Source organism: Streptomyces sp. NPDC001700, assembly GCF_053596435.1.
In genome coordinates, this window is record NZ_JBSFGE010000002.1 from 280,245 (window position 1) to 337,915 (window position 57,671).

Consider the following 57,671-nt stretch of genomic DNA (forward strand, 5'->3'; position numbering starts at 1 on the left):
GCCCGATAGGCGGTCTGGAGGACGGGAGACTTCGGCCAGGGGTCGGTGAGCGGCGACGTGGGTGCGCTGGTCATGCACGCAGCCTACTGAGCCGAGCGCGGCTACCCCTGCGGTATTCCGCTCTTCGAGATGGCCTTCTCATATCTCGAAGAGCCACCTGCGGTCACGTCCGCTCAGAACGGGTGCACGCCCACCGGGGAGGCCGGGGGCGGACCGTAGCCCTCCGCGATGCGCTGGTGATACGTATCACGGTCGATGACCTCAAGGCCCACGATCTCCCACGGGGGCAGCTTGGCCGTGGAACGGTGCTCGCCCCACAGCCGCAGCGCCACCGCCGCGGCGTCGTGCAGATCGCGCGCCTCTTCCCAGTAACGGATCTCGGCGTGATCGTTGGCGTAGCGGCTGGTCAGCAGGAAGGGGTGGTCGTGGGCCAGCTGCTCCAGCGCCCGCCGGACCTCCCGCAGCGGCGCCTCGGCACCCGAGACGCTCAGAGTGATGTGCCACAGCCGGGACAGCTCGACAGGTCGCTTGCTCTGCGCCGTCGCGTCCTCTGTCCCGGCATCGCCCGTCCCGGCGCCGTTCGCGCCGACACCGTTCAACCCGACACTGGTCAGGGTGCGCTCCGCCGCCCCTCGGGGCGGCGCCCCCGGGCGCCCTCGTCTCACCGGCGGCCTCCTGTAGCTCGCTGCTCCGCTCACGCGCGGGCGGAGCACTGTGGCGGTGGTGCTGTACGTCCACCGCGGGCCCGCTGCCCGCGCGACCCCGTTGAACAAAGTTGACCAGTCCTCGCGCGGCGGCGGGGCGTTTTTGCGGAAGGTAAGCCCCCTTTTTTCGGGGGCTTACCTCACCTCCGGGGCCCGCAGGCGCCTTGGGCGGAGCCTCATGCGTGGCGGTGGAGCACCACCAGATCGTCCCGGTGCACGACCTCGCGCTCGTACGCGGGGCCCAGCTCGCGGGCGAGGTCGCGGGTCGAGCGGCCGATCAGCCGTGGGATCTCCTTGGCGTCGAAGTTCACCAGCCCTCGGGCCACCGCGCGGCCCTCCGTGTCGCGCAGCTCGACCGGATCACCGGCGGTGAACTCACCCTCCACCGCCGCGATCCCCGCGGGCAGCAGCGACGTGCGGCGCTCCACGACGGCCCGCACCGCACCATCGTCCAGGGTGAGCGAGCCCCGGGGCTCCGAGGCGTGGGCGAGCCACAGCAGCCGGTCGGCCGAACGGCGGCCGGTGCGGTGGAAGTACGTACCGGTGGGGCGGCCCAGCAGGGCGTCCCCGGCCCGGCTGGCGGAGGTGAGCACCACGGGGACCCCGGCCGCGGCGGCGATCCGGGCCGCCTCGACCTTGGTGACCATGCCGCCGGTGCCGACCCCGGAGCGGCCCGCGCTGCCGATCGAGACCCCGGCGAGGTCCGCCGGGCCCTTGACCTCGCCGATGCGCGAGGTGCCGGGGGTCCTCGGGTCGCCGTCGTAGAGCCCGTCCACGTCGGAGAGCAGCACCAGCAGATCGGCGCGTACGAGATGGGCGACCAGGGCGGCGAGCCGGTCGTTGTCCCCGAACCGGATCTCGTCGGTGGCCACGGTGTCGTTCTCGTTGACGATCGGCAGCGCGCCCATGGCCAGCAGCTGGTCCAGGGTCCGGGTGGCGTTGCGGTAGTGGGCGCGGCGGCTGGTGTCGTCCGTGGTGAGCAGCACCTGGCCGACCCGGCGCCCGTAGCGCGCGAAGGAGGCGGTGTAGCGGGCCACCAGCAGGCCCTGTCCGACGCTGGCGGCGGCCTGCTGGCGGGCGAGGTCGCGGGGGCGCTTATCCAGGCCCAGGGGGGCGAGTCCGGCGGCGATGGCCCCGGAGGAGACCAGGACTATTTCCTTGCCGATCGCGGACCCCGGCCCGGCACCGGCGCCGCTCGCGTCCTGGTCGAGCACCTTCGCCAGCACGTCGACCAGCGCGTCAACCCGGTCCGCGTCCAGACCCCCCGCCGCGGTGGTGAGGGAAGACGAACCGATCTTGACCACGATCCTGCGGGCCGCGGCCACCTCGTCCCGTACCGCCGACCCGTCCTGCTCTGTCACGCCTCTCCCCTGCTCATCCCGGGATGGTCCCCGGCTCTCACGCGCACCTCGCGGAACGCGTGTCCCGCACACTCACATCATGACAAGGGGGCAATCTACGTGAGCCGGGCCCCGGCTCACCCGGCCTTTTCTCCGCGCCGTGAACCCCCGGGAGATCGTTTGGAGCCGTTTCGGGGCGGTTGGCACCTGCGCGGATTGTCACCGGGCTAGAGAGCGGCATACGGTCAGGGGTCCCCCCACACATCCACCGCCCTCCCGCCAGGAGCCCATCCCGTGCCCTCTGCTGGATTCGCCCCACGCCGGGTCGTACAGCTGACGGCGCTGCTAGCCATGGTGGTGTTCTTCACCACACAGCTCGTCGGCGCCGTGCTCCCGAACGTACCGCTCTTCATCGCCGCCTCGGCGTGCGGCCTCGCCCTCGACCTCTTCCTGCAGCACAAGCAGCCCGGACTGCTGTCACTGCTGGGCAAGGTGCGCTTCGACATCACGGTGCGCCAGCTGTTCCGCGACATGCTCATCATGGTCGGGCTGCTGCGGATCGAGGGAATCAATCCACTGCACGAGCAGGCGCCGCTGACCGTCGGGCTGCTGCTGTTCTACGTAGTGCACTTCGCCTGCCAGGCGGCCGCCATAATGGTGCGCCGCACCCGGCAGCTGCCGTTCGTCACGCGCAACATCGACGCGTCCGCGCTGCGGCTGAGCGAGGCCCCGCCGCGGCTGTTCGCCCGCCAGCACGGCCGCCGGATACTGCGGCTCGCCGCCCCCGCCACCGCCGGACTGCTGCTGACGGCCGGTACCAAGAACGGCGTCTGGGGGGCCGTCGGCCTCGCGATCGCCCTGCTGATCGGCATCGCCGGCACCGTCCACCTGGCCACCTGGCTGCTGCCGCGCAAGCGCGCGGTGAGCGAGGCGAAGGCCCTGGAGTGGCTCGACACCTGGCTGGCCGACTACCAGCCGACCGTGGGCATGTACTTCTCCGGCGGCACCAGCTCCGCGTACCAGGCGAACATGTGGCTCTCCACCCTCGCCGCGCTCGACGGCAACCCCATCATCGTGCTGCGCGAGCGGTTCATGGTGCAGAAGATCGACGCGACGGACGTCCCGATCGTCTGCCTCCCCAAGGTCGCCCATCTGATGCGCATCGAGCACTCGACGCTCAAGGTGCTGCTGCACCCGGCCAACTCGGGCAAGACCTCGCAGGTGCTGCGGATCCCCTCGATCAAGCACGCGTTCATCAACCACGGCGAGAGCGACAAGCTCTCCAGCTGCAACCCGTACGCCAAGGCGTACGACGAGGTGTGGGTCGCGGGCCCGGCCGCGCGCGACCGCTACCAGCTCGCCGACATCGGCGTCGAGGACAAGGACGTGGTGGAGGTCGGCCGCCCGCAGCTGGCGCCGATCCGCCCCTACGCGGGCGTCCCGACCGGTGAGTACACCACCGTGCTGTACGCGCCGACCTGGGAGGGCTGGGACGGCAACCCGGGCAACACCTCGGTCATCCTGGCGGGCGAGAACATCGTCCGCGAACTCCTCGCCGACCCCAAGGTGCGGCTGCTCTACAAGCCGCACCCGATGACCGGCTCCGTCGACCGGCGGGCCGGGCAGGCCAACGACCGCATCAAGGCGATGATCGCCGAGGCGAACACCCAGCGCGGCGGGGCCCGTCCGCCCGCCGAGGCCGCGACCGAGCTGAACCAGCGCGCCGAGGAGCTGAACCAGCTCACCAGCACGGCCTTCCGCCGCAGCGCCGACGAGATCGAGCGCATGCGGCTCCAGGGCACCCCGGACGACAACCGCGCCGCGGGCGTCGCGGCCGCCACCGCCGCCTGGGAGAGCGCCTACTGGGCGTCGCTGCCGGCGTGGGAGCACCAGGTCGTCACCGGCCCGCGACCCGCCATCTTCACCTGCTTCAACCAGGCCGATGTGCTGATCAGCGATGTGTCGAGCGTCGTCTCGGACTACCTGACCAGCGAGAAGCCGTACGCGGTGGCGAACACCAGCGGGCTGACCGAGGAGGAGTTCCGGGCGAACTTCCCGACGGTGCGCGCCGCCACGATTCTCACGCCCGAGGCGTCTGAGGTTCCGGAGCTGCTGGAGACCGTCCGCGAGCCCGAGAAGGACACCCTCGCGGCCGCCCGCGCCGAGCTGAAGGTGCATCTGCTCGGACCGTCCGACCCGCCGTCCCTGGTGCGCTTCGACCAGGCCGCGCAGACGCTGGCCCGGCTGGCCGACGAGCGGCGGGCGCGGATGGCCACCCGGCTGGCCGACGAGATCCCGTCGCAGCGCGAGGCCCGGGACGCGGCCGAGGAGACCGAGCTGGAGGCCGGACCGTCGGAGCCGGAGGAGACGGCCAACGTCTGAGCCATCTGCCTGAGACGGCTGAGGCGCCGCAGCGCGCGTAAGGGCCCGGGAGCATCGCTCCCGGGCCCTTTGCCGTGGCACCGGCCGCTCGCGGCCGACAGGGGCCGTCAGGGCGCGTGACGGAGGCAGCCCACCCGCGCCCGCGCCCCGAAGCCGCCTAGAACGGCTTGAACGTCTCGTACTCCTCGTCCGCGTCGTCCCGCTCCGCGTCCCGGTCGCGGCGCCGCTGCGCCGCCGGGCGGGGGGTCTCGAACCGGTGGTCCTCACCTCGGCGGCCCAGCATCTCGGCGCCCGACGCGAGCGTCGGCTCCCAGTCGAAGACGACCGCGTTCTCCTCGGGGCCGATGACGACCTCGTCGCCCGCGCGGGCGCCCGCCTTCATCAGCTCCTCCTCGACGCCGAGCCGGTTCAGCCGGTCGGCGAGATAGCCGACGGCCTCGTCGTTGGCGAAGTCGGTCTGACGGACCCAGCGTTCGGGCTTCTCGCCCACGACGCGGTAGAAACCGTCCTCCGCGACGACCCTGAAGCCCGCGTCGTCCACGGCCTTCGGGCGGATGACGATCCTGGTCGCCTCCTCCTTCGGCTTGGCCGCCCGCGCCGTCCCGACGATGTCGGCGAGGGCGAACGACAGCTCCCGCAAGCCGAGGTGGGCGACGGCCGAGACCTCGAAGACCTGGTAGCCGCGGGCCTCCAGGTCCGGGCGGATCATGTCGGCGAGGTCCTTGCCGTCCGGGATGTCGACCTTGTTGAGGACGACGAGCCGGGGCCGGTCCTCCAGACCGCCGTACTCGGCGAGTTCGGCCTCGATGACGTCGAGGTCGGTCAGCGGGTCGCGCTCGGACTCCAGCACCGCGGTGTCCAGGATGTGCACCAGCACCGAGCAGCGCTCGACATGGCGCAGGAACTCCAGCCCGAGGCCCTTGCCCTGGCTGGCGCCCGGGATCAGACCGGGCACGTCCGCGATGGTGTAGACGGTCGAACCGGCCGTCACCACGCCGAGGTTGGGCACCAGGGTGGTGAAGGGGTAGTCGGCGATCTTCGGCTTGGCGGCCGAGAGCACCGAGATCAGCGACGACTTACCGGCGCTCGGGTAGCCGACGAGGGCCACGTCCGCGACGGTCTTCAGCTCCAGGACGACATCGCCGGTGTGGCCCGGCTCGCCCAGCAGCGCGAAGCCGGGGGCCTTCCGGCGGGCCGACGCCAGGGCCGCGTTGCCGAGGCCGCCGCGGCCGCCCTGGGCGGCGATGTAGGTGGTGCCCTCGCCGATCAGGTCGGCGAGCACGTCGCCCTTCTTGTCGAGGACGACGGTGCCGTCCGGAACCGGCAGGATCAGGTCGCTGCCGTCCTTGCCGGAGCGGTTGCCGCCCTCACCGGGCTTGCCGTTGGTGGCCTTGCGGTGCGGGCTGTGGTGGTACTCGAGCAACGTGGTGACCGACTGGTCGACGACCAGGATCACATCGCCACCCCGGCCACCGTTACCGCCGTCCGGGCCGCCGAGCGGCTTGAACTTCTCGCGGTGCACGGAGGCGCAGCCGTGGCCTCCGTTACCCGCGGCGACGTGCAGCTCGACGCGGTCCACGAAGGTGGTCATGACGGGTGCCTCCAGTTACGTACGGGGTCGATGTGTCGTCGTTACCTGCGTAACAGGCACAACGCGCCGAGGGCGGACCCGCTTCCCCGTCACGGGAAAGAGCGGTCCGCCCTCGGAAAGGTGTGTGGCGTCGTGCCGGGGCCGAGATTACTCGGCGACCGGGACGATGTTCACGACCTTGCGGCCACGGTGGGTGCCGAACTGCACCGCACCGGCGGCCAGCGCGAACAGCGTGTCGTCGCCGCCGCGGCCGACGCCCGTGCCCGGGTGGAAGTGCGTGCCGCGCTGGCGGACGAGGATCTCACCCGCGTTGACGGCCTGGCCGCCGAAGCGCTTGACCCCGAGCCGCTGGGCGTTGGAGTCGCGACCGTTCCGAGTGGACGATGCGCCCTTCTTGTGTGCCATGTCTCCTCAGTCCCTTACTTCGCAGCCGAGTCGATGCCGGTGATCTTCAGCGCGGTGTGCAGCTGGCGGTGGCCGATCCGCTTCCGGTAACCGGTCTTGTTCTTGTACTTCAGGATGTCGATCTTGGCACCCTTGTGGTGGTCAACGACCTCGGCGTGAACCTTCACACCGGCCAGGACCCACGGGTCGCTGGTGACGGCATCGCCGTCGACAACGAGCAGAGTCGAGAGCTCGACGGTGTCGCCGACCTTGCTGGTTCCAATGCGGTCGACCTCGATGACATCGCCCACGGCTACCTTCTGCTGGCGGCCGCCGGTGCGCACGATTGCGTACACGCGGTTCTCACTCTCTCGCTAGTAAATGGGACCTCTGATGCCAGCCGCTCTCCATGACCCCACGAAGGTCATGACAACCGAGTGATGCCTCGCGGTTCAGCGTGGTTCAGCATCGGCCGAGCGGCCTCTCCCGCAGGGCGGGAGGGATGTGCTCAGGGGCTTGGCGTAGGACGCCGAGGGTCAAGGTTACCAGAGCCCGGAGGCCACTCTCCGCACCTGCGCAGGCGGCCTCCGGACGCCTCGTATCCGGCTCAGTCGTCGGCGGAGGCCGAGACCGACTGCGGCGTCTGCTGCTCCGCCGCCGCGGTCTTCTTCGACGCCGCCTTCTTGGTGGTCGTCTTCTTCGCCGTCGTCTTCTTCGCGGTCGTCTTCTTGGCCGTCGTCGTCTTCGACGCGGTCTTCTTGGCGGCCGTCTTCTTGGCGGGTGCCTTCTTCGCGGGCGCCTTCTTGGCGGCCGTCTTACGGGCCGTCTTCTTCGCCGGTGCCTTGGCCTCGCCGTCCTCCGGAGCCTCGGCCCCGCCCTCGGCCTCACCGTCGGCGGACGCCGCCACCGGCTCGTCGGCCTCCGGCTTCGCCTCCGTGGGGGCGCTGACGACCACCACGGCGGCGTCCTCGGAGCCCGTGGGCGAGCCCGCCGGAGCGGACACCTTACGGGTCGCCCGGCGGCGCGCACGCGGCGCGGGAGCGGCCTCCGGCTCGGGGGCCGCCTCCGGCTCGGCGGCCGGAGCGGCGGCCTCGGGCGCCTCGGCGGGCACCTCCGGCTTCGGCTCGTCCGCCGCCACGACCACGGCCTCCGGCTGCGCGGCGCTCTTCGGGGCGCCCGCCGGGGCGGACACCTTGCGGGTCGCCCGGCGCCGGCTACGCCCACGGCCCGCGGCGGCCTCGGCCTCGGCGGCGCTGCTGTACAGCTCCTCGTCGGCCGCGAAGACCGGCTCCGGGAGCGCCTTCGGCTCCGCGACCTCCGCCGCGACCTCCTCGGCGGCCTCGACGACCGTCTCGGCCTCGGCGGTCTCCTCCGGCGCGGGCGCCTGCTGGCCACCGGCCGCCGACGACTTCTTCTTCTTGCGCTTGCCGCCGCCACCACCGCCGCCGACCGCCGTCGGCTGGTCCATGTGGACGATCACGCCGCGGCCGTTGCAGTGGACACAGGACTCGGAGAACGACTCCAGCAGGCCCTGGCCGACCCGCTTACGGGTCATCTGGACCAGGCCCAGCGAGGTGACCTCGGCCACCTGGTGCTTCGTACGGTCGCGGCCCAGGCACTCCAGCAGCCGCCGCAGCACCAGATCGCGGTTGGACTCCAGCACCATGTCGATGAAGTCGATCACGATGATGCCGCCGAGGTCGCGCAGCCGCAGCTGGCGCACGATCTCCTCGGCCGCCTCCAGGTTGTTCCTGGTGACCGTCTCCTCCAGGTTGCCGCCCTGGCCGGTGAACTTGCCGGTGTTGACGTCGACCACGACCATCGCCTCGGTCCGGTCGATCACCAGCGAGCCGCCGCTGGGCAGCCAGACCTTGCGGTCCAGCGCCTTCATCAGCTGCTCGTCGATCCGGTACGTGGCGAAGACGTCGACGTCCGAGTTCCACTTCTGGAGCCGGTCGACGAGGTCGGGCGCGACGTGCTGGACGTAGCCGTGGATGGTCTGCCAGGCGTCCTCGCCGCTGACGATGACCTTGGAGAAGTCCTCGTTGAAGATGTCGCGGACGACCCGGACGGTCATGTCCGGCTCCCCGTAGAGGAGCGTCGGCGCGTTCCCGCTCTTCGCCTTCTTCTTGATCTCTTCCCACTGGGCCTGCAGCCGCTGGACGTCGCGCGCCAGCTCGTCCTCGCTCGCGCCCTCGGCGGCGGTGCGCACGATGACGCCCGCGTCCTCGGGGACGATCTTCTTGAGGATCTGCTTCAGCCGGGCGCGCTCGGTGTCGGGCAGCTTGCGGCTGATGCCCGTCATGGAGCCCTCGGGCACGTACACCAGGTAGCGGCCGGGCAGGGAGACCTGGCTGGTCAGCCGGGCGCCCTTGTGGCCGATCGGGTCCTTGGTGACCTGGACGAGCACGGACTGCCCGGACTTCAGGGCGGTCTCGATGCGGCGCGGACCGCCGGTGAGCCCCAGCGCCTCGAAGTTGACCTCGCCCGCGTACAGCACGGCGTTGCGGCCCTTGCCGATGTCGACGAAGGCGGCCTCCATCGACGGCAGCACGTTCTGGACCTTGCCCAGGTAGACGTTGCCGACGTAGCTGGTGGCCTGCTCCTTGTTGACGAAGTGCTCAACGAGGACGTTGTCCTCCAGCACGCCGATCTGGGTGCGCTCGCCGTTCTGCCGGACGACCATCACCCGCTCGACCGCCTCACGGCGGGCCAGGAACTCGGCCTCGGTGATGATCGGCACCCGGCGGCGGCCCTGCTCGCGCCCCTCGCGGCGGCGCTGCTTCTTCGCCTCCAGACGCGTCGAGCCCTTGATCGACTGCACCTCGTCCGAGCTGGACTCGGTGTCCTTCGCGCGCCGCTCGCGCGGTTCCCGGACCTTGACGACCGTACGCTCCGGGTCGTCACCGCCCGACTCCCCCTCGGCGCCGTCCCCGCTGCGACGGCGGCGACGGCGGCGGCGACGGCTGCTGCTGGAGCTGCCACCGCCGGACTCACCGGCCTCGGCGCCGTCCTCGTCGGCGCCCGGCTCCTCGCCGGTCTCGCCGTCGGCCTGCGCCTCGTCCTCGTAAGCGGCGCCGTCCTCGCCCTCGGAACGGCCCTCGGCGCCCTCGGCGTCGGCGGACTCGCCCCGGCGGCGGCGACGGCCACCACGGCGACGGCGGCGGGCCGGGCGGTCGCCCGACTCCTCGTCGCCCTGCTCACGGTCGGCCGCACGGCCGTCCTGCTCGGTCTCCTCGGCGGCAGCGGCGGGCTCCTCGGCCTCCGCCGGGCGCTCCTCGACCGGCTCGCCCCGGCGGCGACGGCGACGGCGGCCGCCCGCGGCGGGGGCCACCGGCTCGGCGGCCGGGGTCTTGTCCTGCGCGGCGGTCTCCTCGGCCTCTTCGGGCTCGTCGGTCTCTTCCGCGGCGGACGCGGCGGCCTCGGCGGCGGCGCTCTCCGGGGTCTGGAAGACCGGCTCGGTGAAGACCGGCGCCTGGAACACCGCTGTCGGCGGGCGCACGGCCCGGCGGCGGCCACCGCGCGGCGCGGTCTCCGGCTCGGCCTCGGGCTCGGCGGCCTCGGCGGCCTGCGGCTCGGGCTGCTGCTCCTCGGCGGCGGCCGTCTTGCGCGTGGCGCGGCGGCGGCGGGCGCGCGGCGTCTCTTCGGCGCTCTCCTCCGCAGCGGCCGCGGCGGGCTGCTCGGGGGTCGGCTCTTCGGCGGCCGCTGTGGCCTCGGCCTCGGCGGCGGCCGTCTTACGGGTCGCACGGCGGCGGGTACGGGCGGGCGGCGCGGCCTCGGCGGAAGCCTCGGCCTCTGCGGCCGCGGGCTCGGCCGGGGTGGCCTCGGCGCCCGTCTCGTCGGCGGCGGTCTGCTCGTCGGCGGTCTGCGGCGCACCGGCCGCGGCGGTCGCCTTACGGGCGGCACGGCGGCGCGTACGGGCACGGGGCGCCTCGTCGGCCGGGGCGTCGGCTGCGACTGCGGCTGGGGCGGTGTCCTCGTCGCCACTGCCACCAGCGGCCGCCGCAGACGACGCGTCCACGTCGGCGGGCTCGGTCTGCGGGGCGCCCTCCGGCGCGACGGCCTTGCGGGTGGCCCGGCGGCGCGCACGGGCGGGCGGCGCGGCCTCGGCGGCGGGCTCCGGCTCGGCGGCCGGTTCCGGGGCCGCCGCGGTCTCCTCCGCCGACACCACGGTCTCGGCGGCCTCCGGCGCACCGGCCGGGGCGGTCACCTTGCGGGTGGCCCGGCGGCGCGCACGGGCGGGCGGCGCGGGCTCAGCGGCGGGCTCCGGCGCGGCGGCCGGGGCCTCGGCGGGCTCGACGGCCCGGGGGGCGTCCGCCGTAACGACGGTCTCTGCGGTCTCCGGCGCACCCGTCGGGGCGGCGGTCTTACGCGTCGCCCGGCGGCGCCCACGGGCGGGCGGCGCGGCGGAAGCGGTGTCACCGCCGGAGGCGCCGGAGGCGTCGGAGCCAGTGGAGACGGCGGACGCCTCCGCGGCGGCCACAGCGGCGCCGGCGGCGATCGACTCGGCCGGTATGGCCGGTACCGCAGGAGTGGTGACCTCGGCGTCGCTCACGCCGCCGACCGGCGGACCGGCGGGGCGGGAGGCGGCGCGGCGGCGGCGCGGGGGCAGGGTGTCGCTGGGTGATGTGGCATCCCCGGAGGCGGCGGCGCGTGGCGCGGCTTGTGCCTGGGGCTGGATAGGTTCGGTCGGCTCAATGGGCTCGAGCATGCGGGCGGTTCTCCCGTCACGCTCCCGGGCGCCGCGCCTGCTTCCGGCTGAACCCCACGCGTGCGCGGGTTCCGCCGTCCGGGGCGCGGGCGCCGCACGGGAGCTGTCGTATCGCTCGCCGGGCCGGTTTTCAGGGCCGGGACCGGCGAAAGTCTCCTGGTCAGTGCGCCTGCCGGACCCGGGTGGCTCCCAAGTGCCTGGGCGGCGCATCGACGGCGGTCCTTACGCGGAACCTTCCGGCGCCACCATCGCGGCGGTCAGCTCGGCGGCCGTGGGTGGGGCGGCCTGAACTGCCTCGCGATCGGGCGCGAGCGGGTCGGTCACCGTGCCGGACTCCTCATCGAGCAGCCCCTGCGCCAGCCTGGTCACCGCTGCGGGGACCGGCGGCGCCAGGTCGGCCGTAGCGCGGAGACCGGACAGGACGTCGTCGGGTCGTACGGCAGGTGTCAGATGCCGTACTACCAGCCGCAGTATCGCACAGCCATCGTCGCCAGGCCTATCGCCCCGACCTGCGGACGCTTCCAGGCGGGCCACCGCGGCCCGGGCGTCGAAGGTGCGCATGCCGTTTTTCGTCCGGCGCTCGACCTCGACGGTCTCGGCCTCCAGGAAGGCGGCCACGGCCCGTTCGGCCTCCGCCGGGGCGACCCGGTCGAGCCGGATCTCCCATACGGACGCCTGGAGCCGGTCGGCGAGCCCGGAGGTGCGGGACTCGACGGCGTCGGTGACGTCGAGTCCGTCGGGCAGCGACTCGTTGAGCAGCGTCCGCAGCGTCTCGGGGTCCCGCGCCTCGGTGAGCTGGATCTCCAGGTACTCGGCCTCACTGCCGGTGCCGGTGGGTGCGGCATTGGCGTACGACACCTTGGGGTGCGGGGTGAAGCCCGCCGAGTAGGCCATGGGCACCTCGGCGCGGCGCAGCGCCCGCTCGAAGGCGCGCTGGAAGTCGCGGTGGCTGGTGAACCGGAGGCGGCCGCGCTTGGTGTAACGCAAACGAATGCGCTGCACCGCGGGTGCGGGCGGCGGGCCTTCGGGCTGTCGCTTGCCCAGGGGACTGTCTCCTTGTGCTTCTTCGCTTTTCGGCGCACGGGCCTCAGCGGGCCCGTGCGCCTTCCAGCGTACTTTGTGACCGGTCGGTTGCCCGAGGGCTACTTCACGACCGAGAGGGGCAGCAGCTTGCGGCCGGTGGGGCCGATCTGGATGGACGTGTCCATCTGCGGGCAGACGCCGCAGTCGAAGCACGGGGTCCAGCGGCAGTCCTCGACCTCGGTCTCGTCGAGCGAGTCCTGCCAGTCCTCCCACAGCCAGTCCTTGTCGAGACCGGAGTCGAGGTGGTCCCAGGGCAGGACCTCCTCGTAGGTGCGCTCGCGGGTGGTGTACCAGTCGACGTCCAGCCCGACCTCGGGCAGGGTGCGCTCGGCGCACTCCATCCAGCGGTCGTACGAGAAGTGCTCGCGCCAGCCGTCGAAGCGGCCGCCGTCCTCGTAGACGGCACGGATGACCGCGCCCACCCGGCGGTCGCCACGCGAGAGCAGGCCCTCGACGATGCCGGGCTTGCCGTCGTGGTAGCGGAAGCCGATCGAGCGGCCGTACTTCTTGTCGCCGCGGATCCGCTCGCGCAGCTTCTCCAGCCGGGCGTCGGTGTCCTCGGCGCTGAGCTGCGGCGCCCACTGGAACGGGGTGTGCGGCTTGGGGACGAAACCGCCGATCGAGACGGTGCAGCGGATGTCGTTCTTGCCGGACACCTCACGGCCCTTGGCGATCACCTTGGTCGCCATCTCGGCGATCTGCAGCACGTCCTCGTCGGTCTCGGTCGGCAGGCCGCACATGAAGTACAGCTTCACCTGCCGCCAGCCGTTGCCGTACGCGGTGGACACCGTACGGATGAGGTCCTCTTCCGAGACCATCTTGTTGATGACCTTACGGATGCGCTCGGAGCCGCCCTCGGGGGCGAAGGTGAGGCCCGAGCGGCGGCCGTTGCGGGTCAGCTCGTTGGCCAGGTCGATGTTGAAGGCGTCCACCCGGGTCGACGGGAGGGACAGGCCGATCTTGTCTTCCGTGTACCGGTCGGCGAGGCCCTTGGCGATGTCGCCGATCTCGGTGTGGTCGGCGGAGGAGAGCGACAGCAGGCCGACTTCCTCGAAACCGGTGGCCTTGAGGCCCTTGTCGACCATGTCGCCGATGCCGGTGATGGAGCGCTCGCGCACCGGGCGGGTGATCATGCCCGCCTGGCAGAAGCGGCAGCCGCGGGTGCAGCCGCGGAAGATCTCCACCGACATCCGCTCGTGCACGGTCTCGGCGAGCGGCACGAGCGGCTGCTTCGGGTACGGCCACTCGTCCAGGTCCATGACGGTGTGCTTGGAGACGCGCCACGGCACGCCCGAGCGGTTCGGGATGACGCGCGAGATCCGGCCGTCGGCCAGGTACTCCACGTCGTAGAACTTCGGCACGTAGATGCTGCCGGTGCGGGCGAGGCGGAACAGCAGCTCGTCGCGGCCGCCGGGGCGGTCCTCGGCCTTCCAGGCCCGGATGATCTCGGTCATCTCCAGGACGGCCTGCTCGCCGTCGCCGATCACCGCGCAGTCGATGAAGTCCGCGATCGGCTCCGGGTTGAACGCGGCGTGGCCACCCGCGACCACGACCGGGTGGTCGACGGTGCGGTCGGCGGCGTCCAGCGGGATACCGGCGAGGTCGAGCGCGGTGAGCAGGTTGGTGTAGCCCAGCTCGGTCGAGAAGGAGACGCCGAAGACGTCGAAGGCGGACACCGGGCGGTGCGCGTCCACGGTGAACTGCGGCACCTTGTGCTCGCGCATCAGCTCTTCGAGGTCCGGCCAGACGCTGTACGTACGCTCGGCGAGCACGCCCTCGCGCTCGTTGAGCACCTCGTAGAGGATCATGACGCCCTGGTTGGGCAGCCCGACCTCGTAGGCGTCCGGGTACATGAGCGCCCAGCGGACGTCGCACTCGTCCCAGCTTTTGACCGTGGAGTTCAGTTCACCGCCGACGTACTGGATCGGCTTCTGCACATGGGGGAGCAGGGCCTCGAGCTGTGGGAAGACCGACTCGACAGACATCAGTAACCTTCGTGCGCGGACAGGGGTGACCCTCAAGCGTACCGGTCCCGTCCGGGCCGCTACGCCACGGTCAGTTCTGCAGGGCCGCCCGGTGCTCGTTGCGGGAGACTTCGGCCCACAGACCGGGCAGTTCGCGCTCGCGGGTGGCCGCGATGGCCTCCTCGCGGCCGTAGATCAGGCCGACGGTGAAGGTGGACTCCCCCGCCGCGTTCGCCTGGATGGCCAGCTCGCGCAGCGCCTCCCGCGCGACCACGCTGTCCTGGTGGTCGCCGAGCAGCTCCTGCACCTCGGTCATGAGCCCCGCGAACGCCTTCGCGGGCGCGCCGAGCGCCGGGCGGGCGGCCTCGGCGGCGTAGCGGGCCCGCTTGGCGTCCTTGCGGGCCTCGTGCAGGACGACGTCGCGCTCGGGCCCCGAGGGGGCGTCCAGGACCGGCTCCAGGCGGTCCGCGAGCCGTTCGTAGTCGCGCAGCACGGCCTTGCGGATCACCTCGGCGGCCGGGCGGGCGGCGGCCTGGCGCAGCGGCGGGGCGGCCAGGAGCGCGTCGAGGGTGCCGAGCAGCGCGAGATAGCGCTCGCCGTCCAGGACGCCGATCAGCCGGTCGCGGGAGCCGGTGCGGCGGGCGTGCGACCAGATCTCCAGCCGGGCGGCGACGGGGCCGAGCCGCAGTTCTACGGGGACCTCGGCGAGCCGTTCGCCGAGGCGCGCGGTGAGCACTTCGCGGTCCCGGTCGATGCCCAACTCGGCGGCCAGCCACTTCAGCTCGGCGCCGATGGGGTCGGTGACGGTGCGGTCCAGCACCTTGCGGTACGAGCGGAAGGCGCTGCGCAGGCGGCGGGTGGCGACCCGCATGCGGTGCACGGAGTCGGGGGTGTCCAGGCGTACGGCGGGGTCGAGGGTGACGATCGTGGTGATCTGGCGGCGCACGTAGTCCAGGACGGTGTCACCGGCGGTAGCTTCGGACTTCTTGGCGGCCTTCTTGGCGGCCTTCTTCTTCGCGGCGTCCTTCTTTCCCGGCTTGCCGGACTTCTTCTCCGGCTTCCCTCCGCGCGGACCGGTCTCGGCCAGGGCGCGGGCGAGCTTGGAGGGGAGGTCGGCGCGGCGCAGCCCGGCGCCCGTCAGATACGGCTCCAGGGTGTCGAGCAGCGCCGGGTCGCCGCCCTCGGCCAGCTCCACTTCGACCTCGGTCCAGCTCACCGGGTCGCCGGGGGCCGGGGTCAGCCGCCGTGCGGTGACCCGGTCGGCGGACAGCTCGGCGAGCAGGGCGCCGTCGCCGTCCACGAGATGGTGGACGTGCCGCTCGGACAGCAGGTGGACCAGCGGTACGAGGCCGGTGTCGCGGACCCGGGAGCGTACGAGGCCCGCAAGGTGCGGGGGCAGCGCGTCCGCGAGCGGGGCGCGGATCTCGTCCCGTACGTCGGGGCCCACCGGCAGCTTGAGGTGCCAGCCCGCGTCGTCGCCCCCGGTGCGGCGGCGCAGGGTGATGCCGTCGGCGGCGAGCCGCTGCCCGGGGGTGTCGTAGTACATGGCGTCGAGCGTGACGGTGCCCTGGTCCCTGACCTGCGCGATTCCGGCGACCCCGGCCAGCTCGGGAAGGGCGCCGGCCAGGGCGCCGTCATCGGTGGTCTCGTACTTGCGTTCGATCTCCCGCATCATGTCCACCATGGCGTGAATGTAGTCGCCCGGGACGTTTCGCGGGAGTCCCCCGCGTCCGGATCAGGCCGATACGGGCCTTTGCACCCGGATGGACTGGAGCAGTCCGATTCCGATCCATACGGCGAACATCGACGAGCCGCCGTACGAGACGAAGGGCAGCGGCAGACCGGCGACCGGCATGATGCCCAGCGTCATCCCGATGTTCTCGAACGACTGGAACGCGAACCAGGCGATGATCCCGGCCGCGACGACCGTCCCGTACAGCTCGGTGGTCCCCCGGGCGATCCGGCAGGCGCGCCACAGGACGACGCCCAGCAGCACGATGATCAGGCCCGCGCCGAGGAAACCCAGCTCCTCCCCCGCGACCGTGAAGACGAAGTCCGTCTGCTGCTCGGGCACGAACTGGCCGGTGGTCTGGGTGCCGTGGAAGAGCCCCTTGCCGGTGAGGCCGCCCGAGCCGATCGCGATGCGCGCCTGGTTGGTGTTGTAGCCGACGCCCGCCGGGTCCAGGGCGGGGTTGGCGAAGGCGGCGAAGCGGTCGATCTGGTACTGGTCGAGGACGTGCAGCTGCCAGATCAGCAGCGCGCCGATCACCGCGGTGGCGATCAGCCCGGCGACCCAGCGGTTGGACGCCCCAGAGGCGAGGAGCACCGCGAGCACGATCACCGCCATGACCATCACCGAGCCGAGGTCCGGCATCAGCATCACGATCGCGATGGGCAGTGCGGCCAGGCCGAGCGCCTGGACGACGGTGCGGTGGTCCGGACTGAGCCGGTCGCCCGCGTCGACGCGCGCGGCCAGCAGCATCGCCATGCCCAGGATGATCGTGATCTTGGCGAACTCGCCGGGCTGGAGGGAGAACCCGGCACCGATCACGATCCACGCGTGCGCGCCGTTGATGGTCGAGCCCAGCGGGGTGAGCACGGCGAGGACGAGGACGACGGACAGGCCGTACAGCACCGGCACCGCGCCGCGCAGGGTGCGGTGGCCGAGCCAGACGGTGCCGATCGCGAGCAGCAGCCCGATCCCGGTGTTCAGCGCGTGCCGCACCAGGAAGTAGTACGGATCGCCCTGGTTCAGCTCGGTGCGGTTGCGGGTCGCCGAGTAGACCAGCGCGGCGCCGATCGCGGACAGGGCCAGGCAGCTGAGCAGCAGCACCCAGTCCAGGCGGCGTACGAGCGAGTCGCGCGCCATGAGCTTGCGCCAGGTGCTGCGCTCGGGGGCGAAGCGGGGGACGGAGTAGCCGTGGGTCGAGGCGCTCACTGCCGCTCACCTCCCCGCCGCCTGGTCTCGCCCAGCAGGGCGAACGGCTTGCCCACCGGCTGGGCCTCGATCGAGCCGTCGGAGGAGATCTTGGGGAGGTCGGCCTGCGGCGTGGGCAGCAGCGCCTTCTTCTCGTTGATCCCGCCCTTGGCGTCGACCCCGTAGAGCGCGTTGTAGATCTTGCGCACCGCCGGGCCCGAGGCGCCGGAGCCGGTGCCGCCCTGGGAGATCGTCATGACGACCGAGTAGTCCTTGGTGTACGTCGCGAACCAGGAGGTGGTCTGCTTGCCGTAGACCTCCGCGGTACCCGTCTTGGCGTGCATCGGGATCTTGTCCTGCGGCCAGCCCTGGAACCGCCAGGCGGCGGTGCCCCGGGTGGCGACGCCCGCGAGCGCCTGGTCGATCCGCTCGTGCGTGTCGCCCTTCATCGGCAGCTTGCCGTGCGAGGTGGGCTTGATCTCCTGGATGTGCTTGCCGTCCGGGCTGACGATCGCCTTGCCGACGGTCGGGTCGTAGAGCGTGCCGCCATTGCTGATCGCCGCGTAGATGGTGGCCATCTGGATCGGGGTGACGAGGGTGTCGCCCTGGCCGATCGAGTAGTTGACGGAGTCACCGGCGCGCATCTTCATGCCTTCGAGGCAGTTCTCGTAGGAGAGCCGCTGGGTGTAGCTGCCGTCCTTCTTGCCGTTCTTGCACCAGGCGTCCTTGTTGGCCTTCCAGAAGTCCTTCTTCCACTGGCGGTCCGGGACCCGGCCGCTGACCTCGTTGGGGAGGTCGACGCCGGTCTCCTTGCCGAGGCCGAACTGGTGGGCGGTCTTGTAGAACCAGTCCCCCGCGTTCTTCTTGGGCTTGTTGCCGCCGTCCTTCTTCCACTGCTCGTAGGCGAGGCGGTAGAAGACGGTGTCGCAGGAGACCTCCAGCGCGCGGCCGAGGCTGATGCCGCCGTGGTTCTCGGATTCGAAGTTCTTGAAGACCTGGCCACCGATGTTGAACGAGCTGGTGCAGGCGTAGGGCCCGTCGAACCCGTACCCGGCGTTGACCGCGGCGGTCGTCGGGATCACCTTGAAGATCGAGCCGGGGGCCGCCTGGCCCTGGATCGCCCGGTTCAGCAGCGGGTAGTTGCTGTCCTTGCCGGTGAGCTTCTTGTAGTCCTTGCCGGAGATGCCGCCGACCCAGGCGTTGGGGTCGTACGACGGGTTGGACGCCATCGCCACCACCCGGCCGGTCTTGGCCTCCATGACCACGACCGAGCCCGAGTCCGCCTTGTACTTCGTGCCGGTGTTCCGGTCGTACTGCTTGCGGGCGTCCTTCATCGCCTGCTGCAGCTCCTTCTCCGCGACCGCCTGGACGCGTGAGTCGAGGCTGGTGACGACGTTGTCGCCGGGCCGGGCCCGCTGGCTCTCCCGCTGGCCGATGACGCGGCCGAGGTTGTCGACCTCGTAGCGGGTCACCCCGGCCTTGCCGCGCAGCTTGCTGTCGTACTCGCTCTCCAGCCCGTTGGAGCCGACCTGGTCGGAGCGGAGCAGCGGCGACTTGGTGTGCTCGGCCTTCTTGATCTGCTCGTCGGTGACCGGCGAGAGGTAGCCGAGGACCTGGGCGGCGTTGGAACCGGCCGGGGCGGCGTAGCGGCGGACGGCGGTGGGCTCGGCGCTGATCCCGGGGAAGTCCTCTTCGCGCTCGCGAATCTGGAGCGCCTGCTTGGCGCTGGCCTCGTCGGTGATCGGGATGGGCTGGTACGGGGAGCCGTTCCAGCAGGGCTGCGGGGTCTCGGCGTCGCACAGCCGGACCTTGTCCTTGACGTCCTTGGGCTTCATGCGGAGGACGCCCGCGAGCCGGGTGAGGACGGCCTCGCCGTCGTCCGGCTCCTTCATCAGCGCGGTGCGGCTGGCGGAGACGACGAGCCGGGTCTCGTTGTCGGCGAGGGGCACTCCGCGGGCGTCCAGTATCGAGCCGCGGACGGCCGGGTGGACGACCTGCTGGACGTGGTTGTTGGCGGCCTTCTCGGTGTATTCGTCGCCGTTGCGGATCTGCAGGTACCAGAGACGTCCGCCGAGGGTGAGCAGCAGCGAGAAGACGATGATCTGGATGGCGACGAGGCGGACGGTGACCCGGGGAGTCCGCCCGGTCTCCGGGATATTGCTCATGGCGCTCCGTTGAGGGTGGAGGCGGGAGACGGGAGGGCTGCGACGGCCGGGCGGAGGACGGCGGCGCTCGGCGGAAGGGGGCTGCTCACAGGCGCTTGACCCCCTTGAGCTTGATACGGCCGTCCTTGATCCGGCCGGTCCGCTTCGTCGCCTTCGTCAGCAGGCCACCGCCCTGGGCGCCGAACCGGGCGGCCCGGCCGGTGCGGCGGAACCGGCTCATCCGCCCGGCCCGGACGCTGCCCGCCGAGGTGATCCAGCGGGTGCCGCTCTCGGTGCCGGTGCCGCCGGAGCTGTCGGCCATCCGGTCGTTCTCCCCGCGTCTGGCCAGCCCCATGATCAGCGGCACCGTGAAGGGTGCCAGCAGCAGGTCGTACAGGGCGGCCGTGAACAGCAGCTGGCCCAGGCCCACATGGCGGGCCGCGTCGTCGCCGACGAGGATGCCGACCCCCGCGTACAGCAGGGTGGCGCCGATGGCCGCCGCGACGACCACCACCATCGGCCCGGTGGCCGACCGGAGCTGGCCGCTCTCGGGCTTGGCGAGCCCCGCCAGATAGCCGACGACGCACAGCACCAGGGCATAGCGCCCGGCGGCGTGGTCGGCGGGCGGGGCGAGGTCGGCGAGCAGTCCGGCGCCGAAGCCGATCAGGGCGCCGCCGGTGTGGCCGTAGACCAGCGCGAGGCCGAGAACGACGAGCAGCAGCAGATCGGGGACGGCGCCGGGCAGCTGCAGCCGGGCGAGGACGCAGATCTGGACGACGAGGGCGACGACGACGAGGACGGTCGACAGGACGACACGGTTGAGGCGCAGCATCGGTCAGCTCCTGTTGGCCGGGTTCGTGGCGGTGGCGGAGGGGGTGGCCGTGACAGTGACCGTGGGCGCCGGCTTGGGCTTCGCGGGCTTGGGCGGCAGCACGGTGTCGCGCGGGTTGGAGCGCGGCGGCTGGACGACCACGCCGACGATGTCCAGCCTGCTGAAGCGGACGTAGGGGCGCACCTGCAGAGTGCGGGTGAGGTCGCCGCCGGTGGGGTCGACGCGGACCACCTTGCCGACCGGGACGCCGGGCACGAACGGCTTGTCCGCCTGGGAGCCGAAGGTGACCAGCCGGTCGCCCTTCTTGATCTTCGCCTTGCCGTTGAGGAGCTGGACGTGCAGGGAGCGGTCGCCGCGGCCGGTGGCGAAGCCCAGCTCGCTGGACTTCTCCATCCGGGTGCCGACGGTGAAGTCGGGGTCGATGGCGAGCAGCACGGTGGAGGTGGAGGGGCCGACCGTGGTGACCCGGCCGACGAGTCCGTCGCCGTTGATGACCGTCTGGTCGCGCTGGATGCCGTCGTCGCTGCCGACGTCGAGGGTGACGGTCCAGGAGAAGCCCTGGGCGGCGCCGATGCCGATGACCTCGGCGCCCTTGATGCCGTACTGGCCGGTGCCCGCGACCCGGCGCAGCTTGTCGAGTTCCACCGACCGGGCGCGGTTGCGGTCGTCGCTGCCGAGCCGCTGCCTGAGTCTGGTGTTCTCCTGCTCCAGTTGACTGATCCGGGAGTGCCGCGCGTCGGAGTCCCGGATGGCGGCCACGGCGTTACCGACGGGATCGACGGCGTGCGCGACGCCGTCCTCCACCGGGCCGAAGGCGGAAGCGGCGCCCTGCCGGGCGCCGTCGAGGGGCGAGTCCTCGCCGCCGCGGATGTCCACCGTGATCAGTGCGAACGCGATGGCGATCAGCAGCACCAGGAGCAGCCGGCTCTCTCGTGTGTCCCTCACGTGCGGCGACGTGCCTTCCTCGTCGAAGTCGGACCGGTCCCGATCTCGTTGTGGCCGTCCGGTCCTTAAGGAGCCTTATGCCTGTATATCAGCGGATCCGCCGATGCGCCGTACGGGCGACACACCGCCCGCACGGCCGATCCGCCTGGTTGTCATCTGCGCGGCTGGGCGTCCAGCACCTGCTGGAGCGCCTCGAATTCCTCCACGCACTTACCGGAGCCGAGCGCCACCGAATCCAGCGGATCCTCGGCGATGTGGATGGGCATGCCGGTCTCGCGGCGGAGCCGCTCGTCGAGGCCGCGGAGCAGCGCGCCGCCGCCGGTGAGCACGATGCCGCGGTCCATGACGTCGCCGGACAGCTCCGGCGGGCACTTGTCGAGCGTGGTCTTGACCGCGTCGACGATGGAGTTGACCGGCTCCTCCATGGCCTTGCGGACCTCGGCGGCGGAGATCACGACGGTCTTGGGGAGCCCGCTGACCAGGTCACGGCCACGGATCTCGGTGTGCTCCTCTTCCTCGCTCTCGAACGCGGAGCCGATCGTGATCTTGATGTTCTCGGCGGTGCGCTCGCCAAGGAGGAGGCTGTACTCCTTCTTGATGTGCTGGATGATCGCGTTGTCCAGCTCGTCGCCGGCGACCCGGATCGACTGGGCGGTCACGATGCCGCCGAGCGAGATCACGGCGACCTCGGTGGTGCCGCCGCCGATGTCCACCACCATGTTGCCGGTGGCCTCGTGGACCGGCAGCCCGGAGCCGATGGCCGCGGCCATGGGCTCTTCGATGATGTGCACCTGGCGGGCGCCCGCCTGCGTGGACGCCTCGATGACGGCGCGGCGCTCGACTCCGGTGATACCGGACGGAACGCACACGACCACCCGGGGACGGGCCAGATAGCGGCGCTTATGGATCTTCAGAATGAAGTACCGCAGCATCCGCTCGGTGATCTCGAAGTCGGCGATAACGCCGTCCTTGAGCGGACGCACGGCGACGATGTTGCCAGGGGTGCGGCCGATCATCTTCTTTGCCTCGGCGCCCACGGCGAGAATTCCGCCGGTGTTGGTGTTGATGGCGACGACGGATGGCTCGTTGAGGACGATCCCGCGGCCCCTGACGTACACCAGCGTGTTGGCGGTCCCGAGGTCGACAGCCATGTCACGGCCGATGAACGACATGTTGTTCCCCATGAGGATACGTCAGGCCTTCCCTGCTGGAGCGATTGCTTGCTTGAGGTCGGCAGGATGTGGTGCGCTGCGAGGCGCGGAAGCTTCATCGTAGTCACGCCCGCGCGAACACGCTGCGGGGGTCCTCCGCCATTGTCAGCAGAACACGAGCCCGCCCCCTCTAATGGTGACGTCGTGTCGCGGAGATGCGTTCCCCCGATCGGCTCGCATATGCCAAGAGGCGGCCGATAAATTCGACCGCCCCCAGGTCAGCAGGGGTGTGACCAGCTGATGATCGATCAGGACAAGATCAGGCGAGATCAGGCGAGATCAGGCGAGACCGGGAAAGAAAATCTTGATTTCCCGCTCGGACGACTCTTCGGAGTCCGAGGCATGGATCAGATTTTCCCGAACGATGGTGCCGAAATCGCCACGGATGGAACCGGGCGCCGCGGCGATCGGGTCGGTCGGCCCGGCCAGCGCCCGGACGCCCTCGATCACACGCTCGCCCTCGACGACCAGCGCCACGACCGGGCCGGAGGACATGAACTCCACCAGGGGCTCGTAAAAGGGCTTGCCGACGTGCTCCGCGTAGTGCTGCTCCAGAAGCTCACGGCCCAGCTGGCGCAGCTCCAAGGCGGAGATCGTCCAGCCCGCCTTCTGCTCGATCCGGCCGAGAATCTCGCCCACCAGACCACGTCGTACGGCGTCGGGCTTGAGAAGGACGAGCGTGCGCTGGCTCACGGTGCGGGCTCCTTTGGCAGTGACATAGAAGAAGTGGCATGCGGGTGAAGCTGTGCGGCTGAGGCTACATGGGTGATCGTCGGCCACGTCACGCAGCGTCAGGCGAGGCGGCGGAGGTCGCGGCGAACCGCTCCTTCGCCTGGTCGACCTTCCGGCCGAAGTGGACCGAGGCCCACCACAGCGCGGCGAACACCACGCCGAGGATGAACATGGTGGTCACGACGAAGCCGCTCAGCACCAGTCCGATCTGCAGGGCCCAGCCGATCTGCACCGCCCCGGGACGGCTCAGCATCCCGCACAGCAGTACACACAGTGCCATGGCGATACCGCAGACCGTCCACACGGTCCCCATCGACAGACCGGACACCTTCATCGCGACCAGCCCCGCGAAGCCGATCACGAAGAACTCACCGATCAGAGTGGAGGCGCACAGCGTCCGCATTTCAGCCCTTTCCCAGAAGCAGCCGGGCCTCGCCGACCGTGATGACCGACCCGGTGACCAGCACCCCCGCACCAGCGTATTCGCCCTCCTCCTCGGCGAGGGTGATCGCGGCTTCCAGGGCGTCGTCCAGCCGGGGCTCGACCTGCACCCGCTCGGAGCCGAACACCTCGACGGCGAGCCCGGCCAACTCATCGGCGTCCATCGCGCGATGGCTGGAATTACGGGTCACCACGATTTCGGCGAAAATCGGCTCAAAGGCTTCCAATAGCCCACGAACGTCCTTGCCGTCGCTGGCCCCGACCACACCGATCAGCCGACTGAAGTCGAACGCCTCGGCGACCGCCTCGGCCGCCGCCCGGGCGCCGCCGGGATTGTGCGCGGCGTCCAGCACCACGGTCGGACTGCGGCGCACCACCTCCATCCGGCCCGGGGAGCTGACGGAGGCGAACGCGGAGCGGATGGTGTCCAGGTCGAGCGGCCGGGCGTGCTGGGAGCCGACGCCGAAGAACGCCTCGACGGCCGAGAGCGCCACCGCCGCGTTGTGCGCCTGGTGGGCGCCGTGCAGCGGGAGGAAGATCTCGGGGTACTCACCGCCGAGACCGCGCAGCGTCAGCAGCTGGCCGCCGACCGCCACCTCGCGGGAGACCACCCCGAACTCCATGCCCTCGCGGGCCACCGTGGCATCCACCTCGACGGCGCGCTTGAGCACCACGGACGCGGCCTCCACGGGCTGCTGCGCGAGCACCACCGTGGCGTCCTGCTTCACTATCCCGGACTTCTCGGCCGCGATCTCCGCCGGAGTGGTGCCGAGCCGGTCGGTGTGGTCCAGGGAGATCGGCATGATCACCGCGACGTCCGCGTCGATCACATTGGTGGCGTCCCAGGTGCCGCCCATGCCGACCTCGACGACCGCGATGTCCACCGGGGCGTCCGCGAAGGCCGCGTACGCCATGCCGGTGAGCACCTCGAAGAACGACAGCCGGTACTCCTGCCGGTCGTCGACCATCTGGATGTACGGCGCGATGTCCTCGTAGGTCTCGATGAAGCGCTCGGCCGAGATCGGCGCCCCGTCCAGACTGATCCGCTCGGTGACGGACTGCACGTGCGGGCTCGTGTAGCGGCCGGTGCGCAGCTCGAAGGAGCCCAGCAGCGCTTCGATCATGCGGGCCGTGCTGGTCTTGCCGTTCGTCCCGGTGATGTGGATCGAGGGATAGGCGCGGTGCGGCGAGCCGAGGATGTCCAGCAGCGCCTCGACGCGCACCAGCGAGGGGTCGAGCTTGGTCTCGCCCCACCGCGTGGCCAGCTCCTCCTCCACCTCGCGCAGCCTGCGGTCCACCTCGGGGTCGGAGGGCCGGGCCGGAATGCCGTCGCCCTCCGGCGGACCCGACTGCGCGCGCAGCGTCCGGCTGCCGGCCTCGATCACCGCCAGATCGGGGTCACGGTCGGTCTCGGCTCCGACGATGTCATCGAAATCATCGGGTTCGTTCTGTTCGTCCGGTTCGTTCTGGGGGCGCTCGCTCACACCGCCCAGTCTACGAGCCACCCCTGACACGCCTCGGAAGCGCCCATGCCGTCCCGGGAGGGATCCCTCAGGACGCCGCCCCGCTCTTCACCGCTGCGGACATCATCGACTTGGCGATCGGCCCGGCCAGGCCGCCGCCGGAGATGTCCGCGCGCGGGGCGTCGCTGTCCTCGACCACCACCGCGACCGCGATCTTGTGGCCGCTGCCGTCATCCGCGTAACTCACGAACCACGCGAACGGATTACCGCTGTTGTTCTCGCCGTGCTGAGCGGTGCCGGTCTTGCCGCCGACCTGCATCCCGGGTATCCGCGCGTTGGTGCCCGTGCCCTTCTCCACGACCGTCCGCATCGCCGACCGCAGCTCCTCCGCCGTGGACTTCGACATCGCCTGGGTGAAGGTCTCCGGGTCGGTCTGGTCCAGCGCGGTCGCGTTGCCGTCCGTCGTGCGGTCCACCTCGTACGGCTTCATCAGCTTGCCGTCGTCCGCGATGGCCGAGGTGACCATCGCCATCTGCAGCGGCGTCGCCGTCACGTCGAACTGGCCCATGCCCGTCAGCGCCGTCTGAGACTTGTCCATCCCGCTCGGGTACACGCTCTTCGCGGCGCGCACCGGGATGTCCAGCTTGGAGTCGTCGAAGCCCAGCTTCTTGGCCTCGTCCCCCAGCTTGTCCTCGCCCAGGTCCACGGCCAGCTTCGCGAAGACCGTATTGCACGAGTACTGCAAGGCCGTGCGGATCGTCGCGTTCTTACAAGGCGCCGACGCGTTCTCGTTCTTCATGTCGGTGACCGTGCCCGGCAGCCGGTACGGGTCCGGGCTCTTGGTCGGCTCGTCCACCGACGAGTAGAGCCCGTCCTCCAGGGCGGCCGCCGCGACCACCAGCTTGAAGGCCGACCCCGGCGGATACGTCTGGCGCAGCGCCCGGTTCAGCATCGGCTGATCCTTGTCCTTGGTCAGCTTCAGCCACGCCTTCTGGTCCGAGGTGTCGGACCCGGCGAAGGCGGCCGGGTTGTACGAGGGCGTGCTGGCCAGGGCGCGCACCGCACCGGTCTCCGGGTCGATCGCCACGGCCGCGCCGGTGTTGTTCCCCAGCCCCTTGTACGCGGCCTTCTGCACGGCCGGGTCGATCGTGGTCATCACGTCGCCCGGCTTGGACGGCTCCCGGGTCAGCGCCTCAAGGGGGTTCTTCAGCCGGGAGTCGGAGCCGTCGAGCACCGACCGGTCCAGGGCCTCCAGCTGGTTGCTGCCGTACGACTGCGAGGCATAACCGGTGACCGGGGCGTAGACCTTCCCGTCGTGGTAGGTCCGCTTGAACTTCAGATCGCCGGACGTGGCGGTGGAGCCGGTGATGGTCTTCCCACCGGCCATGATGTTGCCCAGCGGGTTGGCGTACTGGCTGATGGCCGTCCGCTGGTTGTGGGAGTCGTCCCGGTACTCGGCGCCCTCCACCACCTGGACATAGGTGACCCAGGCGAGCAGGGCCAGCACGAGCAGCAGGGAGAAGACCGACGCGCGCCGCAGCGGTTTGTTCATGGGAGGGGGGAACTCCTTCCGGGACGTACGGGTGGATAACTCCCGGACGGCGACCATGGGTTCCCGGCCAGGCGTGCGGATGGCCTCCCGCGGGCCCACTGTGGGACATCGCACACCGGCCCGGGGCACTCCGGGAAGCACGGAGCGCCCCCGCCGGGAAGGGCGGGAGCGCTCGGTACCAGCCCAGGGTCAGCCCTGGGGTCAGGCCTGGGGCAGGGTCGCCAACTGCGCGGTGATCCTGGCGATGTCGGCCTCGGCGGTCGACTGCCGGGCCCGGATCTTCTCCACCACGTGGTCGGGCGCCTTGGCCAGGAACCCTTCGTTGGACAGCTTGGCCGTGGTCTGCGCCTTGTCCTTCTCGGCCGCGGCGAGGTCCTTGGCCAGCCGCTTGCGCTCGGCCTCGACGTCGATCGCGCCGGACAGGTCCAGGGCCACGGTCGCGCCCGCCACCGGCAGCGAGGCGGTGGCGGTGAAGTCGTCCCCGGCGGGCTGGAGGCGCAGCAGGGAGCGCATCGCGTCCTCGTGCGCCGCGAGCGACGTGCCGGACAGCTCCAGCCGGGCCGGAACCTTCTGGCCGGGCTGGAGACCCTGGTCGGCGCGGAACCGGCGGACCTCGGTGACCACCTGCTGCAGGTTCTCGATCTCCCGCTCGGCCGCCTCGTCGCGGAAGCCGCTGTCCTTCGGCCAGTCGGCGATGACGACCGACTCCCGGCCGGTGAGCGCGGTCCACAGCTTCTCGGTGACGAACGGGACCACCGGGTGCAGCAGCCGCAGCGTGACGTCCAGGACCTCACCGAGGACGCGCCGCGAGGCGTCGGCCTCCGGGCCGCCCTTCTGGAAGGTGGTCTTGGACAGCTCGACGTACCAGTCGAAGACCTCGTCCCACGCGAAGTGGAAGAGCGTGTCCGAGAGCTTCGCGAACTGGTAGTCGTCGTAGAACGCGTCGACCTCCGCGACGACCTCGTTGAGCCGGGACAGGATCCAGCGGTCGGTGGCCGACTGCCGCTCGGGGGTGGGCAGTTCGCCCTCGACCGTCGCGCCGTTCATCAGCGCGAAGCGGGTCGCGTTCCAGATCTTGTTGGCGAAGTTACGGGACGCCTGGACCCAGTCCTCGCCGATCGGCACGTCCACCCCGGGGTTGGCACCGCGGGCGAGGGTGAAGCGGACGGCGTCGGAGCCGTAGGCGTCCATCCAGTCCAGCGGATTGACCGCGTTCCCGAAGGACTTGGACATCTTCTTGCCGAACTGGTCGCGGACCATCCCGTGCAGGGCGATGGTGTGGAACGGCGGGGTGCCGTCCATCGCGTACAGGCCGAACATCATCATCCGGGCGACCCAGAAGAAGAGGATGTCGTAGCCGGTGACCAGCACCGAGTTCGGATAGAACTTCGCCAGGCTGTCGGTCTGCTCGGGCCAGCCCAGCGTGGAGAACGGCCACAGGCCGGAGGAGAACCAGGTGTCCAGGACGTCACTGTCCTGGCGCCAGCCCTCGCCGCCCGGAGGCTCCTCGTCCGGTCCGACGCAGACGACCTCGCCGTTCGGCCCGTACCAGACCGGGATGCGGTGGCCCCACCACAGCTGGCGCGAGATGCACCAGTCGTGGAGGTTGTCGACCCAGTCGAAGTAGCGCTTCGACATGTCCTCGGGGTGGATCTTGACCCGGCCGTCGCGGACGGCGTCGCCCGCCTCCTTGGCCAGCGGGCCGACCTTGACCCACCACTGCATGGACAGCCGCGGCTCGATCGTGGTCTTGCAGCGCGAGCAGTGGCCCACGGAGTGGGCGTACGGGCGCTTCTCGGCCACGATCCGGCCCTCGGCGCGCAGCGCGCCGACGATGGCGCTGCGCGCCTCCAGCCGGTCCAGGCCCTGGAAGGGGCCGTGCGCGGTGATGATCGCGTGCTCGTCCATGACGGCGAGGTTCGGCAGGCCGTGGCGCTGCCCGATCTCGAAGTCGTTCGGGTCGTGGGCCGGGGTGACCTTGACCGCGCCGGTGCCGAACTCCGGGTCGACGTGCTCGTCGGCGACGACCGGGATGCGGCGGCCGGTGAGCGGCAGCTCGATCTCGGTACCGACCAGGTGCCGGTAGCGCTCGTCGTCGGGATGGACGGCGACCGCGGTGTCGCCGAGCATCGTCTCGGCGCGGGTCGTGGCGACGACGATCGAGTTGTCGCCCTCGCCGTACCGGATCGAGACCAGCTCGCCGTCGTCGTCCTGGTACTCCACCTCGATGTCGGAGATGGCCGTGAGACAGCGGGGGCACCAATTGATGATGCGCTCGGCGCGGTAGATCAGCTCATCGTCGTAGAGCTTCTTGAAGATGGTCTGGACGGACTGGGACAGCCCGTCGTCCATGGTGAACCGCTCGCGGTCCCAGGCGACGCCGTCGCCCAGCCGCCGCATCTGGCCGGAGATCTGCCCGCCGGACTCGTTCTTCCACTGCCACACGCGCTCGATGAACGCCTCGCGGCCCAGGTCGTGCCTGGAGGCGCCCTCCTTGGCCAGCTCGCGCTCGACCACGTTCTGGGTGGCGATACCGGCGTGGTCCATGCCCGGCTGCCACAGCGTCTCGTAGCCCTGCATCCGCTTGCGGCGGGTGAGCGCGTCGATGAGCGTGTGCTCGAAGGCGTGGCCCAGGTGGAGCGATCCGGTCACATTGGGCGGCGGGATGACGATCGTGTACGGCTCTTTGCCGCTCTTGGCGTCCGCCTCGAAGTAACCGCGCTCTACCCAGCGCTCGTACAGCTGCCCCTCTACGTCGGCCGGCGCGTACTGGGTCGGCAGTTCAGGGTGGCTGTTCGGCCCGCTGTCGGGGCGCTGCTGAGAGTTCTCGGTCACCCCCGCAGTCTAAAGGGCGCTCGGACTCCGTTACGAACCCGTTGCGGCCCCGCCGCAACCCCGCCGAGGCGCGTCGGGAAGGATGTTCAGGACCTGTCATGCGCATCTAGGAGAGGCACGATGAGCTACCAGCAGCCGACGCCGCAGCCCGGTCCCTACGGGGCACAGCCGGGCCCTCACGGCGCCGGCCAGCCGCCAGTGCCGAATCCGTACGCGCAGCCCGGCGGCTACGGTCACCCGCAGCCGGGACAGCAGTCGGGACAGCAGGGCGGTTACGCGGGCCCGAACCCGTACAGCGGCGGCAGCCCGTACGGCGGCGCCCCGGCCAACCCCTACGGTCAGCAGCCCCCGCAGGCTCCGCAGCCCCCGCAGGGCCCGCAGCAGGGCTTCTACGGCGGCCAGTCGACGCCGCCGCCCGCCGCGCCCAGTGGCCGCGGCAAGGGCCGGACCGTCGGTCTGGCGGTGGGCGCGCTGGTGGTCGTGGGCGCGCTGACGGCGGGGGCGTTCCTGCTGTTCGGCGGCGACAGCGGCCCGTACAAGCTCACGACCCCGACGACGGTCGCGGAGGAGTACCAGCGCCAGGGCAGCGGGACGGACGACGGCGATCTGTCGGCGGCGGGCAAGAAGGACCTCCAGCAGGTCCCGGTGGTCAAGGACCCGCACCTGGTGGCGGCCGACTACCAGACCGACGGCAAGGAGATGCTGAAGTTCACCGGGGTCTGGGGCGAGGTGACCGACCCGAAGCGGGGCGCGGACCTCGCCCTGGCGGTCATCGTCAAGGCGCTCCAGGACAACGGCACGGCCCAAGCGAGCGGAACGCCGCAGGAGTTCTCCCCGGACGGCTTCGACGGGGACGTCATGAAGTGCCAGTCCCTGAAGTTCACGTCGGATCAGGGATCCATGGAGGCACCCGCCTGCGTCTGGGGCGACAAGAGCACTCTGGGCGTCGCGGTGCTGGCGGACCCGGCGGGGGCCGTTCTCGGCGGCAGCATGTCGCTGAAGGACGCCGCGGGGCTGACCGCCAAGGTGCGCGAGGACGCACGCGTCGAAATCGACAAATAGCTACAACAGCACAACTAACGAGGGAAAAGATGAGCTACAACCAGCCGGGCCCCTACGGCCAGCAGCCCCAGCAGCCCCAGCAGCCTGGTCCCTACGGACAAGGCGGTGCCGCCGGTCAGCCCGGCTATGGCTACCCGCAGCAGCCGCCCCAGCAGCCCGGCCCGTACGGCCAGCCGCAGCAGCCCGGCTACGGTCACCCGCAGCAGCCCGGCCAGCCGCAGCAACCGTACGGCCAGCCGCAGCAACCGTACGGTCAGCAGCCCTATGGCCAGCAGCCGTACGGCCAGCCGGGCATGCCGGGGCCGTACCAGCCGGGTCCGGGCCAGGACGGCGGCAAGAAGAAGGGCCTGGCGATCGCCATCGGCGCGGTGGTCGTGGTGGCCGCGGTGATCGGCGGCTTCATGGTGTTCAGCGGGAGCGACAGCGGCGGCGAGGTCGCCGATGACGGCAAGCGGTACAAGATCACCACCCCGGAGACGGTCGCCACCGAGTACACCAAGCAGGCGGGCAGCGATGACTCGATGACCTCCAGCGACACCAGCGACTTCGAGAAGTTCGGCGTGCAGGACCCGAAGGGCACGGGTGCGACCTACCGGGCCGGGTCCGGGATGACCCAGAAGCAGCTGCAGTTCAAGGGCGTCTGGGGCGAGGTGGAGGACCCCGAGGCGGTCGTCGACGGAGCCTTCTCGAAGATCGCGAACGAGGCCACCAAGGACTCGACCGGCAGCAGCGGCGAGCAGGCCGAACTCGTCGGCAGCCCCGAGAAGGTGACTCCCGCCGGGGCGGACGACGCCATCGTCAAGTGCCAGAAAGCCAAGATCACCCTTGGTTCCGGCGCCAGCGCGAGCGGCGTGGGCAGCAAGCCCTTCACCGTTCCGATCTGCATGTGGGGCGACCACAGCACGGTCGCCTTCGTGACCTTGACCGACGCCTCCGCCATGCTCTCCGGCGGGGGCATGTCGCTCGACCAGGCCGGGGAGGTCGTCGCGAAGCTCCGCAAGGACGTCCGCGTCGAGATCCCCAAGTAGCGGCCCCGCGCCGCCCCCGTCCCCGCACCGCCCACCGTCCGGAGGGATACCCCCACACCCATGAGCCACAACCAGCCACCACCGCCGCCCGGTCCCTACGGCGGCGGTCCCTACGGCGGCGGGCCCGGCCCGTACGGGGGCGCGCAGCCCAACCCGTACGCCCAGCCCCCGGGTTACGGCTATCCGCAGGCGCCCCAGCCGGGTTACGGCTATCCGCAGCAGGCGGGGCCCTACGGACAGCCCCCGCAGCCGGGGTACCCGGCGCCGCCCGGACCCGCGCCGGGCCGTAATCGCACCAAGATCATCGCGATGTCGGCGGCGGGGCTCGTGGTGGTGGGGGCGATCGTCACCGGTGCGGTGGTGCTGTCGGGCGGGGGCGACAGCGGTCCCGAGGCGATACGGCTCGTCACGCCGAAGACGCTCGACAACGGCACGTACACCCTGGCCAAGGGCACCGACGCGCTGAAGGACGAGGGCACCAGCGTGCAGGACAGCATGCCCAAGGGCGCGACCTCAGTCCTCGGCCAGTACCGGCGCGCCGACGACGGGAACTCGGGGCTCGCGTTCTCCGGCATGTACGGGGAGATCAACGACCCCGACCGGGTCCGGGACGGGATGTTCCGGGGGTTCGAGAACGGTGAGGGCTCTCCGACGGTCGAGCGGAAGCGCGAGACGTTCCGGCCGGAGGGCTCGGACGGCCCCGCCATAGACTGCGAGGTCGTCAAGATGTACGACCGGATCTACGCCCCGGCGTGCGCGTGGGCGGAGGAGACGGACGCGGCGATGGTGCTCGACGTCAACGCGGAGAACACCTCCGCGTCCGACGTCGACATGGAAGCCTTCGCGAAGGTGACCGCGGGCATCTACCAGGACACGCGTAAGCCCGCCTGAGAGCCGCGCAGACGGCCTGAGACGCGAAGAGGGCCCGGGATTCCCCGGGCCCTCTTCGTATGCGCTCTACGCGGCGTTCACGCGCTCTTCTCGTGCCGTTCACCCGGCTCGGTGCCGCGCGAGCGGGGCACCAGCGTCGGGTTGACGTTCGAGTGGACGACGTCCTCGGTGATGACGACGCGGGCCACGTCCTTGCGGGACGGCACCTCGTACATCGCCGACATCAGGACCTCTTCGATGATGGCGCGCAGGCCGCGCGCGCCGGTGCCGCGCAGGATCGCCTGGTCGGCGATGGCCTCCAGGGCGGGCCGGTCGAAGTCCAGCTCCACGCCGTCGAGTTCGAAGAGCCGCTGGTACTGCTTGACGAGCGCGTTCCGCGGCTCGACCAGGATCTGCAGCAGCGCCTCGCGGTCGAGGTTGTGGACGGAGGTGATGACGGGGAGCCGGCCGATGAACTCCGGGATCATCCCGAACTTCACCAGGTCCTCCGGCATGACCTCCTGGAACTGGTCGCTCGCCTCGATCTCGCGCTTGGAGCGGATCGTGGCGCCGAAGCCGATGCCCTTGGCACCGGCCCGCGACTCGATGATCTTCTCCAGACCGGCGAAGGCGCCGCCCACGATGAACAGCACGTTCGTCGTGTCGATCTGGATGAATTCCTGGTGCGGGTGCTTCCGGCCGCCCTGCGGCGGGACGGAGGCGGTGGTGCCCTCAAGGATCTTCAGCAGCGCCTGCTGCACGCCCTCGCCGGAGACGTCACGGGTGATCGAGGGGTTCTCGCTCTTGCGGGCCACCTTGTCGATCTCATCGATGTAGATGATGCCCGTCTCGGCCTTCTTGACGTCGTAGTCGGCGGCCTGGATCAGCTTGAGGAGGATGTTCTCCACGTCCTCGCCGACGTAACCCGCCTCGGTGAGCGCGGTGGCGTCGGCGATGGCGAAGGGAACATTGAGCATCCGGGCGAGCGTCTGCGCGAGCAGGGTCTTCCCGGAGCCCGTCGGACCGAGCAGCAGGATGTTGGACTTCGCCAACTCGATGCCGTCGTCCTTGCTGTGGCTGCCGTTCTCACCGGCCTGGACCCGCTTGTAGTGGTTGTACACCGCGACGGACAGGGCCTTCTTGGCGGCCTCCTGGCCGACCACATAGCCCTCGAGGAACTCGGAGATCTCACGCGGCTTGGGAAGTTCCTCCCACCGCACTTCCGAGGTCTCTGCCAGCTCTTCCTCGATGATCTCGTTGCAGAGATCGATGCATTCATCGCAGATGTACACACCAGGGCCCGCGATGAGCTTCTTCACCTGCTTCTGGCTCTTCCCGCAGAACGAGCACTTGAGCAGGTCGCCGCCGTCACCGATGCGTGCCACGAGGTGCTTCCCCTTCGCCTTGGATCCGCTTTGCTCCGCGGAACCGGGTGCTTGCGCTGCGAGCTTTCCGCTTGATGTTTCCGGGGCCGGCCCCCAGCCCTCTATGACGGTACCTTGCCGGGCCCCCGGTTCGGGCCCCCCTTGGACCTAACTGGTCCAAGGGGCGCCGGGTGACCCGGGCTTCAGCCCAGGCCGACCGAGGTCTTACGGGTCGAGACGATCTGGTCGACCAGACCGTACTCCAGCGACTCCTCGGCAGTCAGGATCTTGTCCCGCTCGATGTCGTCGCGGATCTTCTCGATCGGCGTGGTGGAGTGCTTGGCCAGCATCTCCTCCAGCTGCGACCGCATCCGGAGGATCTCGTTGGCCGCGATCTCCAGGTCGGAGACCTGGCCCCGGCCGGTCTCGCTGTACGGCTGGTGGATCAGGATACGGGCATTGGGCAGCGCCATCCGCTTGCCGGGGGTACCGGCGGCGAGCAGCACGGCCGCGGCGGACGCCGCCTGGCCCATGCAGACCGTCTGGATATCGGGCTTGACGAACTGCATCGTGTCGTAAATGGCGGTCAGCGCGGTGAACGAGCCGCCGGGCGAGTTGATGTAGACCGAGATGTCGCGGTCCGGGTCCATCGACTCCAGGCACAGGAGCTGCGCCATGACGTCGTTGGCCGAGGCGTCGTCGATCTGGACGCCCAGGAAGATCACGCGCTCTTCGAAGAGCTTCGCGTACGGGTCGTACTCCCGGACACCCTGGGAGGTGCGCTCGACGAAGCGCGGGACGACATAGCGCGATTCGGCCATCGGGCCGTCGTAGCGGCCGCTGCCGGGAATGTTGTTCATCTGGGTGTTCACCATCCTGTGGCGATCAAAGGGCTGGAGGTCGGCTATCGGGACGGCGGGGCTCAGGCCCCGGTGCCGCCCCCGCCCGGAACGCCCGAGGCCGAGGCCATGACGTCGTCGACCAGGCCGTACGCCTTGGCCTCCTCGGCGGAGAACCAGCGGTCGCGGTCGGAGTCGCGGGTGATCTGCTCAACGGTCTGACCGGTGTGGAACGCGGTCAGCTCGGCCATCCGCTTCTTGGTGTGCAGCAGCCGCTCGGCGTGGATCTTGATGTCCGAGGCCGAACCGGCCAGGCCCGCGGACGGCTGGTGGATCAGGATCTCGGCGTTCGGCAGCGCGAACCGCTTGCCGGGGGTGCCCGCGCTCAGCAGGAACTGGCCCATCGAGGCGGCGAGACCCATGGCGATGGTGACGACGTCGTTCGGGATGAACTGCATGGTGTCGTAGATCGCCATGCCCGCCGAGATCGAGCCACCCGGAGAGTTGATGTAGAGGTTGATGTCCTTGTCCGGGTCCGCGGCGAGCAGGAGCAGCTGCGCGGTGATCTTGTTGGCGATTTCGTCGTCGACCGGCTGGCCGAGGAAGATGATCCGCTCACCGAGCAGCCGGTTGTAGACCTGGTCGCCGAGGCCACCGCCGGTCGGCTCGCCGGCGGCGGAAGGCATCGTATTCGTCACGTATCCACCTGCTCGTCTCTGACGGCGACTGGCCGTCTCAGCGTCTTCTTCTGGGCTCGGGACGGGCCGGCCGGTGCGATCCGGCGGGCCTGCGAGACTCCCTGCCCTCGTATCTACGGACCCTAACGCGCTGGTCGGCGGCCGCCATCCCGCATCAGGAACTGTTCGCTCTGAGCGCAGGTTCCGCGGCCCCCGCGGACTTCGGGGAAGCGGACTTCAGGGAAGGGCGCTTCACGGAAGGCGCGCGGAAGGCGTGCGGAAGACTTCGCGGAACACGAACGGGCCCGGACGCGTGCAGACGTTCGGGCCCGTTCGTACGGGCTGTGGAGCGGCGAGGATCAGCCCTCGGCCTTCTCCTGCGCCTTCTCCTGCTCGGGAGCCTCAGCGGCGGCCTCGGCGGCGTCGGCGGTCTTCTCGTCCGCCTCCACGGCCTCGGTGACCTCGGTGCCCTCGGCGGCGGCCTCGACCGTCTCGGCGGTCTCGTCCTCGTCGTCCAGGTCGACGGTCTCGCCCTTGTCGTCCACGACCTTGGCGGCCTCGACCACGACCGCGAGCGCCTTGCCACGGGCGACCTCGCCGACGAGCATCGGCACCTGGCCGCCCTCGACAACCTGCTGGGCGAACTGGTCAGGGCTCATGCCGGAGGACTGCGCACGGCGCATCAGGTGCTCGGTCAGCTCTTCCTGGCCGACGGACAGCTGCTCCTTGTTGACCAGCTCGTCGAGGACGAACTGGGTCCGGATGCCCTTCTCCGCCTGCTCCTTGAGCTCGGCGTCGAACTCCTCGGCGGACTTGCCCTGAAGCTCCAGGTAGGAGTCCAGGTTCAGGCCCATCTGGCCGAGCTGGTGGTGCTCCAGGTTGTGCTTCCGGGTCTGGATCTCGTCCTCGAGCAGCTTCTCGGGGATCGGGACCTCGACCAGCTCCAGGAGGGCGTCGAGCACCTTCTCCTGGGCCTGGGTGGCCTGCTCGTACTTCTTCGACTGCTCCAGGCGCTTGCGGCTGTCCGCGCGCAGCTCCTCGAGGGTGTCGAACTCGCTGGCCAGCTGGGCGAAGTCGTCGTCCAGCTCGGGCAGCTCCCGGGCCTTGACCTCGTTCACCTTGACGGAGACCTCGGCCTCGTTGCCCTGCGCGGAGCCGCCCTTCAGCTCGGAGGTGAAGGTGGCGGTGCCACCGGCCTCCAGGCCGGTCACGGCCTCGTCGATGCCATCGAGCAGCTCACCGGAGCCGATGGTGTAGGTGACGCCCTCGGCGACACCGTCCTCCAGCACCTCGCCGTCGACCTTGGCCTCCAGGTCGATGACGACGATGTCGCCTTCGGCGGCGGCGCGCTCGACGGGGCTGGTGGTGGCGAAGCGGTCGCGCAGCTGCTCGACCGACTTGTCGATGTCCTCGTCCGAGACCTCGACCGAGTCGACGGTGACCTCGATGCCGGAGTAGTCCGGGATCTCGACCGTCGGGCGGATGTCCACCTCGGCGGTGAACGTCAGCAGCTCGTTGTCCTTGAGCTCGGTGATGTCGACCTCGGGCTGTCCGAGCGGGTTCAGCTCACCCTCGTTGACCGCGTCGGTGTAGAACTTCGGGAGGGCGTCGTTGACGGCCTCCTCCAGCACCGCACCGCGGCCGAAACGCTGGTCGATGATGCGCGCCGGGATCTTGCCCTTGCGGAAGCCTGGCACCGTGACCTGCTGGTTGATCTTCTTGTACGCCGCGTCGAGGCTGGGCTTGAGCTCCTCGAAGGGCACCTCGACAGTGAGCCGAACCCGGGTCGGGTTCAGGTTCTCCACGGCGCTCTTCACGGTTCGGTCTCCTTGGGGCTGACGTGTGGTGTTCTGCTGCCTCGCACTGATGCTTCGCAGCGGATCGCGCCCGGTAAAGAAAGACACAGACGCGCAGCTTGCATAGTAACCGCAAGCATGACGCGGCCCACAACGCGATCTTGACGCCAGTGGATGGTCGGGGTGGCCGGATTCGAACCGACGACCTTCCGCTCCCAAAGCGGACGCGCTACCAAGCTGCGCCACACCCCGTCGGTGCGACACGTAGGGTACATGGCCGCGGACGCCCCGGCCCCCCGTTATTCGACCGGTGGGCAAGGGTGTGCGGGAGAGGCCCCGGACCCGCTACGATGCTTCCCGTGCCGCGGCCACGGGTGATCCCACCTGAGGCGGCGCGCGGCGCGTGCGGGCGTAGCTCAATGGTAGAGCCCCAGTCTTCCAAACTGGCTACGCGGGTTCGATTCCCGTCGCCCGCTCCATGACGTACGACGGCCCGGCCCCGGGGAGATCCCCGGCGCCGGGCCGTCGGCGTATACGGACCAGTCGATGGACGCGGACCGGTCGGCGTATGCGGACCGGTCGAGCAGCACTCGATCAGAGGTCGACGTCGCTGATGGAGCTGGCGACCGAGTCGAGGAAGTCCTGAATGTTCGGCGCCAGATCGGAAGAGGCCAAGAGGAAGCCGAAGAGGGCGGCGACGAGCGCCGGTCCCGCCTTCATCTTCCCCGCGCGGATCATCAGTACGAGGATGATCCCCACCAGCACCACCAATGACAGGGAAATGACCACAGCTGATCAAGCTCCTCGGTCGCTCATGTCTTCACCCGGCCCCGGAAGCACGCGACCTCGCACACCCCCGCTGGCAACCATCGTGCCATCAACTACCGCTCCACAGCAGCAGGGTGAGGCGACTACCTGCGTCGGTACACACCACACCCACCCGCTTGGTACCCCGCCGGGAATGCGTTACACGGGCGGACACGGGTGACACTCCCCACAATTCCGTGGATCATTTTTCGACCTGATCGCATATCCCGGAAGGGAATTCCGATTTCCATGAATCAGACATTCCACCGGAGGCACCTGAGGGGCATATGCACCATTTAAGGGGGATGAAACCCGACAGACCGGACAGCCTGAGTCCTCATATCGAACATCCGGATCGCTATGTCGACTTGATAACGGTCGGCAATCAGCCGGAGTGTGAACCGTATTACCGGGGAAGACCTGGACGAGGTTTTACGCAATAGAGGTTTCGGCGCTATCGTGCCTCAGATGTTCCACGCTGCCATCTCTCCCCCACGCGCAGTGCGGTCCCGGGTGCTCTCCCCCAGCTCCTGGTGGGAGGGCCTGTGACCAACTCCCTGCGCCCGCACGGTTCCCAGCGGTCCCCGCTCCCTCCGGCCCGGGAGGCCGAGGCCGCGGCGTCCCCCACGCCGCAGCGCGAAGAAGCAGGGCGTCAGGCGACTCCGCCCGCCGCCAGCGCCCCTGCCGGGCAGAAGCCGAAGCAGCGGGACGCCTTCTTCGACAACGCGAAGTACCTCGCGATCGTCCTGGTCGCGATGGCCCACTCGTGGGAGCCGCTCACCGATACGAGCCGCACCGCGGAAGCCCTGTACATGACCGTGTACACCTTCCACATGCCGGCCTTCATCATCATCTCCGGCTTCTTCTCCCGCAGCTTCGACATGCGGGCGGACCGGCTCAAGCGGCTCATCACCGGGGTCGCGGTGCCCTACGTGCTGTTCGAGGTCGCGTACAGCCTCTTCAAGCGCTGGGCCGACGATGACCCGAGCCACCCGATCAGCCTGCTCGACCCCTGGTACCTGACCTGGTTCCTGGTCGCGCTGTTCGTCTGGCGGCTGACGACGCCGATCTGGAAGCTGGTGCGCTGGCCGGTCCCGCTGTCGCTGGCGATCGCCACCCTGGCGTCCGTCTCGCCCGACATCGGCGACGACCTCGACCTCCAGCGGGTCCTGCAGTTCCTGCCGTTCTTCGTCATCGGCCTGTGCATGAAGCCCGAGCACTTCCAGGTGATGCGCGGCCCCAAGATGCGGATGGCGGCCGTGCCGATCTTCGCCGGCGCGCTGCTGTTCGCCTACTGGGCGGCGCCCCGGATGAACTCGGCCTGGTTCTACCACCGCGACAGCGTCCAGGAGCTGCACGCCCCGGCGTGGACCGGCCCGGTGATGACCCTGGCCATGTTCGGCTGCTCGATGGTCCTCGTGGCGTGCTTCTTCGCCTGGGTGCCGCGGCGGAACATGTGGTTCACCGTGCTGGGCGCCGGAACGCTGTACGGCTACCTGCTGCACGGCTTCCTCGCCAAGGGCTCCCGCTTCTGGGGCTGGTTCGACATCGACTGGCTGCACAAGCCGCTGGGTGAGATCACCGTCACCGTCGCCGCCGCCTCCCTCATCACCGTGCTGTGCACCCCGCCGGTGCAGCGCGCCTTCCGCTTCGCGATGGAGCCGAAGATGAAGTGGGCCTTCCGCAAGGACCCCGCCGAGCAGGCCCGTCACCGTACGGCCGCCTGACGGCTCCCACGATCGAGGGGCCGGGACCGTGTACGCACGGTCCCGGCCCTTTTCGCTGTCCGCTCACTCCCCTCCGGGCGTCTCCCGGCGCAGCGCCGCGCGGGCGGGCAGGGCGGTCGCCGCGAGCCCGAGCGCCACGGCCGCGCCCACGAACCCCGCGTAGGTCAGCGGCGGGAGGTACGGGCTCCCGCCGGTCAGGCCGCGCACCATCGGTACGAGCGTGGCCAGGGCGATCGCCGTACCCAGCGCGACCCCGGCCATGATCACCAGCAGCGCCTCCCAGCGCACCATCTCCAGCACCTGCCGCCGGGTCGAGCCGATCAGGCGCAGGGTGCCCAGCTCCCGGCGGCGGTCGAGGACCGTCATCACCAGGGTGTTGGCGGCGGCGACCGCGGCGAAGCCGCCGAGCACCGCGGCCATGGTGCTGTTGGACCAGGCGCCCAGCGCGCGGTCCCGGTCCTGGGCGGCCGCGTAGCCGTCCCGGCCGGTGACCCGCTCGCCGAGCCGCTTCCCGAGCGCCGCCGCGACGGTGCCGTGGTGCGCGCCCGCGTCGTCCCGTACCAGTACGTCCGCGTCGAAGGCCGACGTGACGTGGGGTGCCAGGGCCGCGCGGTCCAGGGTGACCTGGGCGATGCCCAGGCCACGGCCGTACGTCGCGACCACCTCGGGGGCGGCCCTGGTGCCGTCCGGGAGGCGGAGCCGGAGCCGGTCGCCCACGCGGACGTGCGCGGACTTCGCGAGGTTCGCGTCGACCGCGACCCGGCCCGGCCCGAGGTCCGCCAGGCGGCCGGTACGGACGTCCAGGTCCTGCACGGCGGCCAGCGCGCGGCCGGTGCCGGAGACGCCCTGGGCCGTCGCGCCCTGCAGGGCGGAGCCCATCGGCACGAGCACCCCGGTGCGCAGCACGCCCACCGCCGCCGCGACGCCCGGTACGGAGGCGGCGCGGTCGGCCGTGTCGGCCGGGAGGCCGCCGGGTGCGGAGATGACCTGGTCGGCGAGGATCCCGTCGCGCCGCTGCGCGGCCATCGCGTGGTCCTCGCTGGTGTGCATGAACACCAGCGTCGAGGAGAACGCCATGGCCAGCACGATCGGGGTGATCGCGGAGGCCAGCGGCCGGGCGTTGGCCAGGGTGTTGGCCGACGCCAGGACGGCCGGGGCCCGGCCCGTGCGCAGCGGCAGTCCGATCAGCCAGGCGCACAGCCGGGCGATCAGCGGGCCGAGCAGGGCCACGGCCAGCATGAAAAGCATCACGATCCCGAGCGCGGTGTTGGCCGCGTCCTCGCCGGAGGTGTCGGCCGCGACTCCGGACAGCACGAAGCCGCCGACCAGGGCCGACACGCCCAGCAGGGTACGGATCACCCCGGGGCGCAGGCGCTCGACGGCCGCCTCGCCGAGCGCCTGGCCGGGCTTGATCCGCGCCGGGCGGCGGGCGGCCATCAGGCCCGCCAGCAGCGAGGTGACCAGGCCCGCGCCGACGGCGGAGACCAGCGGAACCCAGGAGACCGCCAGCTCCACGGGGGCGGGGATCGCGCCCTTGTCCTTGAGCTGTCCGAACCACCAGTGCGCGAGGGCGATCCCGGGCAGGCAGCCGAGGGCGCCCGCGAGCGGGGCGACGAGCAGCGCCTCGGCCGCGATGGAGCGGCGGATCTGGCGCGGGGTGGCGCCGATGGCGCGCAGCAGGGCGACCTCGCGGGTGCGCTGGCCGACGGAGAGGGCGACGGTGCCCGCGGCGGTGAAGACGGCGACGGCGGTGGCGATCCCGCCGAAGGAGCCGCCGAGGGCGGTGAGCAGTTCCCTGGCCCCCGCGATCGAGCTGTCCTCGACCGCGCCGCGACCTTCGCCGGTGTGCAGGCGCACGGCGGTGGCGTGCGGGGTCTTGCCGTGCGCCCCCTTGCCGTAGGCGGTCTTCAGGCGTGCGGCCAGGTCGTCCGCGCTGGTGCCGGGGGCGGGGCGGACGAGGATGGCGTCGACCGTACGGGGGTGGCCGGACAGGGCGCGGGCCCGGGCGTCGGCGAACCAGGCCGTGGGTCCGTCTTCGGTGCTCCGGGCGATGCCGGACACCCGGAAGGTGTGCCGACCGTCCGGGGCGGTCACCGTGACGCGGCCGCCCACCCCGGTGTCCGCCGCGCGGGCGGCTCCCTCGTCGAGCACGACGTCGCCCGCCCGGGGCGGGGTGCCGGTGGTGAGTGTCACGCCCGTGAAGGGGGCCGCGCCCCAGCCGTGACCGGTCAGCGGGCCCTTCCCCGTACCGCCGCCGCTCAGCGGGAAGGTCGTATCGGGTGCGGCGGCGGCCGTTCCGGGGGTGCGGGCGGCGGTGGCGACGAGCGCGGCGTCGAGCCGGGCCCGGTCGGGGAGCGGTTCGGACTCGTCCTCCCGGTCTTCCCCGCTGCCGACGGTGTAGTGCGCGCGCTGGTCCGCGGCGACGACGACCGGGGCGCTCGCGTAGCGCTCGGGCGGTACGGAGGCCCGTACTCCGGTCTCCAGCAGGATGCCGCAGGCGGACACGATCATCGCGGTCATCATCAGGGCGATGAAGGTGCCCGCGAAGGCGGCGGGCTTGAAGCGGACGGAGGCGCGGGCCAGTCCGTTGGTGAACGCCCTCACCGGACGACGGCGATGGCTGCGGGGGTGCGGGCGGTGAGCCGGGTCATCCGGTCGGCGATCTCATGCGCCGGGGCACGGGTGAGCCGGTCGGCGATCGCCCCATCCGCGAGGAAGAGCACCCGGTCGGCGTAGCTCGCGGCCACCGGGTCGTGGGTGACCATCACCACGGTCGCGCCGAGCGCGTCCACCGCGTGCCGCAGCAGCCCGAGCACCTCGGCGGCAGTGCCCGTGTCCAGGGCACCGGTCGGCTCGTCGGCGAAGACGACGTCGGGGCGGGTGACGAGGGCGCGTGCGATCGCCACGCGCTGCTGCTGGCCTCCGGAGAGCTGGCCCGGGCGGCGCCGGGCGTGCTCGTGCAGCCCGACCTGGGCCAGCACCTCCAGGGCGCGCTGGCGGTCGGGGCGGGCACCGGCGAGCCGCATCGGGAGCAGCACGTTCTGCTCGACGGTGAGCGAGGGAAGCAGGTTGAAGGCCTGGAAGACGAAGCCAAGGCGGCTGCGGCGCAGCGTGGTGAGCTTGTTCTCACTCAGTCCGGTGATCTCGGTCCCGCCGAGCAGGACGGACCCGGCGGTCGGCCGGTCGAGCCCGGCGGCGCACTGCAGGAACGTCGACTTGCCGGAACCCGAGGGTCCCATGACGGCGGTGAAGCTGCCGTGCGGGAGGGCGAGGCTGATGCCGCGGAGTGCGTGGACGGCGTTGCCGCCGCGGCCGTAGCGGCGCTGGACGCCATGGAGTTCGATGGCGTGGGTGGCAGGGGCGAGGTGCTGGTGCGGTGCCGGGGGCGCCGCTGTCGTACGCCGCTTGCGCAGCCGCATGGTGGTGGCCCTTCTCCGGAGTTCGCCCGATGTCTTTCGAACGCCCTACGAACGTAGGGATCGGGGGTGTACCGGGGCCATGGCGGCCGCCGCCGTACCGAGGTGGGGTTAGCCCCCGGTAAGCGGCTCTACTGGCGGCAGATCAGCAGGAGCGCGCGGTCGTCGTTGACGTCTTTCGCGACCGTCTCGATCAGGTGCCAGGCCGCGCCCTGGAAGCCGGAGGAGACATAGCGGTCGGCCTCGCCCGTCAGGTGGTCGATGCCCTCGCTGATGTCGCGGTCGGCGGTCTCGACGAGGCCGTCGGTGAACAGCATCAGTACGTCCCCGGGGCGCAGGGTGCCCTTGGTGGGGTCGAACTGGGCGCCGTCGTAGACGCCCAGCAGCGGGCCGTCGGCGGACTTCTCCTCCCATTTGCCGGTGCCCGCGCTGAGCTGGAGCGCGGGTAGATGACCGGCGGAGAACAGCTCGAAGTCGCCGCTGTCGAGGTCGAGTACGAGGTGGACGGAGGTCGCGAAGCCCTCTTCCCAGTCCTGGCGCAGGAGATAGCCGTTGGCGGCCGGGAGGAAGCCGTGCGGGGGCAGCGAGCCGAGGAGGCCGCCGAAGGCGCCGGAGAGCAGGAGGGCGCGGGAGGCCGCGTCCATGCCCTTGCCGGAGACGTCGGTGAGGACGACTTCGAGGGTGCGGCCGCCGCTGCCGGTGCGGGCGGCGACCACGAAGTCGCCGGAGAAGGACTGGCCACCGGCCGGGCGCAGCGCCATCTCGCGGTGCCAGCCGCGCGGCAGGGCGGGCAGCTTGCTCTGGACGCGGATGCGTTCGCGCAGGTCGAAGAGCATGGTGCCGCCGCGGCGCCAGGGCACGCCGACCCGGCTGCGGAACTGGGCGATGAGCAGCCCGAAGAAGCCGACCGCGGCGACCACGAGGATGGTGCCGGGAGTGACCCGGGCGGAGGTGTCCTCCTCGGTGTACGGGCCGAGGACGGCGGACTCCACGATGAGCGCGGAGGCGGCGGCCGCGTACAGGCCGAGCAGGCTGGCGGGGCGCAGCAGGAGTCCGCCCGCGACGATCGGCAGGACGAGGGCGGAGGGGGCGCACCAGTCGGGGGTGGCGATGGTGCCGCAGGCGATGGCGGGGACGGCGAGGAGCAGCAGGGCGAGGGCGAGCCGGTCGGAGCCCTCGCCGCGGAAGTAGTCGACTCCGGCTTTGCGCACGCCTGTGCGAGCCCGGTGCAGAGCTTTGCGCATCCGGGCCAACGGAGTGTCCGCGCCGCCAGTCATTGCATCGGGACCCTACCCACCCGTTCGGACGCGCGTCGATTCGTGGCGCGTTGAACCACCCAGCCAGGGGGGCAATCGTAAGCGATATTCGTTCGCGCGTACGGGAAACCGCTGCTGGGGATGGGGATATGAGCGCGGAGCGGGGGGTGCCCGATCGGCTGTTTGGGATGATTGGTACGGAAAGCTGGTACTCGCAGCCGGTGTCGTACCCCGAACGCGGGAGAAAACCGCGCTCCGGCGGGAGTTGACCGAATGCGAACGCTCGATGGCCTGAGGGGTCCGCCTACGACCGCTGGCAGCCGGGGCACCAGAAGAGGTTCCGGGCGGCGAGCCCGGCGGTGCGGATCTCACCGTCGCAGACGTGGCAGGGCTGTCCGGCCCGGCGGTAGACGTAGACCTCGCCGCCGTGGTCGTCGACGCGGGGCGGGCGGCCCATGGCCTCGGGGGTGTGCTCGGGGCGGACCGTGTCGATCCGGTTGTTCCGTACGCCCTCGCGCATCAGCTCCGCGAGGTCGGACCAGATCGCGTCCCATTCGGCGCGGACCAGCCCGCGGCCCGGCCGGTACGGGTCGATGCCGTGCCGGAACAGGACCTCGGCGCGGTAGACGTTGCCGACGCCCGAGACCACCTTCTGGTCCATGAGCAGCGCGGCCACGCTGACCCGGCTGCGGGAGACCCGGGCCCAGGCGTCGCCGCCGTCGTCACCCGTGCGCAGCGGATCGGGGCCGAGCCGGTCGTGGATGGCCTGCTTCTCGGGCTCGGTGATCAGGGCGCAGGCGGTCGGCCCGCGCAGATCCGCGTACCCGCCGGGGCCCGCCAGCCGCAGCCGCACGGTCTCGGTGGGCGGCGGGGCGGGGGCCGGGCCGAAGGTGTACTTGCCGAACAGCCCGAGGTGGACATGGACCCAGCCGGTGGCCGCGAAGTCCAGGAAGAGGTGCTTGCCGTGCGCCTCTGCGTGCTGGAGCGCCTGCCCGTCCACGAGGGCCGCCCCGTCGGCGAACTTGCCCTGGGGGCTGGTGGCCCGCACGGGCCGGCCGCCGAACCGGTCGAGGTGGTCGGCGGCCAGTCGGTGGATCGTGTGCCCTTCGGGCATCAGTCGCCGGCGGGGTGATGGGCCGGGACGGGCGGCAGTTCGCCGGTGGTCTCGTAGTCGGCGAGCATGGCGATGCGGCGGGTGTGGCGCTCCTCGCCCGAGTACGGGGTGGCCAGGAAGATCTCGACGAACTTGGTCGCCTCTTCCCGAGTGTGCATGCGCCCGCCGACGCTGATCACGTTGGCGTCGTTGTGCTCGCGCGCGAGGGCGGCGGTCTGCTCGCTCCAGGCCAGTGCGGCGCGTACGCCCTTGACCTTGTTCGCCGCGATCTGCTCGCCGTTGCCAGAGCCGCCGATCACGATGCCGAGGCTGTCGGCGTCGGCGGCGGTCCGCTCGGCCGCGCGCAGGCAGAACGGCGGGTAGTCGTCCTGGGCGTCGTAGATGTGCGGGCCGCAGTCGACGGGGTCATGACCGCCCGCCCGGAGCCACTCCACGAGGTGGTTCTTCAGTTCGTAACCGGCATGATCGGAGCCGAGGTACACGCGCATGCCCAGAGTGTGACACGGCTGTGTCTTTCCCGCCGAGGCGGGTAGGCGCTCCGTTGATTCCTCCGCAACACCAAGGAACCTCATGGAAACCTCAAGTAACAATTTGAAATCGAAGGTTCACCTGTTGGTTCTCCTGAGATTCACTGGCGTCGCTCCTCTTCCGGAAGCAAAGGATCGAGCCATATGAGCGCACAACCAGAGACTTCCCCCGACGGCCTCAAGGCCGGGCTCAAAAATCGCCATCTGTCCATGATCGCGATTGGCGGTGTGATCGGCGCCGGGCTGTTCGTCGGCTCCAGTGCCGGTATCGCCAAGGCCGGGCCGGGCATCCTCGTGTCCTACGCGCTGGTCGGCCTCATGGTCGTCCTCGTGATGCGCATGCTGGGCGAGATGGCGGCCGCGAATCCGACCTCCGGCTCCTTCTCCGCCTACGCGGACCGGGCGCTCGGCCGCTGGGCGGGCTTCTCGATCGGCTGGCTCTACTGGTTCTTCTGGGTCGTGGTGCTGGCGGTCGAGGCGACCGCCGGTGCCAAGATCCTGGAGGAGTGGTGGCCCGCCGTACCGCAGTGGGGCTGGGCGCTGATCGTGATGGTCGTGCTCACCGCCGCCAACCTGGCCTCGGTCGCTTCCTACGGTGAATTCGAGTTCTGGTTCGCCGGGATCAAGGTCGTCGCCATCGCCGCCTTCATCGTCATCGGCGGGCTCGCGGTCTTCGGCCTGCTGCCCGGCTCCGAGAACGAGAGCGCGGGGCTGTCCAATCTGACCGCGCACAGCGGCTTCCTGCCCAACGGGCCCGGCGCGATCCTCACCGGTGTGCTGCTGGTCGTCTTCTCCTTCATGGGCAGTGAGATCGTCACCCTGGCCGCCGGTGAGTCCGCCGACCCGCAGCGGGCCGTCTCCAAGGCCACCAACAGCGTGATCTGGCGTATCGCGGTCTTCTACCTGGGCTCGATCTTCGTCGTGGTCACCCTGCTGCCCTGGGACTCCAAGTCGATCACCAAGGACGGCAGTTACGTCGCCGCGCTCGAGTCGATCGGCATTCCGCACGCCGGTCAGGTCATGAACGTCATCGTGCTGACCGCCGTGCTCTCCTGCCTCAACTCCGGCCTCTACACCGCCTCCCGGATGGCCTTCTCGCTCGGGCAGCGCGGGGATGCCCCGGCCGCGTTCGCGAAGACCAACGCGCGCGGTGTGCCGCAGGCCGCGATCCTCGGCTCGGTCGTCTTCGGCTTCGTCGCGGTCTGGTTCAACTACCAGTGGCCGGACACGGTCTTCGAGTTCCTGCTGAACTCCTCGGGCGCGGTCGCGCTCTTCGTCTGGCTGGTCATCTGCTTCACCCAGCTGCGGATGCGCGGCATCATCCTGCGCGAGAGCCCGGACAAGCTGGTCGTCCGGATGTGGGGCTTCCCGTATCTGACCTGGGCGACCATCGGGATGATCACGTTCGTGCTGCTCTACATGCTCACCGACGACGCCGGTCGCGAGCAGGTGCTGCTGTCCACCCTGGTGGCGGCGCTCGTGGTGGGCTTCGCGCTGATACGGGAGCGGATCTCCGGGCCCAAGAACGCCGCCCCGGCCGAGGCTCCCTCCAAGGAGTCCGTGTCCCGGTAGGCCCCGGACCAACGGACAACGCGTCGGGCGGGCCGGTCTTCCGACCGGCCCGCCCGACGCGTTGAGTGAGTGTGGCGTTGAGTGAGTGTGGCTCAGCCTCGGCGGCCCACCAGCTTCCAGGCGGTCGGCAGCGCGCCCATCGCCAGCGCCGCCTTCAGGGCGTCACCGACCAGGAACGGGATCAGACCGGCGGCCACCGCCTGGCCGAGCGAGATGTCCGCGGCCAGCGCCAGGTACGGGACGCCGACCGCGTAGATGATCGCGGAGCCGACGGCCATGGTGCCCACCGTGCGCAGCGCCCCCCGGTCGCCGCCGCGCCGCGCCAGCGCGCCCACCACGGTCGCGGCGAGCAGCATGCCCAGCACGTAGCCGAAGGACGGCATGGCGGCGCCGGAGTCGCCCTCGGCGAACCAGGGCATGCCCGCCATCCCGGCCAGCGCGTACAGCGCGAGCGACAGGAAGCCCCGGCGGGCCCCGAGCGAGGTGCCCACCAGCAGCGCGGCGAACGTCTGGCCGGTCACCGGCACCGGCGAGCCGGGGACGGGCACCGAGATCTGCGCGGCGAGCCCGGTGAGCACGGCGCCGCCCACGACGAGCGCGGTGTCACGGGCGAGAACACGCCGCGCGGGGAAGACCGCGTCGGCGAGGACCGTACCGGTCGGGGCGGCGGCGGAAACACTGCTCATCAGCGGAACTCCGAGGTCAGAAGGGGTGGACTACGCGACGGTAACCCGGCGCGGCAACCCCGCACACCATCGGATGACCACAAATGCCGGGCTCCGCGCTTGGCGGCTTCGGGCAGATGGGGGCGATACGGAGTGTAACCATGATGTCCGATATCCAGAAAAGTTTGACATCAATGTTGTCCTGATCGGACACCCGCCTTCACACTGGGGGCCGTTTTGTATCCGCCCGCCCCTCACACAAGGGACAGAGACCAGTCATGAACCCGACACCTTCGTCCCCAGCGCCGCAGAGCGGCACGAAGGCGACCGACGCGGGCGCGGACGCCTCGCCTCCGCTCTCGCACGGCCTCAAGCAGCGCCATCTGTCGATGATCGCCCTCGGCGGCGTGATCGGCGCCGGGCTGTTCGTCGGTTCCGGCGCCGGAATCGCGGCCGCCGGGCCGTCGATCGTCCTCGCCTACGCGCTCTCCGGGCTGCTCGTGATGCTCGTGATGCGGATGCTCGGCGAGATGTCGGCGGCCAACCCGGCCTCCGGTTCGTTCTCCGTGCACGCCGAACGCGCCATCGGGCCGTGGGCCGGGTTCACCGCGGGCTGGATGTTCTGGGTGCTGCTGTGCGTGGGCATCGCCGCCGAGGCGATCGGCGCGGCCGGGATCATGGTCCACTGGTTCCCGGGCACCGAGTCCTGGATGTGGGTCGCCGTCTTCATGGCGATCTTCTGCGGCACCAACCTCGCGGCCGTCAGCAACTTCGGCGAATTCGAGTTCTGGTTCGCCGCGCTGAAGATCGCCGCGATCAGCGTCTTCCTCGTCCTGGGCGCCCTCGCCGTCCTCGGCGTCCTGCCCGGCACCGACTCCCCCGGCAGCGACAACCTGACCGGCCATGGCGGCTTCATGCCCAACGGCACGGACGGCCTGGTGGTCGGCCTGCTGGCCTCCGTCTTCGCGTACGGCGGCCTGGAGACGGTGACGATCGCGGCGGCCGAGTCCGAGAACCCGGTCAAGAGCGTCGCCGGTGCGGTGCGCACCGCGATGTGGCGCATCGCCCTCTTCTACGTCGGCTCGATGCTCGTCGTCGTCACGGTCATTCCGTGGAACGACAAGGCGGTCGTGAAGGACGGCCCGTACGTCGCGGTCCTCAACCACCTCGACATCCCGGCGGCCGGCGACATCATGAACGTCATCGTCCTGGTCGCCCTGCTCTCCGCGATGAACGCCAACATCTACGGCGCCTCCCGCATGTCCTACTCCCTGGTGGCCCGCGGCGAGGGCCCCGCCCTCCTCGGCCGCGTGTACGGCGGCGTCCCCCGCCTCACCGTCCTCGCCTCCTCCTTCTTCGGCTTCGTCGCGGTGCTGCTCAGCTACTGGTGGCCGGACACCATCTTCAAGTGGCTCCTCAACATGGTCGGCGCCGCGGTGCTGGTCGTCTGGACCTTCATCGCCGTCTCCCAGCTCGTGATGCGCCGCCGCATCCAGCGCGAGGCCCCCGAGAAGCTCGTGGTCAAGATGTGGCTCTTCCCCTACCTGACCTACGTGGCCCTGGCCGCCACCATCGGCGTCCTGCTCCTGATGCTCCGCGAGGACGAGACCAGCACCCAGCTGTACTTCACGGTCGGCCTGACGGCGGTACTCGCGATCATCGGCTACGCCCGCCAGAAGGCGGTGGCGGCGCAGCGCTGACCGTCACCCCCTCCGCTTCCCGAGGCGGGGCAGGCCCTACGTCCATGGGCCTGCCCCGCCTCGGTCCTTTGGGGCAGAGATCCGGGCTTCCCTGGCGGAGAAAGTTCTTACTGGTAGCGTGCAGTTGCAAGCTAATTGCAATAAGGGTCGGAGGGCTTGGCATGGCCATCTACACACTTCCTGAACTTCCGTACGACTACTCGGCGCTGGCCCCGGTCATCAGCCCCGAGATCATCGAGCTGCATCACGACAAGCACCACGCCACGTATGTGAAGGGCGCGAACGACACGCTGGAGCAGCTCGCCGAGGCGCGGGACAAGGACCAGTGGGGGTCGATCAACGGGCTGGAGAAGAATCTGGCCTTCCATCTGTCGGGCCACATCCTGCACAGCATCTACTGGACCAACATGACCGGCGACGGCGGTGGTGAGCCGCTGGCGAAGGACGGGGTGGGCGAGCTGGCCGATGCCATCGCCGAGGGCTTCGGGTCCTTCGACCGGTTCAAGGCGCAGCTGACCAAGGCGGCCGGGACCACCCAGGGGTCGGGGTGGGGTGTGCTGGCGTACGAGCCGGTGAGCGGGCGGCTGGTGGTGGAGCAGGTGTACGACCACCAGGGGAACGTGGGGCAGGGTTCGGTGCCGATCCTGGTCTTCGACGCCTGGGAGCACGCCTTCTACCTGCAGTACAAGAACCAGAAGGTGGACTTCATCGAGGCCATGTGGAAGGTCGTCAACTGGCAGGATGTCGCCCGCCGCTACGCGGCTGCCAAAGAGCGCGCCCACAGCCTGCTGCTGGCTCCGTAATGAGCCTCCTGCTTGCGTGATCGTCTTCTCAGCCTTCACGGGCAGGGCGGAGAACAGGGCCCCCGCGCGGTCGAGTCGCGCGGGGGCCCTGCCGTATCAAGGGTGCGGTCAGTCGAAGATCGGGCCGACCGTGCGGGTGCGCTTGATCTCGTAGAAGCCCGGGATGGAGGCGACCAGCAGGGTGCCGTCCCAGAGCTGGGCGGCGGCGTCGCCCTTGGGGGCGGGGGTGACGACCGGGCCGAAGAAGGCGATCTGCTCGCCGTCCGAGCCGGGGACCGCGATGACCGGGGTGCCGACCTCCTGGCCGACCAGGTCGATGCCCGCCGCGTGGGAGGCGCGCAGCTCGGTGTCGTAGGCGTCGGAGTCGGCCGCGTCTGCGAGGTCGGCGGGCAGTCCGGCCTCCTCCAGGGCGGCGACGATCGTCTCGCGGTTCTTCTCCAGGCCCTGGTTGTGGAAGCGGGTGCCGAGGGCGGTGTAGAGGGGGCCGAGGACGTCACTCCCGTGCTTCTGCTCGGCGGCTATGCAGACCCGGACCGGGCCCCAGGCGGTTTTCATCAGCTCCTGGTACCGCTCGGGCAGCTCGTCCAGCTTGGGCTCGTTGAGCACGGCGAGGCTCATCACATGCCAGCGCACCTCGACGGGGCGGACCTTTTCCACCTCGAGCATCCAGCGCGAGGTCATCCAGGCCCAGGGACACAGCGGGTCGAACCAGAAATCGGCGGGAGTCTTGACTGTCTCGGTCACGGTCTCTCCTCAGACGGGCGCGCGGGGATAAAGAGGTATCGGCAGTTGTCTCGTACCGACAACGTGGCCGGGCCCGGGGACCATTCCCCGATACCGAGTGTCAGTGCCGCGTGACATGATTCCCGCTGTCCGGAATGGCGAGAGGGACACGAGGGGAGCCACTACGTGCCCGGTGAGAACCTGACCCGTGACGAGGCCCGCGAGCGGGCGAGGCTGTTGTCGGTTGACGCGTACGACGTGGCCCTCGACCTGCGGTCCGCGGTCGGGGCGGATCCCGGACCGGGGCCGCGCACCTTCCGCTCGACGACGACCGTGCGCTTCCGCTGCGCCGAGCCGGGGGCGGCGTCCTTCGCCGACCTGGTGGCGCCGGAGGTCGTCGCGGTGCGGCTCAACGGGCGGGAGCTGGACCCGGCCGCCGTCTTCGACGGCTCCCGGATCGCCCTGGAGGGGCTGGCGGGGGAGAACGAGCTGGTGGTGGACGCGCGGTGCGCGTACAGCCGCACGGGCGAGGGGCTGCACCGCTTCGTCGACCCCGAGGACGGCGAGGTGTATCTCTACACCCAGTACGAACCGGCCGACGCCCGCCGGGTCTTCGCCAACTTCGAACAGCCCGATCTGAAGGCGCCGTTCACCTTCTCGGTGACCGCCCCCGAGAGCTGGATCGTGCTGAGCAACGGGACGGCCGCCGGAGTCGAGCCGTCCGGTGACGGCGACGGGGCCGCGACCACCCGGTTCACCCCGACCCTGCCCATCTCGACGTACATCACGGCCGTCGTCGCGGGCCCGTACCACTACGAGAGCGACCGCTACCGCCGCACCCAGCCGGACGGCTCGGTGCTGGAGGTCCCGCTCGGCGCGCTGTGCCGCAAGGGGCTCGCCAAGCACTTCGACGCGGACGACATCTTCACCATCACCAAGCAGGGCCTGGATTTCTTCCACGACCACTTCGACTATCCGTACCCCTTCGGGAAGTACGACCAGGCGTTCGTGCCGGAGTACAACATCGGCGCGATGGAGAACCCGGGGTGCGTGACCTTCCGCGAGGAGTTCGTCTTCCGCGGCAAGGTCACCCAGGCGTCGTACGAGCACCGGGCGACCGTCATCCTGCACGAGATGGCGCACATGTGGTTCGGCGACCTGGTCACCATGGAGTGGTGGGACGACCTGTGGCTCAAGGAGTCGTTCGCCGACTTCATGGGGGCCTTCGCGCTGGTCGGGGCGACCCGCTTCACCGACGGCTGGATCACCTTCGCCAACCGCCGCAAGTCCTGGGCGTACCGGGCCGACCAGCTGCCGTCCACCCATCCCGTCACGGCCGACATCCGGGACCTGGAGGACGCCAAGCTCAACTTCGACGGGATCACCTACGCCAAGGGCGCGTCGGTGCTCAAGCAGCTGGTGGCCTACGCCGGGCAGGACGCCTTCCTGGAGGGCGCCCGCCGCTACTTCAAGCGGCACGCGTACGGGAACACCCGGCTGACGGATCTGCTGTCGGTGCTCACCGAGACCTCCGGCCGGGACATGGCGGCCTGGTCGCGGGCCTGGCTGGAGACCGCGGGCGTCAACGTACTGACCCCGCAGGCCGTCTACGACGCCGAGGGACACATCACCGAGCTGGCCGTCCTCCAGGAGGCCGGGTCCGACAGCCATCCTTCGCTGCGCCCGCACCGGGTCGCGGTCGGGCTGTACCGGAAGGACGCCGCCGGGGAGCGCCCCGGGGCGCTGGTGCGCTACGCCCGCGCCGAGGTGGACGTCGACGGTCCCCGTACGGTCGTCAGCGAGCTGACCGGGGCCGAGCGGCCCGATCTGATCCTGGTCAACGACGAGGACCTCACCTACGCCAAGGTCCGCTTCGACGAGGCCTCGCTGGACACCCTGCGCGAGCATCTGGGCGATCTGAGCGATCCGCTCGCCCGCGCGCTGTGCTGGTCCGCGCTGTGGAACCTCACCCGGGACGGGCTGATGCCCGCCCGCGACTACCTCGCGCTGGTGGAGCGGTTCGCCGGGGCGGAGAGCGACATCGGCGTGCTCCAGATGGTCCAGTCGTGGGCGCTGTCCGCGTTCCATCACTACAGCGCGCCCGAGCGCCGCGCGGAGGCCGGGAGCGGGATCGCCGAGAGCGCGCTGCGCGAGCTGCGGCTCGCCGCGCCGGGCAGCGGACACCAGCTCGCCTGGGCGCGGTTCTTCGCCCAGGTCGCCTCGGCCGATGGTTCGCTGCGGATGCTGCGCGGGCTGCTGGACGGGACGGCCCGGATCGACGGGCTCGAAGTGGACCAGGAGCTGCGCTGGACGTTCCTGGCGGCGCTCGCCGCGCTGGGGGAGGCCGACGAGAAGGCGATCGCGGCGGAGCTGTCCCGCGACGACACCGCGTCCGGCAAGCGCCATCAGGTGCGGTCGCTGGCCGCCCGGCCCTCGGCCGAGGTCAAGGCCGAGGCGTGGGCGACCGTGGTGGACACCGACCGGCTGTCGAACGCGCTGGTGGAGGCCACCATCGCGGGCTTCGACCAGCCGGACCAGCGCGAGCTGCTGGCGCCGTACGCCCCGCGCTACTTCGAGGTGATCGAGCGGATCTGGCAGGAGCGGTCGATCGAGATCGCCATGGCGATCGTGCGTGGGCTGTTCCCGGCCACCCAGGGCGATGCCACCACCCTGGCGGCGGCCGACGCCTGGCTGACCGGCCGCCCGGAGGCGCCGTCCGCGCTGCGGCGGCTGGTGCTGGAGGCCCGCGACGACCTCGCGCGGACCCTGCGCGGACAGGAGTGCGACGCGCGGGCCGCCGGATAGGCGAGTACGGCGGGGGCCCTTTCGGCATTCGAACTGCCGTACTTTAGTGCGGTGTTGTCCGGTTTTGTCGACGGTTCTGTCACAGCGGTGAGGGGGGTGGAGCGGGCGGGAATGGCGGGGTCATGAACCACAACACACCGCTGTCCCCTCGCCCCCTCCACCACCTCTCGGACGCCCGCCGCCGCGTCTTGACGACGCGTCAGCTGCGGGAGCACGGCGTGACGGCGGCCCAGACCGCCGAGCGCTGCCGGGCCGGTGGCCCCTGGCAGCGGATGCTGCCGGGCGTGCACCTGCTGCACCCGGGTCCGCCGACCGGCGAGGAGCGGCTGTACGCGGCGCTGCTCTACACGGCGAGCCGCGGTCAGACGGGGCACGGCGGCGGCGACGGTGGCGGTGGCGGTTCCGCGGCGGACGGCCCGTACGGTGAGGCGATGATCACCGGGCTCGCGGCGCTCGCCCTGCACCACTTCTCCTCCGCTCCCCCGCTGGCCTCCCTCGACCGCGTCGACATCCTGGTGCCGCGTGCCCGGCGGCTGCGCTCCACCGGCTTCGTACGCTTCGTCCGCGACCTGCCCCTCCCGCCGCCGCAGGACCGCGCCGGGATGCCCACCGCCCCGGTCGCCCGGGCGCTGGCCGACGCGGTCGCCCGGCTCTCCGACGCGGTGACGGTGCGCGCGCTGCTCACCGAGTCCGTGCGCCGGGGGCACTGTGACGCCGCGACCGTGGTCGCGGAGCTGAGCGGGGCCCGGCTGCTGTCCCGGCCGCATGTCGTCGACGCCGTGGACGCGCTGCTCGCCGAGGGGCGGGCCATCGCCGAGGGGAAGCTGTACGACATGGTGCGCGGCTACGGTCTGCCCGAGCCGCTGTGGAACGTGGAGCTGCGGATGCCGGGCGGGCCCGCGCTCGGCGCGGTGGACGCGTACTGGCGGGACCAGGGCGTCGCACTGGAGATCGACGCCCGGGCGCCGCGCCACGGCGGGCCCGTCCCGGGCACCGCCCAGGCCCGTCGGCGCGAGCATCTGGAGGGGATGGGCATCACCGTCGTGCGCGTCACGCCCCGGCGGCTCAGGGACAGCCTGGAGGCGCAGGCCGCGGTGGTCCGTACGGCGCTGTTCGCGTCCGCCGACCGCGGCCCGGCCCCCTATGTGATGCTGCTGCCGCGCTGATCCGGCTACGGCCTCACGGCTTGCGCAGCAGCAGTTCGGTGTTGCGGTCGTCCGGGTCACCGGCGAGGGTCTGGCTGGCGCCGGGGGCGTTGAAGGCCAGTTCGCGGTAGAGCGCGGCGAGTCCGGTCTGCGACAGGTCCTCGAAGTCGGTGCGGCGCGGAGCGGCCGCCTCGATGAGCGTGGTGAACAGGGACAGCGTGCCGTCCTCGTTGTCGACGACCTCGATGACCCGGGCCAGCTGGGGGAAGTCGACGTGGGAGGCGGTGGTGATCTCCCAGAAGGTGTCGCGCGGGGTGATCTCGTTCTGGTGGCTGTGGCCGTTGATCCAGGCCAGCACCTGGGGGTGGCTCTGGAAGAGGGAGACCACCTCGTCGCCGCCGTGCCGGGTCTCGCCCGGGTGGGCCGGGTCGGCGTTCATGTTGTTCAGGCTGTCGCTGTAGTGGTGGCTGTAGACGATGACGTAGTCGTCCTTGTGCTCCTTGAGCGTCCGCTCCAGCCACTTCAGCTGGGCGGTGCCGATCGAGCCGGTGTAGTGGCCGCCCGGGTCGGTGGTGTCCAGGCTGATGCCGATGACGTTCTCGGAGATCCGGAACGAGTAGTAGAGGGTGCCCTCTTCGAGGTTGGCCCGGGTGTAGCCGTGGCCGACCGGGCCCGCCCCGGCGGCCAGCGGGTCGAGGTGCGCGGCCAGGTACTCCTTCTGGGTGAAGGGCGCCCGGCGCTCGTCCGGGGTGACCGTGCGCATCTCCTTGGCGTGCGCCTCCACCAGGGCCTTCATGTCGGTGCCCTTGGGGTCGGCGCCCTTGCGCTGGCCCTTGTAGATCGCCGCGGCCTCGTCGGCCGGGATGAGCTGGAGCTTCCGCTTGCCGGTCGCGATGTCCGTGATGTAGTCGCGGCCGAACGAGTAGACACCGCCCGCCAGATCGTCGTGGTTGCCGACGGTCGAGTACCACGGCAGCCGCAGCCCGGGGCTGTTGACGGTGCGCAGAGCGGCGTCGAGGAAGCCCTCGATCCGCGGGAAGCCCAGCTGCTTGTCGGAGTCGCGCAGCGCCTGCTCCGGGTGCCAGAACTCCTTGAGCCCGCTGTTCTGCACGCCCTCGTAGTGGCGCGGATCGCCGGTGTTGGGGGTGATCCGGCCGCCGTTCATGGCGGTGAGGAACCAGTCCAGCTCGATCTTCGAGTTGTTGTCGGTGTTGTCACCGGTCGTCATCACGAAGGAGAGCGGGGCGCCGGTGGCGGGGCCGCCGCGCAGCCCGTTGACCCGCTCGATGAGGGAGGCGAGGCCTACGACGGTCAGCGCCTCGTGGGGGCGCCAGGCGCCGGTGCGCCCGGAGCGCAGGAACTCGTAGCGCAACGGGTGCTGGACGTCGGACAGGTGCATGTCCGTCAGCTGGACGAACGAGGCGAGGGCGGTGCGCCGGTCCTCCCGGCCCGCCTTGGCGCCGGTGATGTCGGTGCGTACCCGGCGCTCCCAGCCCGGGCCGTCGCCGAGGCGCCGGTAGCCGCCGGAGTCGGTGGTCGGCGCGGAGAAAGTCTCCAGCGTGGTACCGGCGTTGGAGGGAGCCGCGGGCGCCTGGGCCACCCTGCGCCCCGCTACCTGCGCCGTGGCGGGCGACGATGCCTTTGCCGATCCGCTGCCGGGCCCGAAGGCGATGCCGAGGCCGGCCGTGGCGCCGGTGGCTGCCGCGGCGGTGAGAAAGGTGCGACGGTCGAGCGCGGCGACCGCGGAGGCGGCGGACCGTATGCGGGACATGCGCGATCTCTCCCCGAGTGATTCGCGAAGCGGGTGGACAGCGGCGGCTGTCCTCACCTCGGATCGTTGGCATCGGGGATGGCCTGAGAGTGAACGACATGGCAACGCAGGCCGCCGATCTCCTCACGACGATCTTCGTGAAGAAAACGGCCATCGCACCCTCGTGAACAGGAATTCTTCCGCTCACTTCGTGTTCACCCGCGCGGGAAGCCCGGGGAGCCCGGACCCGTGCGACATTGGTCACGGAAAGGTCACGGCGAGGCCTGAGACACTGGCCGGAGGGTAGGCGCCGCGAAGAGACACAACCAAGGAAAAGGGTTCATATGAGGATCGGAATCGTCGGAGCGACCGGCCAGGTCGGCGGAGTGATGCGGAGGATACTCGCCGAGCGCGACTTCCCCGCCGACCAGCTGCGGCTGTTCGCGTCCGCCCGTTCCGCGGGCCGCACGCTCCCCTGGGGCGGCACCGAGGTCACCGTCGAGGACGCGGCCACGGCCGACTACTCCGGCCTGGACATCGTGCTGTTCTCGGCGGGCGGCGCCACCTCCCGGGCGCTGGCCGAGAAGGTCGCCGCGCAGGGCCCGGTCGTGATCGACAACTCGTCCGCCTTCCGGATGGACCCCGACGTTCCGCTGGTCGTCTCCGAGGTCAACCCGCATGCGGCGGTGCAGCGCCCCAAGGGCATCATCGCCAACCCGAACTGCACCACCATGGCGGCCATGCCGGTGCTGCGCCCGCTGCACCAGGAGGCGGGGCTGACCGCCCTGGTCGCC

44 protein-coding genes and 2 tRNA genes (2 of these 46 cut by a window edge) are annotated in these 57,671 nt (G+C 70.7%); 12 read left to right on the forward strand and 34 right to left on the reverse strand.

Going from position 1 to position 57,671, the window contains the following annotated elements:
* From ACWC5C_RS04750 to proB, 3 genes are all read right to left on the reverse strand, one after another.
* Window positions 1–74, reverse strand: partial view of a glutamate-5-semialdehyde dehydrogenase gene (locus ACWC5C_RS04750; protein ID WP_450873684.1) — the beginning only. 1,231 nt of this gene lie to the left of the window's left edge; 74 of the gene's 1,305 nt are visible here — the first part of the coding sequence; its start codon is at window positions 72–74; the stop codon falls past the left edge of the window.
* Between the two features lie 99 nt (window positions 75–173).
* On the reverse strand, window positions 174–665 hold the full coding sequence (locus ACWC5C_RS04755; RefSeq protein ID WP_450873686.1) for a hypothetical protein: 492 nt from the start codon (window positions 663–665) through the stop codon (window positions 174–176).
* A gap of 215 nt (window positions 666–880) precedes the next feature.
* On the reverse strand, window positions 881–2,029 hold the full coding sequence (proB, locus tag ACWC5C_RS04760; protein ID WP_450874002.1) for a glutamate 5-kinase: 1,149 nt from the start codon (window positions 2,027–2,029) through the stop codon (window positions 881–883).
* 309 nt (window positions 2,030–2,338) lie between these two features.
* Here proB and ACWC5C_RS04765 point away from each other — a divergent pair, with 309 nt between their 5' ends.
* Window positions 2,339–4,426 (forward strand): hypothetical protein, encoded by a 2,088-nt coding sequence (locus ACWC5C_RS04765; protein ID WP_450873688.1) that lies wholly within the window; start codon window positions 2,339–2,341, stop codon window positions 4,424–4,426.
* 157 nt (window positions 4,427–4,583) lie between these two features.
* Here the strand turns inward: ACWC5C_RS04765 and obgE are convergent, their stop codons facing one another.
* The 17 genes from obgE to ACWC5C_RS04850 form a co-directional block, all read right to left on the reverse strand.
* Window positions 4,584–6,017, reverse strand: a complete 1,434-nt coding sequence (gene obgE / locus ACWC5C_RS04770) for a GTPase ObgE (RefSeq protein ID WP_450873690.1) — start codon at window positions 6,015–6,017, stop codon at window positions 4,584–4,586.
* A 147-nt stretch (window positions 6,018–6,164) separates the two neighbouring features.
* The gene (gene rpmA, locus ACWC5C_RS04775; protein WP_009717948.1) at window positions 6,165–6,422 is read right to left on the reverse strand and encodes a 50S ribosomal protein L27; all 258 of its coding nucleotides are present in this window, start codon (window positions 6,420–6,422) and stop codon (window positions 6,165–6,167) included.
* A gap of 14 nt (window positions 6,423–6,436) precedes the next feature.
* Complete coding sequence (gene rplU, locus ACWC5C_RS04780) at window positions 6,437–6,757, reverse strand: 50S ribosomal protein L21 (protein ID WP_009717947.1); 321 nt, start codon at window positions 6,755–6,757, stop codon at window positions 6,437–6,439.
* Window positions 6,758–7,008: 251 nt separating this feature from the next.
* The gene (locus ACWC5C_RS04785; RefSeq protein WP_450873693.1) at window positions 7,009–11,112 is read right to left on the reverse strand and encodes an Rne/Rng family ribonuclease; all 4,104 of its coding nucleotides are present in this window, start codon (window positions 11,110–11,112) and stop codon (window positions 7,009–7,011) included.
* 222 nt (window positions 11,113–11,334) lie between these two features.
* Window positions 11,335–12,114: a TIGR03936 family radical SAM-associated protein gene (locus tag ACWC5C_RS04790; RefSeq protein ID WP_450873695.1), complete on the reverse strand. Its 780-nt coding sequence runs from the start codon at window positions 12,112–12,114 to the stop codon at window positions 11,335–11,337.
* A 140-nt stretch (window positions 12,115–12,254) separates the two neighbouring features.
* Window positions 12,255–14,180 (reverse strand): TIGR03960 family B12-binding radical SAM protein, encoded by a 1,926-nt coding sequence (locus ACWC5C_RS04795; RefSeq protein ID WP_450873697.1) that lies wholly within the window; start codon window positions 14,178–14,180, stop codon window positions 12,255–12,257.
* A 70-nt stretch (window positions 14,181–14,250) separates the two neighbouring features.
* Window positions 14,251–15,843 carry a CYTH and CHAD domain-containing protein gene (locus tag ACWC5C_RS04800; RefSeq protein WP_450873699.1) on the reverse strand — a complete coding sequence of 531 codons (1,593 nt, stop codon included), beginning with the start codon at window positions 15,841–15,843 and terminating at the stop codon, window positions 14,251–14,253.
* A 51-nt stretch (window positions 15,844–15,894) separates the two neighbouring features.
* Window positions 15,895–17,028: a rod shape-determining protein RodA gene (gene rodA, locus ACWC5C_RS04805; protein WP_450874004.1), complete on the reverse strand. Its 1,134-nt coding sequence runs from the start codon at window positions 17,026–17,028 to the stop codon at window positions 15,895–15,897.
* Between the two features lie 65 nt (window positions 17,029–17,093).
* A complete protein-coding gene (mrdA, locus tag ACWC5C_RS04810) occupies window positions 17,094–19,241 on the reverse strand; it encodes a penicillin-binding protein 2 (RefSeq protein ID WP_450873701.1) in 2,148 nt (715 codons plus the stop codon).
* An 85-nt stretch (window positions 19,242–19,326) separates the two neighbouring features.
* Entirely contained in the window at window positions 19,327–20,052 is a 726-nt protein-coding gene (gene mreD, locus ACWC5C_RS04815; protein ID WP_385436099.1) for a rod shape-determining protein MreD, read from the reverse strand.
* A 3-nt stretch (window positions 20,053–20,055) separates the two neighbouring features.
* The gene (gene mreC, locus ACWC5C_RS04820) at window positions 20,056–20,997 is read right to left on the reverse strand and encodes a rod shape-determining protein MreC (protein WP_450873703.1); all 942 of its coding nucleotides are present in this window, start codon (window positions 20,995–20,997) and stop codon (window positions 20,056–20,058) included.
* A gap of 152 nt (window positions 20,998–21,149) precedes the next feature.
* On the reverse strand, window positions 21,150–22,169 hold the full coding sequence (locus ACWC5C_RS04825) for a rod shape-determining protein (protein WP_039941926.1): 1,020 nt from the start codon (window positions 22,167–22,169) through the stop codon (window positions 21,150–21,152).
* A gap of 318 nt (window positions 22,170–22,487) precedes the next feature.
* Window positions 22,488–22,901, reverse strand: a complete 414-nt coding sequence (ndk, locus tag ACWC5C_RS04830; protein WP_385436101.1) for a nucleoside-diphosphate kinase — start codon at window positions 22,899–22,901, stop codon at window positions 22,488–22,490.
* An 88-nt stretch (window positions 22,902–22,989) separates the two neighbouring features.
* Complete coding sequence (locus ACWC5C_RS04835) at window positions 22,990–23,343, reverse strand: DUF4233 domain-containing protein (RefSeq protein WP_450873706.1); 354 nt, start codon at window positions 23,341–23,343, stop codon at window positions 22,990–22,992.
* A gap of 1 nt (window position 23,344) precedes the next feature.
* Window positions 23,345–24,865 carry a bifunctional tetrahydrofolate synthase/dihydrofolate synthase gene (folC, locus tag ACWC5C_RS04840; protein ID WP_450873708.1) on the reverse strand — a complete coding sequence of 507 codons (1,521 nt, stop codon included), beginning with the start codon at window positions 24,863–24,865 and terminating at the stop codon, window positions 23,345–23,347.
* 67 nt (window positions 24,866–24,932) lie between these two features.
* The gene (locus ACWC5C_RS04845) at window positions 24,933–26,396 is read right to left on the reverse strand and encodes a peptidoglycan D,D-transpeptidase FtsI family protein (protein WP_450873710.1); all 1,464 of its coding nucleotides are present in this window, start codon (window positions 26,394–26,396) and stop codon (window positions 24,933–24,935) included.
* Between the two features lie 201 nt (window positions 26,397–26,597).
* On the reverse strand, window positions 26,598–29,231 hold the full coding sequence (locus tag ACWC5C_RS04850; RefSeq protein ID WP_450873712.1) for a valine--tRNA ligase: 2,634 nt from the start codon (window positions 29,229–29,231) through the stop codon (window positions 26,598–26,600).
* 120 nt (window positions 29,232–29,351) lie between these two features.
* Here ACWC5C_RS04850 and ACWC5C_RS04855 point away from each other — a divergent pair, with 120 nt between their 5' ends.
* The 3 genes from ACWC5C_RS04855 to ACWC5C_RS04865 are packed head-to-tail and all read left to right on the forward strand — an operon-like array spanning window position 29,352 to window position 32,212.
* Entirely contained in the window at window positions 29,352–30,293 is a 942-nt protein-coding gene (locus tag ACWC5C_RS04855) for a hypothetical protein (RefSeq protein WP_450873714.1), read from the forward strand.
* A 29-nt stretch (window positions 30,294–30,322) separates the two neighbouring features.
* Window positions 30,323–31,321: a hypothetical protein gene (locus tag ACWC5C_RS04860; protein ID WP_450873716.1), complete on the forward strand. Its 999-nt coding sequence runs from the start codon at window positions 30,323–30,325 to the stop codon at window positions 31,319–31,321.
* A 60-nt stretch (window positions 31,322–31,381) separates the two neighbouring features.
* Window positions 31,382–32,212: a hypothetical protein gene (locus ACWC5C_RS04865; RefSeq protein WP_450873718.1), complete on the forward strand. Its 831-nt coding sequence runs from the start codon at window positions 31,382–31,384 to the stop codon at window positions 32,210–32,212.
* A 77-nt stretch (window positions 32,213–32,289) separates the two neighbouring features.
* On the opposite strand, the gene clpX is transcribed toward ACWC5C_RS04865, so the two are convergent.
* From clpX to ACWC5C_RS04890, 5 genes are all read right to left on the reverse strand, one after another.
* Window positions 32,290–33,576 carry an ATP-dependent Clp protease ATP-binding subunit ClpX gene (gene clpX / locus ACWC5C_RS04870; RefSeq protein WP_358617682.1) on the reverse strand — a complete coding sequence of 429 codons (1,287 nt, stop codon included), beginning with the start codon at window positions 33,574–33,576 and terminating at the stop codon, window positions 32,290–32,292.
* A gap of 182 nt (window positions 33,577–33,758) precedes the next feature.
* Window positions 33,759–34,415, reverse strand: a complete 657-nt coding sequence (locus ACWC5C_RS04875; RefSeq protein ID WP_450873720.1) for an ATP-dependent Clp protease proteolytic subunit — start codon at window positions 34,413–34,415, stop codon at window positions 33,759–33,761.
* A 62-nt stretch (window positions 34,416–34,477) separates the two neighbouring features.
* Window positions 34,478–35,092 (reverse strand): ATP-dependent Clp protease proteolytic subunit, encoded by a 615-nt coding sequence (locus ACWC5C_RS04880; protein ID WP_385436109.1) that lies wholly within the window; start codon window positions 35,090–35,092, stop codon window positions 34,478–34,480.
* Between the two features lie 338 nt (window positions 35,093–35,430).
* A complete protein-coding gene (gene tig / locus ACWC5C_RS04885) occupies window positions 35,431–36,888 on the reverse strand; it encodes a trigger factor (RefSeq protein WP_450873722.1) in 1,458 nt (485 codons plus the stop codon).
* A 154-nt stretch (window positions 36,889–37,042) separates the two neighbouring features.
* Window positions 37,043–37,119: transfer RNA gene (locus ACWC5C_RS04890), tRNA-Pro, on the reverse strand.
* Between the two features lie 153 nt (window positions 37,120–37,272).
* Here ACWC5C_RS04890 and ACWC5C_RS04895 point away from each other — a divergent pair.
* A tRNA-Gly gene (locus tag ACWC5C_RS04895) sits at window positions 37,273–37,346 on the forward strand.
* A gap of 115 nt (window positions 37,347–37,461) precedes the next feature.
* Here the strand turns inward: ACWC5C_RS04895 and ACWC5C_RS04900 are convergent.
* Window positions 37,462–37,656: a hypothetical protein gene (locus ACWC5C_RS04900; protein ID WP_450873724.1), complete on the reverse strand. Its 195-nt coding sequence runs from the start codon at window positions 37,654–37,656 to the stop codon at window positions 37,462–37,464.
* 563 nt (window positions 37,657–38,219) lie between these two features.
* Between ACWC5C_RS04900 and ACWC5C_RS04905 the strand changes: the two genes are divergently transcribed.
* Complete coding sequence (locus ACWC5C_RS04905; RefSeq protein WP_450873726.1) at window positions 38,220–39,401, forward strand: acyltransferase family protein; 1,182 nt, start codon at window positions 38,220–38,222, stop codon at window positions 39,399–39,401.
* Between the two features lie 63 nt (window positions 39,402–39,464).
* Here ACWC5C_RS04905 and ACWC5C_RS04910 read toward each other — a convergent pair whose 3' ends face one another.
* The 5 genes from ACWC5C_RS04910 to ACWC5C_RS04930 form a co-directional block, all read right to left on the reverse strand.
* The gene (locus ACWC5C_RS04910) at window positions 39,465–42,005 is read right to left on the reverse strand and encodes an ABC transporter permease (RefSeq protein ID WP_450873728.1); all 2,541 of its coding nucleotides are present in this window, start codon (window positions 42,003–42,005) and stop codon (window positions 39,465–39,467) included.
* Window positions 42,002–42,820: an ABC transporter ATP-binding protein gene (locus ACWC5C_RS04915; RefSeq protein ID WP_450873730.1), complete on the reverse strand. Its 819-nt coding sequence runs from the start codon at window positions 42,818–42,820 to the stop codon at window positions 42,002–42,004. The genes ACWC5C_RS04910 and ACWC5C_RS04915 overlap by 4 nt, the downstream gene beginning before the upstream one ends.
* 128 nt (window positions 42,821–42,948) lie before the next feature.
* Window positions 42,949–44,094, reverse strand: a complete 1,146-nt coding sequence (locus ACWC5C_RS04920) for a PP2C family protein-serine/threonine phosphatase (RefSeq protein WP_385436114.1) — start codon at window positions 44,092–44,094, stop codon at window positions 42,949–42,951.
* Window positions 44,095–44,377: 283 nt separating this feature from the next.
* On the reverse strand, window positions 44,378–45,187 hold the full coding sequence (locus ACWC5C_RS04925) for an Fpg/Nei family DNA glycosylase (RefSeq protein ID WP_450873732.1): 810 nt from the start codon (window positions 45,185–45,187) through the stop codon (window positions 44,378–44,380).
* Entirely contained in the window at window positions 45,187–45,675 is a 489-nt protein-coding gene (locus tag ACWC5C_RS04930; protein WP_450873734.1) for a ribose-5-phosphate isomerase, read from the reverse strand. Before ACWC5C_RS04930 ends, ACWC5C_RS04925 begins: the two co-directional genes overlap by 1 nt.
* A 183-nt stretch (window positions 45,676–45,858) precedes the next feature.
* On the opposite strand from ACWC5C_RS04930, the gene ACWC5C_RS04935 reads away from it, so the two are divergent.
* Complete coding sequence (locus tag ACWC5C_RS04935; protein ID WP_450873736.1) at window positions 45,859–47,286, forward strand: amino acid permease; 1,428 nt, start codon at window positions 45,859–45,861, stop codon at window positions 47,284–47,286.
* Window positions 47,287–47,378: 92 nt separating this feature from the next.
* Here the strand turns inward: ACWC5C_RS04935 and ACWC5C_RS04940 are convergent, their stop codons facing one another.
* Window positions 47,379–47,972, reverse strand: coding sequence for a biotin transporter BioY (locus tag ACWC5C_RS04940; protein WP_450873738.1), 594 nt, complete (start codon window positions 47,970–47,972; stop codon window positions 47,379–47,381).
* 257 nt (window positions 47,973–48,229) lie between these two features.
* On the opposite strand from ACWC5C_RS04940, the gene ACWC5C_RS04945 reads away from it, so the two are divergent.
* Together ACWC5C_RS04945 and ACWC5C_RS04950 are read left to right on the forward strand one after the other, a co-directional pair.
* Entirely contained in the window at window positions 48,230–49,651 is a 1,422-nt protein-coding gene (locus ACWC5C_RS04945) for an amino acid permease (protein WP_450873740.1), read from the forward strand.
* Between the two features lie 161 nt (window positions 49,652–49,812).
* Entirely contained in the window at window positions 49,813–50,454 is a 642-nt protein-coding gene (locus tag ACWC5C_RS04950; protein ID WP_450873742.1) for a superoxide dismutase, read from the forward strand.
* 108 nt (window positions 50,455–50,562) lie between these two features.
* Here the strand turns inward: ACWC5C_RS04950 and ACWC5C_RS04955 are convergent, their stop codons facing one another.
* Complete coding sequence (locus tag ACWC5C_RS04955) at window positions 50,563–51,198, reverse strand: mycothiol-dependent nitroreductase Rv2466c family protein (RefSeq protein WP_450873744.1); 636 nt, start codon at window positions 51,196–51,198, stop codon at window positions 50,563–50,565.
* A 165-nt stretch (window positions 51,199–51,363) separates the two neighbouring features.
* On the opposite strand from ACWC5C_RS04955, the gene pepN reads away from it, so the two are divergent.
* Both pepN and ACWC5C_RS04965 read left to right on the forward strand, forming a co-directional pair.
* On the forward strand, window positions 51,364–53,982 hold the full coding sequence (gene pepN / locus ACWC5C_RS04960; RefSeq protein WP_450873746.1) for an aminopeptidase N: 2,619 nt from the start codon (window positions 51,364–51,366) through the stop codon (window positions 53,980–53,982).
* A gap of 122 nt (window positions 53,983–54,104) precedes the next feature.
* Window positions 54,105–55,148 carry a hypothetical protein gene (locus tag ACWC5C_RS04965; protein ID WP_450873748.1) on the forward strand — a complete coding sequence of 348 codons (1,044 nt, stop codon included), beginning with the start codon at window positions 54,105–54,107 and terminating at the stop codon, window positions 55,146–55,148.
* Between the two features lie 13 nt (window positions 55,149–55,161).
* Here the strand turns inward: ACWC5C_RS04965 and ACWC5C_RS04970 are convergent, their stop codons facing one another.
* Window positions 55,162–56,898: a TIGR03767 family metallophosphoesterase gene (locus ACWC5C_RS04970; RefSeq protein WP_450873750.1), complete on the reverse strand. Its 1,737-nt coding sequence runs from the start codon at window positions 56,896–56,898 to the stop codon at window positions 55,162–55,164.
* 323 nt (window positions 56,899–57,221) lie between these two features.
* On the opposite strand from ACWC5C_RS04970, the gene ACWC5C_RS04975 reads away from it, so the two are divergent.
* A protein-coding gene (locus tag ACWC5C_RS04975) for an aspartate-semialdehyde dehydrogenase (RefSeq protein ID WP_450873752.1) crosses the window boundary here: on the forward strand, window positions 57,222–57,671 show its beginning. 576 nt of this gene lie beyond the right edge of the window; the window shows 450 of its 1,026 coding nt (coding positions 1–450); its start codon is at window positions 57,222–57,224; its stop codon lies beyond the right edge, outside the window.

Coding starts and splice junctions, on each gene's coding strand:
- rodA (WP_450874004.1), bottom strand. CDS start 17,028: ATGGCGCGCGACTCGCTCGTACGCCGCCTGGACTGGGTGCTGCTGCTC.
- ACWC5C_RS04930 (WP_450873734.1), bottom strand. CDS start 45,675: ATGCGCGTGTACCTCGGCTCCGATCATGCCGGTTACGAACTGAAGAAC.
- ACWC5C_RS04940 (WP_450873738.1), bottom strand. CDS start 47,972: ATGAGCAGTGTTTCCGCCGCCGCCCCGACCGGTACGGTCCTCGCCGAC.
- ACWC5C_RS04855 (WP_450873714.1), top strand. CDS start 29,352: ATGAGCTACCAGCAGCCGACGCCGCAGCCCGGTCCCTACGGGGCACAG.
- ACWC5C_RS04825 (WP_039941926.1), bottom strand. CDS start 22,169: ATGTCGTTCATCGGCCGTGACATGGCTGTCGACCTCGGGACCGCCAAC.
- ACWC5C_RS04795 (WP_450873697.1), bottom strand. CDS start 14,180: ATGTCTGTCGAGTCGGTCTTCCCACAGCTCGAGGCCCTGCTCCCCCAT.
- obgE (WP_450873690.1), bottom strand. CDS start 6,017: ATGACCACCTTCGTGGACCGCGTCGAGCTGCACGTCGCCGCGGGTAAC.
- ACWC5C_RS04920 (WP_385436114.1), bottom strand. CDS start 44,094: ATGACTGGCGGCGCGGACACTCCGTTGGCCCGGATGCGCAAAGCTCTG.
- mreD (WP_385436099.1), bottom strand. CDS start 20,052: ATGCTGCGCCTCAACCGTGTCGTCCTGTCGACCGTCCTCGTCGTCGTC.
- mrdA (WP_450873701.1), bottom strand. CDS start 19,241: ATGAGCAATATCCCGGAGACCGGGCGGACTCCCCGGGTCACCGTCCGC.
- ACWC5C_RS04970 (WP_450873750.1), bottom strand. CDS start 56,898: ATGTCCCGCATACGGTCCGCCGCCTCCGCGGTCGCCGCGCTCGACCGT.
- ACWC5C_RS04935 (WP_450873736.1), top strand. CDS start 45,859: ATGAGCGCACAACCAGAGACTTCCCCCGACGGCCTCAAGGCCGGGCTC.
- ACWC5C_RS04865 (WP_450873718.1), top strand. CDS start 31,382: ATGAGCCACAACCAGCCACCACCGCCGCCCGGTCCCTACGGCGGCGGT.
- ACWC5C_RS04800 (WP_450873699.1), bottom strand. CDS start 15,843: ATGGTGGACATGATGCGGGAGATCGAACGCAAGTACGAGACCACCGAT.
- ACWC5C_RS04845 (WP_450873710.1), bottom strand. CDS start 26,396: ATGAACAAACCGCTGCGGCGCGCGTCGGTCTTCTCCCTGCTGCTCGTG.
- ACWC5C_RS04860 (WP_450873716.1), top strand. CDS start 30,323: ATGAGCTACAACCAGCCGGGCCCCTACGGCCAGCAGCCCCAGCAGCCC.
- ACWC5C_RS04945 (WP_450873740.1), top strand. CDS start 48,230: ATGAACCCGACACCTTCGTCCCCAGCGCCGCAGAGCGGCACGAAGGCG.
- rpmA (WP_009717948.1), bottom strand. CDS start 6,422: ATGGCACACAAGAAGGGCGCATCGTCCACTCGGAACGGTCGCGACTCC.
- ACWC5C_RS04835 (WP_450873706.1), bottom strand. CDS start 23,343: ATGCGGACGCTGTGCGCCTCCACTCTGATCGGTGAGTTCTTCGTGATC.
- ACWC5C_RS04965 (WP_450873748.1), top strand. CDS start 54,105: ATGAACCACAACACACCGCTGTCCCCTCGCCCCCTCCACCACCTCTCG.
- ACWC5C_RS04785 (WP_450873693.1), bottom strand. CDS start 11,112: ATGCTCGAGCCCATTGAGCCGACCGAACCTATCCAGCCCCAGGCACAA.
- ACWC5C_RS04950 (WP_450873742.1), top strand. CDS start 49,813: ATGGCCATCTACACACTTCCTGAACTTCCGTACGACTACTCGGCGCTG.
- ACWC5C_RS04915 (WP_450873730.1), bottom strand. CDS start 42,820: ATGCGGCTGCGCAAGCGGCGTACGACAGCGGCGCCCCCGGCACCGCAC.
- ACWC5C_RS04875 (WP_450873720.1), bottom strand. CDS start 34,415: ATGAACAACATTCCCGGCAGCGGCCGCTACGACGGCCCGATGGCCGAA.
- ACWC5C_RS04925 (WP_450873732.1), bottom strand. CDS start 45,187: ATGCCCGAAGGGCACACGATCCACCGACTGGCCGCCGACCACCTCGAC.